We start from the raw sequence: 57,671 nt of genomic DNA, 5'->3' as shown, positions 1-57,671 counted from the left end.
GTGGCGCAGAAAAGTCTGGTGACTGCGCTTGTCGGGCCAGGGCTCGTACGCCTTGCACGCAGCCATGGCGGAGAGGACATGCACCAGGTCGGGATGATCGACGCGCCCCTTGGGCGGCCGCAACCGCTTGCCCGCCCGCACGAATCCGCTCGCACAGTGGTCCGGCAACACGATGGTGGTCAAGGACCCGAATAGGCTTGGCGTGAAGAACGCTGGTCATCCCCGCAAGCCGTTCGCGATATCGATCCGCCAACATTTCAGTCATGGCCGCCTCCGACCACTCGTTTTCGCTACGACCACACCTTGTAAGCTGTTTGGTTCCGGCTCCGCCGCTTTGCTTGAAGGACGCGTTGCGCTGCGCTGGGGACGGGAGGGGACCAGGCGGCACCTCGGCAATGCACCGCTCAATGGTGTTCGTCACCGGCCGTCAGATGCGCCTTGATCAGGTGCTGCAGGACGGCCATCAGCGCTGCGCTGGTAATCCCGAACATCAGCACCCCGTTGGCTGCCTCCAGGGGGCCCAGCAGCTTCCACTGCTGGCTCATTACGACGTCGCCATAACCCAGCGAGGTGAAATTCACCGCCGAATGGTAGACCGCCTGGTAGAACTCATCGAACTCTCCCAGACCGACGAAGATGGCTCCCCAGACCGCCATCTGCGTGAAGTTGCCGGCCATCATGATGATCATCACCACCAGCAGCGGCCGGACTCCAGCCAGAATCCCCTGCCTGGACAGTCGGCGAGCAGACTGCCGCATATAGTACCGAACGCTCCAGAAGGTCACCGATGCCTGAAGAACCAGGCAAAGCAACATCGTCGGCAACCCGACTGCCAGATTCATGAAGGTCATGCCCCCTCCGAGTTCAGCTGCGTTCGAAAAACAAGGCTCGCGGTCGCGAGGCGCGCCAACGTTCCAGCACCCAGACTGTTGCCCAGGCGTACAGAGATACGCCTACGTACAGCACGACACGGACCGCGGAAGCTTGCACGACGTCCTTGCCGCTGGCGCTGTCTTCGATCGCCGGCCCGAGCAGGACCAACAGGGTCACCAGGGCATTGCTCCAGAACGATGGCGGGAAGGCACTGGCCTTGAGGCCAAAGATCCGTGCTCCGCTCCACAGGGCGGCGCCGCTCATCCACAGCATCAACATCCACAGATTCGGCCACAGCGACAGGCCGAACCAGACCAGCAACGCCATCCACGCCCCCATCAAGGTCGACCCGACCAATTCGCGCCCTGCTGAACGTGCTTTCGCGGAACCTGCCTGCTGACCCAGCGCCACCGTCTTCATGATCGCTGCCAGGTAAGACGACGGGTCGCTCAAGGCCAGCACGAACACCGGCACGACGATCACCGTCGCCCGCAGAGCGATCCAGCCGGCCGTCTCGCGGCTGATCGTCGGCGGCCCCTGCCGCTCGCCAAGCGGCGCCGGCGGGTCGGGAAAGAAGGCGTGCGAAACGCCGCTGACCACGATCCCCAACAGAACTCCCACGCTCACCGCGACGCTGAGCACCGAGACCAGCGCCTGATCCGCCACTCCAGCCACCGGGATCAGGGTGAAGGAAACCACCAGGATCAGGGTCAAGGGGTTGGCGGTGCGGATGCCGAAGAAGAACAGTCCGTAAAGCGCCGCACCGGTCAGGAGCACGCCACTCAGCGCGTAATGCTCCAGCAGGGGCACCATCACCACGCCGGCAAGCACCAGCACGGCGAGCAGCAGAGCGATCGCCGCGCCCTTGAACATCGGGATTGGGGGCCCGGGCTTGCACAGCACCATCACCGCCAGCAGACAGGCCACGAAGGGCATCGGCAATGCCAGACCGTAGGCGACCAGAACCGCCAGAGCCAGTCCGATCGCCAGCCGCAACACCGCCTTGTCGGCCTGCTCCATCCCTGGCGACTCAGTAGAGGTACGAAAGAAGGCTCATCAACCGGATGTAGGCGGCGCCGAGTGCATTCATCAGCGGATTTTCACCGGTATAGACGAGCACGCCAGCCTGCCCACCCACCCGGACCTTAGGCAGGCGCTCCAGTTCCGAGGCGTCGAACTCGACCGCCACCGGAAAGCGCTGTGCCTGGCGCAGCCAGTCGCGGCTGTTCTGGATCGTCGGCAGCGTCCCCGGCTGTGCCGGCTGGCCCGAGCTGACGCCGCTGCCGACGCTGCGCACCCGGCCCTGCAGCACTTCGCCCGGCATGAAGTCGAGGACGATCGCCACCGCATCGCCGCGCTCGACGTGGCCGAGGTTGTTCTCGGTCATCTCGGCGCTGATCCACAGGTCGTGCATGGCGATCAGGGTCATCGCCGGCGCGCCCGCCTGGGCGAAATAGCCGACGTCGGTACGCAGGTCGGTCACCCGACCATTGGCCGGGGCAAGCACCCGGGTCCGCAGCAGGTCGAGTTCGGCCTTCTCGATTGCCGCGCGCGCGCTGCGCAGCTGCGCGTTGTCGTCACCGCTTTCGCCCGCGGCTTCCTGCGCCCGGGTCAGCTCGGCCTCGGCGGCCTTTTCCTGACTGCGCGCCTGCACCCTGGTCGCCTGCGCACCCTCCAGGCGGCGCACCGAGATCGCGCCCGGGTCTTCCGCATACAGATGCTCCTGCCTCGTCGCATCGGTGTCGGCCTTGCGATGATTGGCCTGCGCCGCCTGCAACGACGCCCGCGCCGCCGCTACCGCCGCCACCGCCGCATTGACCGAACGGCGCACCGACTCGTAGTCCGAGCGCGCCCGTTGCAGCGCGATCTGGTACTGGCCCGGATCGATGTCGAACAGCGGCGTCCCGCGCTGCACGTCTTCGTTGTTACGCACATGCACCTTCAGCACCTTGCCCGCCACCTCGGCGGCGACCGGCACGACAAAGGCCTGCACCCTGGCCTGCGAGGTGTAGGGGGTCAGGCGATCGGCGGCAAAGTACCAGAGCAGACTGCCAACGATCAAGGTCAGGACCACGATCGACCCGATCCGCGTTCCTTTGCCTGGCATCACGGTCGACTGCTCGGGCACGACAGAAGCTGGCGCCTCGTCCGGCTGTACGGCTTCCTGGCTCATGGCGCTCCCGTTGTGGCTTCATCCAGTTGTCGATAACGTTCCGGCGGCGGCAGCGGCTCCAGCAGCATTTCCTTCCAGGCACTGCGCTCGCCCATCGTTTCGCGCGTGTCGGCGTCGAGCACCGGACGGCCGCGCCCCTGTTGCCAGCCGCCACCCATCGCCTTGTAGAGAGCGATCAGGCTCTGCGTCACGTCGCCGAGATTGCTGACGCGGCGCTCCTGTTGGCTGAACAGCGTTCGCTGCGAGTCGAGCACCCGCTGGAAGTCGGTCAAGCCTTCCCGGTACTGGGTGTTGGCGATCTCCAGCGAGCGCCGCGCCGCCTGCACCGCTTGCGTCAACAGCGGCGTCTGCGCCCTGCTGCTGGCAAAGCCGACCGCCGCGTCATCGACCTCGCGGGCCGCCTGCAAGACCACCCCCTGATACTGCTCGAAGAGCTGCTGGAAGCGCGCATCCTGCACCAGCACCTGGTTGGTCAGCCGGCCATGGTCGAAAACGTTCCACACCAGACTGGGCCCGACAACCCAGTCGAGCCTGGTGGTCGACCCCGCCAGCGAGGTGGACGACAGGCCCAGCGACCCCAGCAAGGAGATCGATGGATAGAGATCGGCCTGGCTGACGCCGATCAGCGCCGACTGAGCGGCGAGTTGCATTTCCGCCGCCCTGACGTCCGGGCGACGGCGCAGCAAACTGGCGGGGAGGTCGACGATCACCGCCAGATCGGCCTGCGGGATCTGGTCCCTGCCGCCGGCCATTTCGGGCAGCGGCCCAGGGGCCCTGGCCAGCAACACGCTCAAGGCGTTCCGGGTCTGCCGCAGAGCGCCGTCGAGCTGGGGAATGGTCGCCAGGGTGCCGAGGTACTGGCTGCGCGCCTGCTGCACATCGAGTTCGGTGTCATTGCCGCTCTTGAAAAGCCGCTCGGTGATTTCCAGGCTGCGCTGCTGTATGGCGGCGTTCTCGTGGGCGATCAGCAGGCGCAACTCAAGGGTGCGGATCGAAGAGTACAGCGTGGCGACCTGCGCGGCCATCAACACCTGCAGCTGATCGTATTGCGCGATACTGGCGAAATAGCCGGCATCTGCCGCTTCGATGCTGCGCCGGAACTTGCCCCAGAAGTCGAGCTCCCAGCCGATACCGAGTCCGGCCCCATAGCTCGTGAACGTGCTATCCGGCCCCCCGTCTTGTCGCTGACCAACGCGCAAGGCTTCGCCCGTAAGCTGCTGAAGCTGCGGGTAGAGCGTGCTACCGGCAATCGCCAACTTGGCGCGCGCCTCCAGAATGCGCATCCCGGCGGTCCGCACGTCGGGGTTCAGGCGTTGCGCTTCGGCGATCAGGCGGTCGAGCACCGGATCGTTGAATGAGCGCCACCACTCGTCGTTCGCTGCCTGCGACTGTTCACTTTCGCGCTGCTCTGCGGCCAGCGAGGCGAGCGACCCGCCTGACCAGTCCGCCAGCCAGGAAGGCGTTGCCGGCCGCTTGAAGTCGGGGCCCACCGTGGTACAGGCGCCGAGCAGGAGCAGCCCGGCCAGGGCAGGCGCGACTGTTCGACTCACCGACACCCCTGCGTGGCCTCAGGCAGCGGGTGGCGCATCGTCTTGAGCCGGCTCCGGCCCCAAACGGTCACCGGCGGCGACCCCAGCCGACCCTTCGCCGACGGCGACGCCACCCAATTGGTCGCTGGCTGCGACCCAGCCCATGAAGATCTGGTAGCCCAGCGCCAGCAGGGTCGCGCCAACAAACATTCCCAGGATGCCGGTGGCGGCCATGCCGCCGAGTGCGCCGAGCAGCACCACCGGCATCGGCGCATCGACCCCGCGACCGAGCATCAGCGGTTTCAGGACGTTGTCGGCCATTCCGGCGACGACCAACAAGGCACTGTAGCTCGCTGCGGCGACCGTGCCGTAGTCGCCCACCGTCCACATATAGGCAATCGCCGGCAGGGTCACCAGCAGCGCGGGAACTTGCGCGATGCCCAGCAACAGCATGACCAGAGACAACACCCCGGCCCACGGGATACCGGCGACCAGCAAGGCCAGACCGACGATGATCGCCTGGATGAAGGCCACCCCGATAACCCCCATGGCGACGGCACGAACCGTCGAGGTCGAGAGATTGGTGAATTCCTCACCGCGCAGCGGGCCGGCAATACGGCAGAAAATGGCCCGGGCACTGCGCGCCCCCGATTCGCCGAAGGCCATGATCACGCCGGCGATGATGAACGAGAACAGGAACTGCAGCAGTTCGCCGCCGATGTTGGCGACCATCGCCAAGGCCTGTTTGGCCAAGGTGCCGATCTTGGGCTGCAGGGTCTGGATCAGTGCCGGCAGATCGCTGTGCGCCAACGACCAGATTGCATCGAGCCTCTTGCCGACCACCGGCCAGTCGGCCACGGTCGCGGGAGGCGCCGGCACCTGAAAGGTATTGCTCTTCATGCTGGCAATCAGGTCGTGGATCGAATCGCCCATTGAGCTCGCCAGCAGGGTGGTCGGCACGACGATCACGGCGATTCCGGCCAGGACCAACAGCGTAGCCGCCCGGCCCTGCCTGCCACCCAGGCGGCTGGCCAACTTTTGCTGGAGCGGATAGAGGGTGATCGCCAGGATCAGCGCCCACATCATCAAGCCCAGGAAAGGCGAGAAAATCCGGTAGCACAACATCACCAGGGCTAGAATCAGGCCGGCCCGGATGAAAACGTCCAGCAGCTTGTCGGCCAAGCGCTTCTCAAGCTGACCGTCTGGCTGATATGGCCTGTTCATGATACGGCTCCCTTCCCCAAGTGTCCGCATCCGCCGGATGCGCGTGATTCGACTTCAAGCCACTGCTTCGGCGCCCGCCCGCATGGCTCTCATTCCCCCCGGCAGCGCTGGATAACAGCCATGTCAGCCACTCTCGTCATGATAACGGCCACGCTGCCGATGGTCGCGCGCGGCACCCCTCAGCTGGCGACCGGCAGCGTGACACGAAATCGCGCGCCCTTGCCGGCTTCGCTTTCCGCCCGGATGGACCCACCCATCCGGTCGAGCGCCTTGCGCGCGATCGCCAGCCCGATCCCCGTCCCGGGGTAATCCTCGGCACGCTGGAGCCGCTGGAAGATATCGAAGATGCGGTTATGGAAACGCATGTCGAAGCCGATGCCATTGTCGGCGATCTCGATCTCCACCGCGTTGCCGTTCCGCGTGCAGCTGATCCGGATCACTGCCGGCCTGGCATCGAGCGAGAACTTGATCGCGTTATCGAGCAGATTGCGCAACACCAGGCGCAGCCCGTCGGGGTCGGCCCGTGGCGCCAGACCCGGCGGGTCGACGCGGATCTGAAGCTGCACCGCTTCGGGGTCGTCGTGGCGCTCGCCGCTCACCTCGTCGAGCAGCGCCACCAGCTGGACCGGCCGGGTCTGCAGGGACTGGCGCTCGATCCGCGAATACGCCAGCAGGTCGGCAATCAGCTGGTTCATCTGTTCGACGCCGCGACGCACATTGTTCAGAAACTGCCGGCCTTCGTCGTTCAACTGGTCGGCGTGGTCCTCAAGCAGGAGCTGGCTATAGCCATCGATGCCGCGCAGCGGCGCCTTGAGGTCGTGCGAAACGGAGTAACTGAAGGTCTCCAGTTCCTTGAGCGCGCGGGAAAGTTCAGCCGTCCGCTCGGCCACCCGGCGCTCCAGCTCGACGTTGAGCTCGCGGACCCTGCGCTCGGCGCGCCGGATCTCGGTGAGATCATGGGTGATCCCGAGAATCTCGCGCACCGTTCCATCTTCCTGCGGCAGAGGAACGCAGACAATGCTCAGACTGCGTGGCTCGCGATCCCCGAGCCGCAGTTCGACGTCCACCCGCTGGTTGGTCCCGGATGCGAGACACGCCTCGAGCGCCGGCAGCCAGGCGCCGCACACCTCGGCAGGCCAGACCTGGTCGTCGCGGCAACCGACGAACTCCCCGGGAAGGCGCCCGGTAATCGCGGTCGTCGCATTATTGATGTACTGGATGCGCAAGGCGCGATCGTACAGGACGACGGCGTCGGGAATATTGTCCAGCGCGCGCTGCAGTCGCTGCTGCGCCTCGCGCAGGGCTTCGGTGACCTGCCGTTGCTCGGTGACGTCCTGGATCGTCCCGCTCAGCCGGACCACTTTCCCGTGCACGTCCCGGATCGCCCGAACGCCGCCGACGAAGTACGCCAGCGGCCCGCGCTCCGGATGACGACGAAGCAGCACGCGTTCCGGTGCGCCACCCGCGGTCGCCTCCGCCAGCATTGCCAGCACCGCGGCGCGGTCGTCGGGGTGCACCCACTCGATCGCGCGCTCGGCGTTTGGCGGGGCCTGGGCGGGATCGAAACCCGTCAAGCGAAACATTTCGGCCGACCACTCGCAGACGCCGCTTGCCAGATCGATCTCCCAACTGCCGAGCAGCGCGATCGCCTGCGCCTCGTTGAGCCGCGCCTCGCGCTCGCGCAAGGTGGCCTCGGTCCGCTCGCGCTCGCTGATGTCGCGGGCAATGCCGAACACGCCCTCGACCCGGTCGCCGATCAGCAGTGGCCCCTTGGTCGTCTGGTAGATGAATTCGCCGGCCGCGCCGATTACCGGCTCGTCGTACACTTGGGTCCTGCGGCTGGCCATCGTCCGCGCGTCATCGCGCCGAAAGCGTTCGGCCAACTGTTGCGGGAAGAGATCGAAGTCGGTCCGCCCGATGATCTGCGCCAGCGGCCGCTGCAGCAGCGCCGCCAGCGCCGAATTGGCGACCAGGTAGTGGCCGGATCTGTCCTTGACGAAGATCGAGTCCGACGCTCCTTCGACCAGCGCGTGCAGCATCACCTGCAGGCGCAGCAATTCGGACTCACGGGCCTTGCGCTCGGTCACATCCTGCACCGTACCGAACAAGCGGGTCGCCCGGCCGTCCGGTGCATGCTCGGCCCTCGGCCAGACCGCGACGTGGCGCTCGACGCCGTCCGGCCGCAGAATGCGATATTCGATTCCCGCGACCTCCTCGTCCGGGCGGCTGTCGAGCAGCTTCTTCAGGAAGCGCGCGTACGTCTCGCGGTCGTCCGGATGCACACGCGCTTCAGCACCACCCAGGGAGACTCGCTGGCCGGCTGGCAAGCCGAAGATCCGGTACACCTGGTCCGACCAGCTGAGCTGGTCCTGGTCGACCACGTACTGCCAGTTGCCGACGTGCGAAATAGCTTCGGCAACGCGCAACCGTGTCTCGCTGGCCCGCAGACCCCGCTGTCGCCGGACCACTTCCTGCGCCAGCTGTCGGTTCCACAGCAGCAGCAAACCCGAGGCCAGCACCACCACCGCGGCCGCACCGCCAGCCCACTTGAACACCGTGGCCTGCGGCAAGCCAGGCGACGGCACGTGCAGCCATTTGCTCAGCATCAGCGAACGTTCCGCGGGCGCAACGGTGCCGAGGGTGCGATCGAGGATTGCCGCCAGCTCGGGCCAGTCGGCACGCACGCCGAAGCGCAGGGGCGTCTCCATGCCGGCCAGCGGCGGATTGGCATGGACCTTCGGCAAGCCGAGCGACTCGAGAACGCCGAACGCACTGGCCGCGTCGGCGACGACCAGGTCGACCCGCCGCTGATCAAGCGCCAGCAGCGCTGCGGCGACCGAGGGATACGGCACGATCCTCAGCGTCGTCTCGGCGCCGAGCCGCGCCTGCGCGACACCACCGGCAAGCACTCCGACACTGCGGCCGGCAAGCTCGGCCGGCTCACCGCCAAGCGACACGCCGGCCAGCGCGAAAACCATCAGCGACGCCCGATGAAAGGGCGTCGTCAAACGCATCTCGTCGGCCGCTGCACGCGCCGAGACCGACACCAGGTCCACCCGCCCATCGCGCAGCAGCGCATCGAGCTCGTCGAGGCTATCGGCCACGACCTCTTGCAACTCGACGCCGGTCTGGTCGCTCAGGCGCTGCAGATACTCCGCCGCCAGTCCGGCATGCCGACCGCCGGGATCAATGAAACTGAAGGGCTCCAGGGCCCGCGCGACGCCGACCCGGAGCCGCTTGTGGCTCGCCAGCCAGGTCGCCTCGTCGTCCGACAGCGGCGTATGAAAAGCGTCGATCGGTGCACCGACGGGAATCCAGCGGGCAAAGATCGCCGCCTTGTCGGCCTCGGGAAGGACGTTCAGCGCCTGGTCGAAAAGCGCCGCCAACTCCGGCCAGTCCCCGCGAACGGCGATGCGCTGACCGTTGTCGCGCATCTCGAAAGCGGCGTTCACCTTGAGGTTGCTGATACCGTTGCGGCTCGCCTGGTAGGTGTTGATCCCCAGCACTCCGACATAGGCGTCGGCGAGACCGCTGGCGACCGCCTGCAGCCCCTCCAGCGGCGTCGCCACAAAGAGCGGCCTGAGCGACGGGAAGCGCGCCATCACCTGCTGCGACGACGAGTATTCCTTGACCAGCGCCACCTTGAGCGGCGCCAGATCGGCCGCAGATAGCAACTTCGGCGCGTCGTCGCGGGTCATGATCACCAGCGGCGTCGGGATGTAAATCCGGGCGAACTCGAGAAACGCCTCGCGCTCGGGCAAACGCACGACGGTCGCCAGCGCATCGATCTCGTGCGCCTGTACTGCCGCCATCAGCTGCGGCCATGACAGATCGGTGACCGCCTCGATGCGCACGCCCAGCTGCACGGCCAACCGCGCGACAAGGTCCGCTGCCACTCCCTGAACGCGCCCCTGGGCATCGACGAACGAATACGGCGCGTAGTGGGGATCGAAGCCCATCCGGATCACCCGATGCCGGCTCAGCCACCTTGTTTGCTGGGGCGACAGTGCCAGCCCGGTCGCTGGCTCGCTCGCCGACGCCGCGCCGGCAAGGCACAGCAGAATGCCGAGCAGGATCCGCACGGTCAGCGAAACAAGACTGGGGGAGAAAGCATGCATCGCGAGCCTCGCGCACGTTGCGGCCGAAACGCCTGGGAGCAAGCTCGACAGTGTACCGCCGGGAGCTTCCCCAGACGATGATAGCGCCCACGGCGATCACCAAGGCAGGAATTCGATCTCGGGAACCACCGCGCACCCCGCTTGCGGGTACCCGGCAGCCAAGCCGCCCAGTCGCGCGCGACGAAGCGCTGGGCTGGTCACCGCTCATCGGCCACCGCAAGCGGCCCCCGGCACCACGTCCCGGTCAGGAACGGGGACTAGGGCCGGGCCTCCGGCGCCGCCAGATTGATCTGCATCAGGGCAAAGAAACGGTCGTAGAAGCGCCCGGCGGGGATGGTTTCGCTGGCCACCTTGACCAGCGAATCCTCGCTCGACGACAGCGGGATCGACAGCGAGCCGAGTGCCGCGACACCGACGCTGGCCGGGTTCGGGCTCTTCTTGAGCGCGTAGCGGTCCTGGATCGCGCTGACGTAGGCGGTCGCCAGCCTGCCCGCCGTGCCGACCGGCGCACAGACGACCGTGAACACGATCTGCACATGCACTTCGCCTTCGGGCTGGAAACTCTTGGTCGCACTGATGAACTCTGGCCGCTCGGTCGTCAGCCGGTAGCCCTGGCTCAGCAGCGAACGACGCGCCGCCTCGCAGGTCGCTTCGACGCTGGCGTCGAAAAGGCGCGAGAAGGTCTCGTTGGCCTCGAAAGTCTCGTTCTGGTAGACGGCGACACGACCGGACTCACTGGCGCAGCCGGCCAGCAGACAGATCACGCTGAGCACCGACAGCCCGGTACGCAGCGCCAGCGCCAGGGTCCGGCCAGGCACCACGCCAGCACGGGGGGCACGCTGGCGGAGCCGATGAACAGCCATTGATCGTGAATTCATTGACACCCCCGAAAGTATAGGTGGCCGTGTGAACGGTCGTCAAATGCCGGCCTGCCGGATGGCGCCCTGCAGTCGATGACCGACCATCGGCCGGCTGCCGGCGCGCTGTTCGCCAGCCCACCAGCCTGGCCAACGCCAGGCGCGATCCGAACCGGGACTTCGCCGGTCGCTCGGCTGGCGACCACGGCCGCGGCCGAGGCGCTGCCTGAGGCGGCCTCAGCAACGCGTCCGATAGGGCTCCTCGAAGTCCAGAAAGTCGTTCTCGGCGAGTGCGCCGGTGGTCCACTCGACCACCGCTGGCAGCGCCTGCACGCGATCGACATAGGCGGCGATCACCGGCGGGAGCGGCACCGCGTAGGTGACAAAACGCTTGACCACCGGTGCAAAGAAGGCGTCGGCGACGCTGAACCTGCCGAACAGCATCGGCCCGCCATGCGCCGCGAGCAACTCGCTCCACATCTGCAGCAGGCGGTCGACGTCGCCTTTGACCTGCGCATTCTCGCGCAAGATGCGCTGCCCCACCTCGGGCAGCGAGGCCTCGATGTTCATGCCAAGGTGATTACGCAGGGCGGCGAAGCCGGCGTGCATCTCGGCGCAGACGCTGCGTGCGCGGGCGCGCGCCTGCCGGTCGGCGGGCCACAGCTGCCGTTCCGGGAACTTCTCGGCCAGGTACTCGGCAATCGCCAGCGTGTCCCATACCGCCCAGCCCTCGTCTACCAGCACCGGCACCCGGCCGGCAGGGCTGTGACGCGCGACCTCGATCTTGAATTTCGAAGCGGCCGTGCACTCGTCAAGACGAATCATCACCTCGTCAAACGTAATTTGCGCCTGCTTGAGCAGCACCCACGAGCGCATGGACCACGACGAGTAGTTCTTGTTGCCGATGTAAAGCTGCATGGACATGGGAACGAACCTTTCATTTCAGGGCGCGGTTGGCTGCGACTTGCGCCACCAGCATTCTGCGCCAGCGGTGTCGTGCTCAGTGACGGAAGCCGGAAGCCTCGGCGGCACCCAGCGGCGCGGGAATCGGATGTTTGGCGAGGAAGTCGATCGCTCGCTGGATGTCCTCGACCAGTAGCGCCCCGAGGTCGCGGCTGACACCGTGGCGAACGAGAATGCGCTGGATCACCAGACCCTGGCAATTGGCCGGCAGCGAGTAGGCGGGGACCTGCCAGCCACGACTGCGCAGGCGGTCGGCCAGATCGTAGAGAGTGAATCCCGGATCGACGCCGTCCCTGATCCTCCAGCACAAGGCCGGGATTCCCTGGTGACGATCACCGCCGTAGAGGATTTCGAAGGGCCCGAGCTTGCCAATCCGCTCGGCGAGGAAAGCCGCGGTCTGGTAGCAGGCGGAGTGAATCTTGCGGTAACCCTCTTTTCCGAGCCGCAGAAAGTTGTAGTACTGGCAAACGACCTGCCCACCCGGCCGCGAGAAGTTCAGGGCGATGTCGCGCATGTTGCCGCCGAGGTAATTGACCCAGAAGATCAATTCCTCGGGCAGGTCTTCGACTTCCCGCCAGATGACCCAACCGACGCCAAGCGGCGACATTCCGAACTTGTGGCCCGAGGTATTGATCGACTTGACGCGCGGAATACGGAAGTCCCAGACCAGTTCAGGCGCGCAAAATGGCGCCAGGAAGCCGCCGCTGGCCCCGTCGACGTGCATCGGGATGTCCAGCCCGCTGTCCCGCTGCAACTCGTCGAGCGCGTCGGCCACCGCCTTGACCGGCTCGTACTGGCAGGTGAAGGTCACCCCCAGCGTCGGCACGACGCCGATGGTGTTGTCGTCGCAACGCCTGATGACCTCCGCGGGGGTCATCAGGAAACGTCCATCCTCCAGCGGGATCTCGCGCAGCTCGATGTCCCAGTAACGGGCAAACTTGTGCCAGCAAATCTGCACCGGACCAGTGATCAGGTTGGGCCGGTCGATCGGCTTGCCGGCCGCCTTCCGTCTGGCCTCCCAGCGCCTTTTCATGGCCATGCCGCCAAGCATCGCCGCCTCGCTCGACCCGCTGGTCGAGCAGCCGATGGTGTTCGCCGCTGCCGGCGAGTTCCAGAGGTCGGCGAGCATGTGCACGCAGCGCGCCTCGATTTCGGCGGTCTGCGGGTACTCGTCCTTGTCCACCATGTTCTTGTCCATGCACTCGTCCATCAAGCGGTGGACTTCGGGCTCGGCCCAGGTCTGGCAGAAAGTCGCCAGGTTCTGGCGCGCGTTGCCGTCGAGCATCAGCTCGTCATGAACCACCGAGTAGGCATGCCGCGGATCGTGCTCGGCCAGCGGGAACTTGTACTTCGGCATGCTCACCGCCAGATCGGCCGAGGCGTACACCTCGTCGTCGAGTCGTTCGCGTACGCTGTCTTTCGCGTGTAAGGGCATCGCTTCCTACCTTTCAGGGGCCAACGAAGAGGATGGTGAAGGGACGAAATACACGTCGCCACAGCCTGCCATCCCGACTCGTCCTGGCGGCACGGCAATCGTCGCGGCTCAGTGCGCCTCGTCCCAGTTCGCGCCGACGCCGATGTCGACCAGCAACGGCACTCGCAGCGCCGCCACCTTGCACATCAGTCGCGGCAACTCGCTGCGCACGCGCGACAGCTCGTCGTCCGGTACTTCGAGGACCAGTTCGTCATGGACCTGCATCAGCAGGCGCGTGTTTGCTGCCTCCGCGTCAAGCCAGCCCTGCACGGCGATCATTGCCGTCTTGATCAGATCGGCGGCCGAGCCCTGCATCGGCGCGTTGATCGCCGCACGCTCGGCACCCTGGCGATTCGCCGCCTGGCTGGAGCGGATTTCCGGAAGCCACAGGCGACGGCCGAAGACGGTTTCGACATGACCCTCGCTCTTGGCCATCTCGCGCGTTCTCGCCATGTAGCTGGCGACGCCGGGGTAACGAGCGAAATAGCGGTCGATGTAGGCTTGCGCCGCACCACGTTCGAGGTCGAGCTGGCGGGCGAGACCGAAGGCGCTCATGCCGTAGATCAGCCCGAAATTGATGACCTTGGCGACGCGCCTCTGGTCGGGACCAACTTCGCCTGGCGGCACGCCGAAGATCTCGGCGGCCGTCGCCCGGTGCACGTCTTCGCCCTGCGCGAAGGCTTCGAGCAGGCGCGGATCCTCCGACAGGTGGGCCATGATCCGCAGTTCGATTTGCGAGTAATCCGCAGAAACGATGGTGCTGCCGGGCGGTGCGACAAAAGCCGCGCGGATGCGCCGCCCTTCGGCGGTTCGCACCGGGATGTTCTGCAGGTTGGGGTCGCTGGACGCCAGCCGACCGGTGACCGCCACCGCCTGCGCGTAGCTGGTGTGCACGCGGCCGGTCCGCGGGTTGACCATTTTCGGCAGCTTGTCGGTGTAGGTCCCCTTCAACTTGGCGAGCTGCCGCGATTCGAGCAGGATTTTGGCCAGCGGATAGTCGAGCGCCAGCTCGGAGAGCACCTCCTCGTCGGTCGATGGCGCTCCCGAGGGAGTCTTCTTCTTGACCGGCATGCCGAGCGTTGCGAACAGGATCTCGGCCAGTTGCTTCGGCGAGTTGACGTTGAACGGCTGGCCGGCCGCGGCGTGCGCCTGCGCCTCCAGTTCGAGCAGGCGCTTGCCGATTTCGTTGCTCTGCTGCGCGAGCAGTCGGGAATCAATCAGCACGCCAGTGCGCTCCATCCGGAACAAAATGTCGCGCACCGGCATTTCGATGGTCTCGTAGACTCGCGCCAGACCGGCGTCGGCGACGATCTGCGGATAGAGCTTGTCGTGCAGCCGCAGGCACAGGTCGGCGTCCTCGGCGGCGTATTCGGCGGCCTGTTCGATCGCCACCTGGGCAAAGCCGATCTGCTTGACGCCCTTGCCGCACAGCGCTTCGTAGGGGATCGTCGCCAGTCCGAGGTGGCGCATCGCCAGGCGGCCGAGATCGTGGCCACGCGCGCCGTCCTTGCCCGACTCGAGAACGTAGGACTGCAGCAAGGTGTCGTGTCTGACGCCAGCCAGCGCGATGCCGTGGTTGGCCAGGACGTGCTGGTCGTACTTGAGGTTCTGGCCGATCTTGGCGTGCCGCGCCGACTCCAGCCACGGCTTCAGGCGCGCCAGGATTTCGTCGCCTGGCAACTGCTCCGGGCCACCGGGGTAGCGATGGGCAAGCGGCAGATACGCGGCGTCGCCCGCCGCAACGGCCAGCGAGATGCCGACGATACGCGCGGCGAAAGGATCAAGGCTGGTGGTTTCGGTGTCGACGGCGGTCAGCGCACTGGCCGCGATTTTCGCCAGCCAGCGGTCGAACGACTCCTCGTCAAGAATCGTTTCGTAAGCCGCGCGGTGCGCGCCGTCGGGAAACCCATCGGGCGTTCCCGGCGAGACCGCGGCCGGTGTTGCCGCGGGACCGCTCGGGGTGCTGGCCTCGCTGGCGACATTCGCCGGTCGCTCGGCCTGCACCTCGCTGAGCCACGAGCGCATTTCGTAATGGGTAAACAGCTCGATCAGACGCTGGCGATCGAGCGGGCGTGGCGCCAGGTCGGCCAGCGCCAGCGGCAGATCGAGGTCGCAGCGGACGGTCACCAGCCGGCGCGCCAGCGGCAGGAAGTCGAGCGCGCGGCGCAGGTTTTGGCCAACCACGCCGCGGATCCCGGCTGCGCCGGCGATGACGCCATCGAGCGAGCCGTACTCGCTCAGCCACTTGACCGCCGTCTTGGCGCCGACCTTGTCAACGCCGGGAACGTTGTCGACGGTGTCGCCGACCAGCGCCAGGTAATCGACGATGCGCGCCGCCGGCACGCCGAACTTGGCGACCACGCCGGCTTCATCGAGCACCTCGTTGCTCATCGTATTGACCAGCTGCACCTGCGGCCCGACCAGTTGCGCCAGATCCTTGTCGCCGGTCGACACCACCACGTCGACGCCTTGTGCCACCGCCTGCTGTGCCAAGGTGCCGATCACGTCGTCGGCCTCGACGCCGACGACGCTCAGCAGTGGCCACCCGAGGGCGGCAATGGCGGTATGCAGCGGCTCGATCTGGCAGCGCATGTCATCGGGCATCGGCAGACGGTTGGCCTTGTATTGCGGGTACCAGTCGTCGCGGAAAGTCTTGCCCTTGGCGTCGAAAACGCAGGCCTTGTACACGACTCCAGACGCCTGGTAGTCGCTGTCGAGGCGGCGCAGCATGTTCAGCACGCCGTGAATCGCGCCGGTCGGCTCACCGCGCGTCGTCCGCAGGTCGGGCATGGCGTGAAAAGCGCGGTAGAGGTAGGACGATCCGTCGACCAGCAGCAGGGTGGACATGGGCGGGCAGCCAGGCAAGAAGGACAGAAGAATGGACCCGAGATCAACACGGATCATCGCCGAACAACGATCACGATCCGTCGTGCACGCCGCCGAGGACGTTCGCCTGCTGGCGCGCCCCGATCGGACTCGCTGGCATTATGGCAGACTTCGTGGCGGCGACCGAGCAGCGGCGAGGGCGGCGGCGCAGCCGGTCGCGCGTGCAGCGGCGCCCGAATCTTGTACTAAAGGCGACTTTGGCCGATGATGCTCAACGTTTGATCAACCATCCGGAACTCTCTCCATGCGCTTCATCCACGCCATCCTGGCCGTCCTCGCTCTCGCCGCCGCATCCGCGCTCGCTCAGAACCGGACCGATCTGCAACCGCTGCCGGCGATCCCGCCACCACCGCCGGAGATGGCGCCGTTCGACGAAAGCCTGGAGCCGGTGGTAACGATCAAGAAACGCGAGGGCGAAACGGTCGAAGAGCACCGGATCAACGGCAAGCTCTACAAGATCGTGGTGACACCCGAACACGGCGTTCCCTACACCCTGATCGACCGGGAAGGCGACGGCAACTTCACGCAGAGCGCGATGGGATCGCCTACCCTCAGCGTGCCGATGTGGGTAATCGGTACTTTCTGAAACGCTGACCGACGCCAGCCGATCGCCTCCCGCCTGCTGCCCGCTCTTCCCAGCCTTTACGGCGTGGCTGGACCGTCATGTCGGTATTCACCCAGCTGACCGTAGAGCAGGCAGCCGCCTGGCTCGAGACCTACGATCTTGGCACCGTGACGCAGCTGACCGGCATCAGCGAAGGGGTGCAGAACTCCAACTTTTTCCTGAGCAGCACCCGTGGCGACTACGTGTTGACCGTTTTCGAACAGGTGGCGCCTGCGCAGGTGCCGCGCTACGTGCAACTGATGGACCATCTGGCGCGGCTCGGCCTGCCTTGTCCGGCGCCGGTCGCCAACCGTCACTGCGAGCAGGTCTCCTGTCTTGGCGGCAAGCCGGCGGTGATCGTCAGCCGACTGGCCGGCCGCTCCCAGGAGTCACCAAACTCGGCGCAATGCGCGGCCATTGGCGAGCTGCTGGCGCGCTTGCATCTGGCTGCCCGGTCGTGGCCGGAGCCGCTGCAGCACCAACGCGATACCGCGTGGTGCAGCCGCGTGGCAGCGGAGATCGCACCCTTCCTGGACGACGACGACGCCCGCCTGCTGCACGGCGAAGTTCGCCATCAGCAGCAGCGTCGCCCCGCTGACCTGCCGCGCGGGGTGATTCACGCCGACCTGTTTCGTGACAACGTGCTGTTTTCGGGCGATCGCGTCAGCGGCGTGCTCGACTTCTATTTTGCCGGCGTCGACGACCTGCTGTTCGACCTGGCGGTGACCGTCAACGACTGGTGCAGCACGCGCGACGGAGCGCTTGACGACAGCCGCTGCGCGGCGCTGCTGAGCGCCTACGACGCCCGCCGTCAGCTGCTGCCAGCCGAGCACGCCGCCTGGCCGACGCTGCTGCGCGCCGCCGCGCTGCGTTTCTGGGTTTCACGCCTGCAGGACCATCATCTGCCGCGGCCCGGCGAGCTGGTTGTGCGGCGCGATCCTGACGCCTACCGGGCGATCCTGCTGGCGCGCATTGCCAGCGATGGCCATGGCTCCTGGCTTACCGCTGCCGGTCGTGGCAGCTAACAGTACCGCCTTGGCACGACTGCGAACAAACATGGAAAATTTTCTGCCGGAAGTCCGCGAGCAATATGAGGCGCTGCCGTATCCGCCGCGCGACCCGGAAGACGAGCGCCGGCGCCTGCTGACCACCTGGCTCGATTCGCTGGCGATGATCAACCACTATTGCTTCGCCGGCGACCGGGATTTTGGCGACGGCTTCCGCGTTCTCGTCGCCGGCGGCGGCACCGGTGACGGGACGATCTACCTCGCCGAACAACTGCGCGCGACCAGCGCCCGGATTGTTCATTGTGATCTCAGCGCCGCGAGCATTGCCATCGCCCGCCGGCGCGCCGAAATCCGTGGCCTGGACAACATCGACTGGCTGCAGGCGTCGCTGCTTGAACTGCCGCAGCTTGGTCTCGGCGAGTTCGACTACATCAACTGCTCGGGTGTGCTGCATCACCTGGACGATCCCGACGCCGGCCTGCGCGCACTGACGCGGGTTCTGGCCGCCGACGGCGCGATCGGAATGATGGTGTACGCCACCTACGGGCGGACCGGCGTGTACCAGATGCAGGAGCTGCTGCGCCAGATCAACAGCCGTACCGAGAGCATCGCCGGTCGCCTCGACAACGCGCGGCAGGTGTTGTCGATGCTGCCGGCGACAAACTGGTTCGCGCGCGGCGAGCAGCTGTTCTTCGACCACCGGCGGGGCGACGCCGGCATTTACGATCTGCTGCTGCATTCGCAAGATCGCTCGTACACCGTCGAGCAGCTCTATTGCTGGCTGCACGACGAGCACGGTTTCCACATTGAATTCTCCGACGTCGGTCGCGGTCGGTCGCCGTACCTGCCGCAACTGATCCTGGCGCCACGGCCAGCGCCCTTCCTGGCGACCGTCGCCCGCATGCCGCTGCGACAGCAGCAGGCGATCGCCGAATTGCTCGGCGGCACGCTGGTCACGCATTCCTTCTTTCTCACCCGCGGCAGCCGGGTCGCCGCTTACCGAGACCCGGCGAGCGTCCCCTTCTTCTGCCACGAACCGATTACCGGACCGGAACTGTCGGCGATCATCCACCGCCACGCCGGCAGCCCCTTTGTCCTGCGACACAGCCACACCGGTGTCAACGCCCAGGTCGATACCGGCCGCTACGGCAAGTTCATCCTCCAGTACATCGACGGCCGACGCAGCTTCGACGAGGTCTTTTCGCTGGTCCGCGGCGAGGAGAAGTTCCGCCAGTCGCCGCCGACCAACGCCGCGCTGTTCGAGGATTTTGCGGCACTTTACGAAATCCTCAACGCGATCGAGCGTATGCTACTGACGCGCCGCCGGACCTGACGCCGGGCGTGGACGCCAGGGCCGTCGAATGGGCCTCCGGACCGGGACAGCCATCAGGCGCGTGCCGCACACGCCTTGCTTCGTCCGCTCCCGGCCGCTAGCATTCGTTAACCTGATCTCATACGAGCATCGACATGCAATCCTTCCCGATCCCCGCGCCACAGTTCAAGGGCAGCAGCCGCCGCGTCGAGGCCGGCAGCGCCCTCAACTGGTTCAGGCAGGGCTGGGCCATCTTCATCGCCAGTCCGGGCATCTGGATGGCGATGATGGTGATCCTGGTCGTCATTTACCTGGGTCTGGCGATCGTCCCGCTGATTGGTCAACTCGCCGCCCACTTGCTGACCCCGGTGCTCGCTGCCGGCATGCTGCTGGCCTGCCAGAAAGTCAGCGCCGGACAGACCCCGGAAATCACCGATCTTTTCGCCGGTTTCCAGCGCAGCACCGGCGCCCTGGTGACGCTCGGCGTGCTTTACATGCTTGGCATGCTGGCGGTATTCCTGATGGTGCTCCTGCTGGTTGGCGGCGGGATGGCCGGCGGCATGATGATCAACGAGCCGGTCGGCGCCGGGATCGCCGTCGGCGCGATGCTCATCGCAGGCATTGTCGCGCTGCTGCTGTCAGTGCCGCTGGTGATGGCCATCTGGTTCGCCCCGGCGCTGGTCGTTTTCAACGGCATGCCGCCGGTCGACGCGCTGAAGGCCAGCTTCAACGCCTGCCTCAAGAACAGCGTGCCATTCCTGGTCTATGGTCTGCTCGCGATGGTCCTGTGCTTCTTCGCTGCGCTGCCCGTCGGACTCGGGTTCCTGGTTCTCGGACCGGTCCTGGCCGGCTCCGTGTACGCGTCCTATCAAGACATTTTCCTGGCCACCTGAGCTCCCTGATCACATGCAAGCACTGACTCTTCCCGCCGCGCACGGCTGGCGCTGGCTGACCGATGGCTTTCGGATTTTTCGCCGGAACCATCTGCTGCTGACCTTTCTGGTGGTCAGCTACTGGATGCTGATGGCCTTGGTGAACGTCATCCCGCTGATCGGAACGATCGCCACCACGCTGTGCATCCCGGCGTTTTCGGTCAGCCTGATGAATGCCTGCCGAAACATCGACCGGGGCGTCGCGCTGGGTCCGCAACTGCTGTTCTCCGGTTTCGAGAACAACCTGCGCTCGCTGCTCACGCTGGGCGCCATCTACCTGGTGGCAATGGTCGGAATTCTGGCCGTCTCGGCGCTGGCCGATGGCGGCGCGCTGATGCAGATGATGCTTGCCGGCGAGAAGCCGGATGAGGAAGCGATGAGCAGCGGCCGGCTGCTGCTGGCGACGCAGGTCGCACTGGTCTTGCTGTGTCCGCTGGTGATGGCCTACTGGTACGCACCCGTTCTCGCCGGATGGCACGATCTGCCGCCAGGCAAAGCGCTGTTCTTCAGCTTCGTCGCCTGTCTCCGGAACTGGCGAGCCTTCCTGGTTTACTCGCTGGCGGTGATGGGCGCCGCGCTGCTGGTGCCGCTGCTGGTGGGAGTTCTCGCGGCGCTGTTCCCGGACAGCGCCGCGCTGCTGACGGTCCTGCTCTCGGTGCTGCTGATCCTGATACTCGCGCCAACGCTGTTTGCCAGCTTCTACGTCAGTTACCGGGACGTTTTCGTGACCACCCGAGCCGATGGCTGAGCAGCCAGGCGGCAAGCCGCTGGGGATCTTCGGCGGCACCTTCGATCCGGTTCATTTCGGGCACTTGCGTCTCGCCGAAGAGGCCGCCGACTGTCTCGACCTGACTGGCGTGCGCTGGATTCCGAGCGGCCAGCCGGCGCTGCGCGACACGCCGCAGGTGACCGCGCGCCAGCGCCTGGCGATGGTCCGGCTGGCGATTGCCGAGAACCCGACCTTCGAAGTCGATGCCTCCGAAGTCGACGCCGCCCGGCCCAGCTACACCGTGCTAACCCTCGAACGTCTGCGCCAGGCCGACCAGTGCGGCCGGCGCCAGCCGCTGGTCTTGCTGCTCGGTGCCGACGCCTTCGCCGCCCTGCCCGGCTGGTACCGCTGGCAGTCGCTGCTCGAACTGGCGCACATTGGCGTCGCCCACCGCCCGGGTTTCCCGATCGACCCCAGCCGGCTGCCGGCCGAGCTGGCCGCCTGCTACGGTGAGCGCTACTGCACCGATCGATCGGCCCTGGCCGAAACGCCCGCCGGTCGCATCGCCAGCTTTGCGATGACCCAGCTGGCGATCTCGGCGACGCAGATTCGGACGCTGCTGGCCAGCGGCTGCAGTCCCCGCTATTTGCTGCCTGACGAAGTAATCGCTTATATTCGAAACCAACATCTTTACCCGGAGCACTGAACCCCCCCATGAAACTGCCGCAGTTGGAAAAGCTCGTCGTCGACGCGCTGGAGGACATCAAGGGCCGCGAAATAGAGGTCATCAACACCACCCGTTTGACCTCGCTGTTCGACTGCATCGTGGTCGCCTGCGGTGACTCCAACCGGCAGGTCAGATCGCTGGCTCGCAACGTCCAGGACAAGGCACGCGAAGCGGGGGTGCACGTACTCTCGTGCGAAGGCGAGGAGACTGGCGACTGGGTTCTGGTCGACCTTGGCGACATCGTGGTGCACGTCATGCAGCCCGCCGTTCGCAGCTACTACCGGCTCGAAGAGCTCTGGGGAGGCAAGGGGCCGGCACGCGTGCGCCGGGCCACCACGGCGGTGCAGACGACAGACGAGGGATGAAGCTCGCCATTCTCGCCGTTGGCCGCAAGCCCCCGGCCTGGGTGGCGCAGGGCTGCGCCGAATACCTCAAGCGGATGCCGCGCGAACTGCCGCTGGCGATTGTCGAGATCAAGCCGGAAACGCGCGGCTCGAAAAGCCGCGAACAACTGCTGGCCGCCGAGAAAGCCCGCCTGCTGGCGGCGCTCAACGGCTACGGGCGGGTGGTCGTCCTCGACGAGCGAGGCGACGATCTGTCGACCCTGCGCCTGGCCGAACGGCTTCAAGGCTGGATGCGCGCCGGCGGGGCGACTGCCTTCGTGATCGGCGGCGCCGATGGTATCGACCAGGACTTGAAGCTGCAGGCCGACGAGGCGATCCGCCTCTCCAGCCTGACCCTGCCGCACGCCCTGGCCAGGCTGATTCTCTGCGAGCAACTCTATCGGGCGACCAGCGTCGTTCGCCAACATCCTTACCATCGGGAGGGCTGATGTCACTCGCCGCACAGCACGCACGGGTACACCTGGCGTCGCGCAGCCCGCGACGGCGCGACCTGCTGACGCAGATCGGCGTCGGCTTCGACACCATTGCCTTCCGCAGCACGGCGCGCGGCGACCCGGAGCTCGACGAGACGCCGCTACCCGGTGAAGAGGCGACCCTCTACGTCGAGCGGATCGCCCGCAACAAGGCCGAGCTGGGCTGCCGTATCGTCTACTGGCGCCGGCTGGTTGCGCAGCCGGTACTGGCCGCCGACACGACCATCGAACTGGCCGGCCAGTTGATCGGCAAGCCAAGCGACGCCCAAGACGCCCGACGCATGCTGCACCGCCTGTCCGGCCGTACCCACCGCGTGCTGACGGCGATGGCGATCGGCTTCGAGGGGCGCGTCGAAATGGCCAGATCGATCAGTGAGGTCCGTTTTCGCCAGCTTGATGACCGCGAAATCGATCGCTACGTCGACAGCGGCGAGCCGATGGACAAAGCAGGCGCCTATGGCATCCAGGGTCGTGCGGCGATGTTCGTCGAGCACCTTGCCGGCAGCTACACCGGGGTGATGGGCCTGCCGCTGTGCGAAACCGCGCAGTTGCTGAAAAGCTTCGGCTACCAGCCGTAGCCGTCGCCAGGCACCCGGAACCCCCGTGCGCATTCTGCTGGTTGAAGACGACGCTTTGCTTGGCGACGGTATCCGTGCCGGTCTGAAGCTGGCGGACTATGCCGTCGACTGGGTCCGTGACGGCGATGCCGCGCGGCTGGCACTGCTCGATCACGACTACCATGCCTGCATTCTCGACCTGGGTCTGCCCAGACGCGATGGCCTGTCGGTGCTCAGGGACCTGCGCCGAAACGGCAAGCAACTCCCGGTACTGATTCTCACCGCCCGCGATACCAGTGCCGACAAGGTCGCCGGCCTGGACGCCGGAGCCGATGACTACCTGACCAAGCCCTTCGATCTTCTCGAGTTGCAGGCGCGGCTGCGCGCCCTGCTGCGCCGTGCCGGCGGCGCTGCGGCGCCGACCCTGGCGCATGCCGGCGTGGTGCTCGACCCGGCCAGCAAGCAGGTGAGCAGGAATGGTCAGCCGGTCAGCCTGTCGGCCCGCGAATACACGCTGCTGCACGACCTGCTCCGGCACAAGGCCCACATCCGCAGCCGCAGCCAGCTCGAGGAAAGCCTGTACTCGTGGGGCGAAGAGACCGGCAGCAACACTGTCGAGGTCTACATCCACAATCTGCGCCGGAAACTCGGTGCCGACTTCATTCACACCGTTCGCGGCCTCGGCTACCGACTCGGAGACCCCACCTGATGGGCACGCGGCTGCCCGCCATGCGCCTGCAATCGCTGCGCTGGCGCCTGCTGCGAACGGTCTGCCTGGCCGCCTTGCTGGGCCTGGCGGTGAGCGCCATGCTGAGTTACCGGCAAGCGCAGCACGAGGCAGAGGAATTGATGGACGGCAACCTCGCGCAGTCGGGCAGGATCCTGCTGGCGCTGGCTACCGACGACCCGCAGCAGCTCGACGACCTGGGGGCGCGCCTGGCAACGCTCGCCAGTGCCGGAGCAAGTCGCTACGAGCCGCTCCTGGAATACCAGATCGGGCGTAACGACGGGTCGCTCTTGCTGCGCTCGGAACACGCGCCCGAGAGCCCCCTGTCGGTCGCACCAGGCTACTCGGTCATCGAGCACGACGGCGATCCGTGGCGGCTGCTGACTCTCGCGTCGACCGCCGGCGATTTCCGGGTGCAGGTCGGGCAGTCGATCAAGCTGCGCGACCGCGCCGCCCTGGAAGTTGCCCGGCAGGCGGTCTTGCCGATTGCCCTGATGTCGCCCCTGTTGCTGCTGCCGCTGATCTACTTCTCGGTTCGCCGCGGGCTCAAGCCGCTCGATGACCTGGCGGCCGACGTCGCCCGGCGCTCGGCGGAAAACCTCGAGCCGCTGGCGATGCGTCTGGCGCCGCTGGAAACCCAGCCGCTGCTGACCGCACTCAATCGCCTCCTGATCAGGCTGCGTGAGACCCTGGACAAGGAACGCCGGTTCACCGCCGATGCCGCGCACGAGCTGCGCACGCCGCTGGCGGTGATCAAGGTCCAGGCGCAGGTGGCACAGCTGAGCATCGACGCCGGCGACCGCCAGCACGCCCTGGCGCAGGTTCTGGCCGGCACCGACCGCGCTACACGGGTGCTTGAACAGTTGCTGCGCCTGGCGCGCCTCGACCCCCTGGCCGGATTGCCCGACGCCGGCGACATCGACCTTGCCGAACTGGCGCGACAGGTCTTCGCCGAACTCTGGCCGACCACCGCGACGCAGGCCATTCAACTGCACAGCGACGATTCGCCGCTGCTGGTCCGGGGCGACGCCGAACTGCTCCAGGTCGTCATGCGCAATCTGCTCGACAACGCCATGCGCTATACGCCAGCAGGCAGCACGATTACCGTCTTCGCCCGGTTGCGGCATGGCGAACGGTCGATCGGCGTTACAGACGACGGCCGTGGCGTTCCACCCGACGACTTGCCGCGGTTGGTCGAACGTTTCTATCGCGGCCGCGAAGCGATCGCCGAAGGAAGTGGCCTCGGGCTGGCGATCAGCCAGCGGATTGCCGAGCTGCACGATGCTCGGCTGGAGTTCGAGAACCTGCCCGGTGGCGGTTTCGAGGCGCGCCTGCGCTGGCCCCGATCATCGCCGGTCAGCTGAGGGACTGGCGCTGATCACGACACGACGGATGCCGGCACTCCCCGCCGCTTACCAGTATTGGCCAACCAGCAGCGCCGCCAGCAGCGCGGCGATAATCGCCAGCCAGCGCCCCTGCTGACGTTGCGCGCGAGCCAGGTCGGCCAGTAGCGGCGCCAGATCCGACGGCTTCGGCTGCGCCAGTGCCTGGTGCACCAGCCGTGGCAACTGTGGCAGCATGCGCGCCCAGTTGGGAGCCTCCTGCTGCACACCGCGATGGAAAGCGCGCCGGCCGACCTGTTCGTTCATCCAGCGCTCAAGGAAAGGCTTGGCGGTCTTCCACAGATCGAGATTGGGATCGAGCTGCCTCCCCAGCCCTTCGATGTTGAGCAGTGTCTTCTGCAGCATCACCAGTTGCGGCTGGATCTCGACATTGAAACGGCGCGAGGTCTGGAACAGCCGCAGCAGCACGCGGCCGAACGAGATTTCGTGCAGCGGGCGGTCGAAGATCGGCTCGCAGACGGCACGGACGGCGGCCTCGAACTCGTCGGCACGGGTGTCGGGCGGCGCCCAGCCGGCCTCGATGTGGGCGGTCGCGACACGCTTGTAGTCGCGCTGGAAAAAGGCGAGAAAGTTCTGCGCCAGGTAGTTCTTGTCGGTATCGGTCAGCGTCCCGACGATGCCGAAATCGAGCGCGATATAGCTGCCGTGGTGGCCGGGGTCGGTGGCGATGAAGATGTTGCCGGGATGCATGTCGGCGTGAAAAAAACCGTCGCGGAAGACCTGCGTGAAGAAGATCTCGACGCCCGCGCGCGACAGCGCCGGCAGGTCGACGCCGGCGACGATCAACGCCCCGGTCTGACTGATCGGGATGCCGCGCATGCGCTCCATGACCATCACCGTCGTCGTGCATTGATCCCAGTACACCTCGGGAACCTGCAGCAAGCGCGAACCGTGGAAGTTGCGCCGCAGCTGCGAACAGTTGGCCGCTTCGCGCATCAGGTCGAGTTCGTCGTAGAGGTACTTGGCGAACTCGGCGACGACTTCGCGCGGCTTCAGCCGCTTGCCATCAGACCACACCGCTTCAAGGAGGCCGGCCAGGGTGTCGAGCAAGGCCAGATCGTTGGCGATGACGCCGTGCATTTCCGGCCGCAGCACCTTGACCGCGACTTCGTGGCCGCCGTCCTCCGGGCGCAGGCGGGCAAAATGGACCTGCGCAATCGAGGCACTGGCCACCGGCGTCGAATCGAACTCGGCGAATACCTCGCCGGCCGGCCGGCCGTAGGCTTTCTCGATCTGCGCCAGCGCCAGTGTCGATGAGAACGGCGGCACGCGGTCCTGGAGCTTGGCCAGTTCGTCGGCGATGTCCGGGCGCAGCAGGTCGCGACGGGTCGACAGAACCTGGCCAAACTTGACAAAGATCGGCCCCAGCGCCTCGAGCGCCAGACGCAGGCGAACAGCCGACGGCGAATCGAAGCGCCGCCAGAAGTGCAGGGCTCGCGATAGTGCCGCCAGGCGACCGCTCGGCTCGTGCTCGAGGATCATCTCGTCGAGGCCGTAGCGGCTCGCAATGCGAAGGATTTTGACGAGACGGAAGAGTCGCACGGCGGACGGAAGGATGGAGGGCGGCAAAGCAGCCAGTTTACACAGAAAGCGCGCAGAAACGAGCTTCGTCGCGGAGCCGATCATTCGCCGACGGTGCCCCGGCATCGTATAATCAGGGGCTCGACAGCCTCCACCCCGACGCAGCCAGATGAGTCACGACCTGAAAACCCACCTTGCCGATCTGATGCGCGCCGCGTTGCGCAGCGTGGCGCCGGCCGAGGCCGATTGCGAAATCCACATCGAAAGGCCCAAGCAGGCCATGCACGGTGACTTTTCGTGCAACCTGGCCATGCAACTGGCACGCTCGCTGAAGCGCAATCCACGCCAACTGGCGCAACTGCTGCTGGCCGAGTTGCCGATCTCGCCGATGGTCAGCCGCGCCGAAATAGCCGGCGCCGGTTTCATCAACTTCCACGTGCCGGCGGCTGCCAAACTCGAAGTGATCCGCGCTGTCCTCGACGAGACCCGGTCGTTCGGCAGGTCGACGACCGGCGGCAGGCGAAAAGTGTTGGTCGAGTTCGTTTCTGCCAACCCGACCGGACCCCTGCACGTCGGCCATGGCCGTGGTGCAGCCTATGGCGACAGCCTCTGCAAGCTGCTCGCCTTCGCTGGCTGGGACGTCACCAGCGAATACTACGTCAACGACGCCGGCCGCCAGATGGATATCCTGGCCTTGTCGACCTGGTTGCGCTATCTGCAGCTTGCCGGCAGCGACGACGTGCCTTTCCCGAGCAACGCCTATCAGGGCGGCTATGTGCGCGAGATGGCCGGGCAGCTCCAGGCCGCGCATGGCGACCGCTACCGGCGTCCGGCGGCCCGGGTCATGAACGGCGTCCCCGAACTGCCCGCCACCGAACGCACCGACGCGGAAGCCACGCAGCAGCGCGAAGCGCACCTCGACACACTGATCGCCAACGCCAGGCAGCTGCTCGGTGGCGACTGGGAATACGTGCATGACCACGTCCTGACCGAGCAACTCGCCGACTGTCGCAGCGACCTCGAAGACTCCGGCGTGCATTTCGACGTCTGGTTTTCCGAGCGCTCGCTGTTCGCCACCGGGCTGGTCGAACGCTGCGTCGCGCAACTGGAAAACGGCGGTCATCTTTATCTTCAGGATGGTGCCCGCTGGTTCCGGTCGACCGCTTTCGGCGACGAGAAGGACCGCGTGCTGCAGCGTGAGAACGGTCAATACACGTACTTCGCTGCGGATATCGCCTACCACCTCAACAAATACGAGCGCGGCTTCCAGCGGATCGTCAACGTCTGGGGCGCTGATCACCACGGCTACATCCCGCGCGTCAAGGGCGCGGTCAGCGCGCTCGGACTCGATGCCGGCCAGCTTGACGTGGCACTGGTGCAGTTCGCAGTACTCTATCGCGCCGGCAGGAAGGCGCAGATGTCGACCCGGTCGGGTGAGTTTGTGACCCTGCGCACGCTGCGCGCCGAAGTCGGCAACGACGCCTGCCGCTTCTTCTACGTCCTGCGCAAGGCCGACCAGCATCTCGATTTCGACCTCGATCTGGCCAAGAGCCAATCGAACGACAACCCGGTCTACTACATCCAGTACGCGCACGCCCGGGTCTGCTCGGTACTGACGCTATGGGCAGGCGAGCCGGAAACACTCGCGGCCGCCGACCTTTCCCGGCTCGATAGCGCGCACGAGCTGACTCTGGCAGCCCGGCTGGGCGAATTTCCGGAGGTCGTCGAGGCAGCCGCCAACGAATTGGCGCCGCACCTGATCGCTTTCTATCTCAGGGACCTGGCCGCCGAGTTTCACAGCTGCTACAACGCCGAACGGATGCTGGTGGACGACGCCGCGCTCAGGGACGCGCGCGTGGCGCTGGCCGCCGCGGTCCGGCAGGTGATTCGCAACGCGATGGCGATCCTCGGCGTCAGTTGCCCGGAAACGATGTAATCAGAGAACAAAGGATGTCCATGAGTCGTGACATGAAACCCCCCCGCAAGACGCCGCCGCGAAAGAAGTCGGGTGGCGGCACGCTGCTCGGCCTGTTCATTGGCCTGGTGGTCGGTGTGGTCGTCGTCGCCGCTGTGGTCTGGTACGTAAACAAGGTCCCGCTGCCGTTCACCACCACCGGACAGCAGCCGAAACTGCCGCCACCGGTCTCCGACGCACCGCCGCAGCACGCCGCGGCAGCTCCGGCAAACCCGGCGATGCCGGAGCTGGCGCCGGCACCGGTGCCGCTGCCCGGCAAACCCGGTGACTCGACGGCGCCGGAGAAGCCGCGCTTCGACTTCTACAAGATCCTGCCGGGCAAGGCCGAGGCCATTCCCGACCCCACCCAGGGCGAACATCGGCCCGCCGATGGCCAGGCGACTGCCGGCCAGCCCGAGGATGGCAAAGGCACTGAAACCAGGCCCCCCGCGGTCAAGCCCACCGAGGTCAAACCAGCCGAGGTCAAACCCGCCGAGGTCAAGTCGGCGGACGGCGGCAAGGCGGATCGGGAACCGGCGCTCAAACAGCCGATCTACCTGCAGGCGGGCTCCTTCCAGAATGTCGCCGAAGCTGACAACCAGAAGGCACGGCTGGCGATGATCGGCGCGGAAGCCCGGATTCAGCAGGTGATGCTTCAGGACAAGGTGTGGTACCGCGTTCGTCTCGGGCCCTACCAGCGGATGGACGACGTGAACGCCCTGCGCGCCGAACTGGCCCGGCAGGGAATAGAAGCGAAAGTGGTCAAGAAGGACTAGCAACGCTCAGACAACCAAGGAGAAAAAGCAATGCAAGGACGCAGCAGTGGATGGTTGGCGGCACTCACCCTGGCCATCCTGACGATGGCTCTGCCGGCCCGGGCCGAACTGGCGGTCGGTCGCGACTACGTGGCGATCGTACCGGCGCAGGTCACCGACAATCCAGCCAGGCTGGAAGTAATCGAGTTCTTCTCGTACGGTTGCCCGCATTGCAGCGACTTTCACCCAACGGTCAGCAAGTGGGCGGCAAGCTTGCCGAGCGACGTGGTTTTCAAGCGCGTGCCGATCTCGTTCGGACGCCCGCAGTGGGCCAGTCTGTCCAGGCTGTACTACGCGCTCGAGGCTACCGGCGAGTTGAGCAAACTCGATGGCGCCGTATTCCGTGCCCTGCACCAGGACGGCAAGAAGCTGTACGACGACAAGAGCATCATCGCCTGGGTCAGCGCGCAAGGCGTCGATAGCAAGAAGTTCAGCGATGCCTACAACTCATTCGGAGTGATCAGTCAGGCCAAGCGTGCCGACCAGATGGCGCAGGCGTACAAGATCCAGGGCGTTCCGGCGCTGGCGGTTGACGGCAAGTATCTGGTGACCGGCAAGGAGGTCAAGGGCTACCCTGACCTGGTAGCGCTGGCCGACCAGGTGATCGACAAGGCACGCGGCGACCGCGCCAAGAAGTGAGCCAGCGCGCGCAGCGTTCGCATCACCATCGCTCTGCGCGACCAACCGCCGTTGACAGCCGGTACGACGCCAGCCGCGGCGCACCGGGAGCCTGAGTGCAGCCAGTCCGCAAGCTGTTTATCACGGGCGCCTCGTCGGGCATCGGGCAGGCGCTGGCCGGGCATTATGCCGCCCAGGGGGCGCTGCTCGGACTGGCGGCGCGTCGGGCAGAACCCCTGCACCAGCTGGCCGCGCGCTGGCCAGGACAGATCAGCTGCTACCCGCTCGACGTGACCGATGCAGCAGCCCTGCGTGCCGCGGGAGAGGATTTCATGGGCCGTTTCGGCGTCCCTGAAATCGTTATCGCCAACGCCGGCGTCTCGATCGGCACGCTGACCGAGCACGCCGAAGACCTCGCCGCCATCCGGCAGGTGATGGACACCAATTTTTTCGGCATGGCGGCGACCTTCTCGCCGTTCATCGGCGGCATGCGCCGCGCCGGTGGTGGCCGCCTGGTCGGCATCGCCTCGGTCGCCGGCATCCGCGGCTTGCCCGGTTCGGAGGCGTACAGCGCCTCGAAAGCTGCGGTGATCAGCTATCTCGAAAGTCTGCGCGTCGAATTGCGCGCTTCGGGCGTCAAGGTGGTCACCGTTTGTCCTGGCTACATCGCAACGCCGATGACCGCCGGCAATCCTTTCCCGATGCCGTTCCTGATGCCCGCCGACAGCGCCGCGGCGCGCTTCGCGCAAGCGATCGAACGCGGCCGCAGCTACGTCGTCGTTCCCTGGCAAATGGCTGTTGTCGCGAAGATACTGCGGCTGCTGCCGAACGCTCTCTATGATCGGCTGCTGGCCAGCGCGCCACATAAGCCACGGCGAGCTTCACACAGCTAGTTCTCTTCGGCGTTCCTCTTGTCCGGCGGGCCAGGCCGCAGTATGCTGCGCGGCTAGGCCGGGCCTCAGACAGCGAACCAGGAGAAGCCGTGATGCAGCTTGCGCAGGCCGTTATCCGCAACCCCTCGACGATCGCCGCCGAGTTGGCGCGGCTGCAGGACGCCCGGGCCAATCTGGTGCTGGCCTTCGGTACCGGCCAGCACCTGCGCGCGCTTGCCGCGCACTTGCCGGTGGCGTTTCCCGAAGCACGACGCGCGGGCTGCTCGACGGCCGGCGAGGTCTCCGCCGCCGGGGTCACCGAAGATAGCTGCGTGGTGACCGCGATCCGCTTCGAGCACACCCGCCTGCTCCAGGCCTCGACCACCTTAACCAGCATGGATGACTCACAGGCCGCTGGCCGCCGGCTGGCCACGCAGTTGTCGCCGGAAGGCCTGCGGGCAATCCTGGTTTTTGGCCAGGGCGTACGGATCAACGGTAGCGCGCTGCTGGTCGGGGTCGGCGAGGTCCTGGGTAGCCAGGTGCCGATTAGCGGTGGCCTGGCGGGCGACGGCGACACCTTCCAGGAAACCTGGGTCCTTGACGACCATGGCGCCAGGAACGACAGCATCGTCGCCCTTGGCCTTTACGGCGAACGGCTGATCTTTCGTCATGCTTCATTCGGCGGCTGGTCACCTTTCGGCCCCGCACGCAAGGTGACGCGCTGCGCAGACAACGTGCTCCATGAACTTGACGGCGAGCCAGCACTGGAAGTCTACAAACACTACCTTGGCGAGTACGCCAAGGGACTGCCGGCCTCGGGCCTGCTCTTCCCGTTTGCGATGCTTGGCAGCGACCACCGCGAGACCGGCCTGATCCGCAGCATCCTTGGCGTCGACGAGCGCGAGGGCAGCCTGACACTGGCCGGCGAGATCGACCCCGATGGCTACCTGAAGCTGATGCACGCCAGTACCGATGCCCTCGTCGGTGGCGCCGAAGCGGCCGCCGACGCCGTGCAGCAGACACTGCGTTCGGACAGGAACGGCCTGGCACTGCTGGTCAGCTGTGTCGGTCGCAAACTGGTGATGGGCGGACGCGTCGAAGAAGAGATCGAAGCCGTCGGCGCTGTTTTCGGCCGGCAAGCGCTGCTCGCCGGTTTCTATTCCTACGGCGAGATCGGCCCCCATACCCCGGCAGGCTCGTGCCGGCTGCACAACCAGACGATGACCGTGACCTGGATCGGCGAAAGCTGACGGGCCGCATTTGCCGCGCTTCTGCGGCGCCCTTGCCCTGCTCCGGGCAGGCTCTTGCAACGATTCTTCACTTCTCGGCCCAGACCAGACGGTGACCATGCACAAGCTTCTCAGCCGCCAGATGCGGCGCGTCCTCGGGGTCGAGGGAGAACGCGCGGCCGCCGTCCTTGACGAACTCCGGCAAATCGCGGCGCACGCGGCGGTGTCGCCGGAGGCTGCGCGCCTGCTCGCCGGCCTCGACACCTTCCTGGGCCAGGTCGATAGAGCCTATACGCAGAATGACCGCGACCTCGAACTGCGAACACGCAGCCTGGACCTGAGCTCGGACGAACTGCTCCAGGTCAACGAACGCCTGCGCATCGAACTGGCCAGCCGTACGCGCGCCATCAATTCCCTGCGCGACACCGCATGCGGACTGCTCGACGGCGGCAACAAGGCGCTGCCGCCACTGATCGAGGACGATATCGAGGCGCTCTCGGCACTGATGGCCGATCTGGTGCGGCAGCGTGAAGAGAGCCGGAACGACTTGCAGAGCGTACTGGCAGCGCTGGCCAACCAGAAATTCGCCCTCGATCAGCACGCCATCGTCAGCACCACCGATGTACGCGGCACCATCACCTACGCCAACGACAAGTTCTGCAAGATCAGTGGCTACACGCGCGGCGAACTGCTCGGCCACAATCATCGCGTGACCCGCTCGGACGCCAATCCGCCAGAGCTGTTCGCCGACTTGTGGGCAACCATTTCGGCCGCCAAGGTGTGGCACGGCGAGTTGTGCAACCGCGCCAAGAGCGGCGATTTCTACTGGGTCAGCGCGACCATTGTGCCATTCTGCGATCGGAGCGGCCGACCGGTACAGTACATCTCGATCCATACCGACATTAGTGAGCGCAAGCGTATCGAAGCGCGTCTTGCCGACAGCGAACGAAACTTTCGTAGCGTCGTCGAGAGCCTCAAGGAAGTCGTTTTCCGCACCGACGCCGACGGCTGCTGGACCTATCTCAATCCAGCGTGGAGCGAGATTACAGGCTTTGCCGTTCACGAAAGCCTGGGCCGCCCCTCTCTGGCAAGTGTCCCGGCGGAAGACCGCGAACGAGCTACCGGCCGCTTCTTTGCGCTCGCCGCGCGGCAAGTCGATTTCTTGCGCGAGGAAGCGCGCTACCGGACGCGCTACGGCGACAACCGCTGGCTCGAAGTCTTCGCCCGCGCCGAGTTCGACGCCGCCGGCAGATTTGCCGGCTGCGCCGGTACGCTCAACGACGTGACCGAGCGACGACTGGCGCTGGACCAGCTCGAAGAGCAGTTGCACCTGGTCCAGGAGTTGTTCGAGGTGGTACCTTTGCCGATCTACCTGACCGACACCGCCGGCCGCTACCTGCACCTCAACCGGGCATTTGCCGGGTTCTTCGGCATCGCCCGCGAGGACTGGGCAGGAAAGACGGTGCAGGACCTGCTACCCGGCGAACTCTCGGCACTGCATGTCGAGAAGGACCGCGAAATCCTGACCGCGGTCGGTCAGCAGGTCTATGAGGCACAAGTCGAACTGCGCGACGCCAGCCGGCGCGACGCCATCTACCACAAGGCAACCTTGACCAGGGCCGACGGCAGTATCACCGGTCTCCTTGGCGCAATTGTCGACATCACCGACCGCAAGGCGCAGGAGGCGCTGATCGCCAGCGCCGAATCGCGCTTGCGCCAGATCACCAATAGCGTACCGGCGGCGGTGTTCCAGTGCGAGATCGGTCGCCAACGCGTGCGCTTCACCTTCCTCAGCGATCGCGTGCCGGAAATCAGGGGGCTGCAACGCGAGGCCCTCTTCGCCGATGCCACGCTCGCCACCCGGCAGATCGTGGCCGACGACCGCCAACGGGTCGAGCAAGGGCTCTGGCGAGCGGCGGAACGCCGCGAGGTCTGGCAATGCGACTATCGAATCGAGCTGGCCAACGGCACGCAGCGCTGGATTCGCGGCGAGATCAGCCCGGCACCGGAACCGCCCGCGGCGGATGGAGCGACAATCTTCACCGGCATCTGGCAGGATGTCACCTTGCTCAAGGAAGCCGACGCGCGCCTGCGGGTGGTGACCGACAATATCCCGGTGGCGGTTTATCAGTATCAGCGTTCGAGCGGCCGTCCACACGCCTTCCCGTTCTTCAGCCGCGCCATCGACCAGATCTGTGGTCTATCGGCCGAGGAGGCGATGGCCAACGCCGACGCGCTGTTCGACCTGGTGCATGCCGACGATCGACACCTGGTATCGACCACGATCGCCGAGGCCGTCGCCGCGAACTCGCGTTGGTCGGTCGATTTTCGATTCGTCCATCGCGGCCGTGGCGAACCCGTCTGGGTGCACGGCGAGGCGCAAGGCACGTCCACCGCCGACGACGGTACGCTGTGGAACGGCTACCTGGCCGACATCTCGGCCGCCAAACTCGCCTCGGAGGAGTTGCGCCGCGCCAAGGAAGGCGCGGAAGCCGCCAACCGCGCCAAATCCGAATTTCTGGCCAACATGAGCCACGAAATACGCACCCCGATGAACGGGGTCATCGGCATGACCCGCCTGGTTCTCGACAGCGAGCTCGGCGACGAGCAGCGTACCTGCCTGCAGATCGTCGAGGAATCATCCGAAGCGCTGCTGACGATCATCAACGACATCCTCGACCTGTCGAAGATCGAGGCCGGCAAGCTGTTCGCCGAGCGCGTGTCGTTCAAGCTCTGGCGCGCCGTTGGCGAGACGCTCAAGGCGCTGGCTCTGCGCGCGCACGACAAGGGACTGGAATTGATCTGCGACATCGCCCCCGAGGTACCGCTGCAGGTACTCGGCGACGCCGGTCGTCTGCGCCAGGTGCTGGTCAATCTGATCGGCAACGCGATCAAGTTCACCGCTCGCGGCGAAGTGCTGGTCCGCGTTGAACGGGCGCACGCCAAGGGCGATGGCGATGGCGATGGCGATGGCGAGGTCAGACTGCACTTTTCGATCGTCGACAGCGGCATCGGCATTGCCGAGGAAAAACTGGCGACGATCTTCGACGCTTTTGCACAGGCCGACGGTTCGGTCACCCGCAAGTACGGCGGCACAGGCCTCGGACTGACGATTTCAGCGCGCCTGGCGGAGATTCTTGGCGGCCGCATCTGGGTCGAAAGCCAGCCCGGCCGTGGCAGCACCTTCCACTTCAGTGTTCGTTTTGGCGTCGATCCGCAAACGACCCGGCAGTTGCCGCAGTTGCCAGGCACGCGTGTTTTGGTCGTCGTCGACCATCCGGTGGGCCGTCAGGTGGTGGCGCGAACGCTGGAAAGCGCCGGCGCTCGGGTCAGTACCGTGGACTCCGGCAAGGCGGCGCTGGCGCTCTTCGCTGCCAGGTCATCGGCGGTCGATGTCGTCCTGCTCGACGGCAGTCTGCCGGGGATCGACGCCCGTACGCTGGCCGGGCAGCTGCGCTCGACGGCCGGCGGCGCGGCGACTCCGCTGGTGATCATGGTGGCACAGAGCACGCCCGGTGATCGCGAGCGCTACCGCGATCTGGAGATGGCGATAGTGCTTGGCAAACCACTGACCGGCGAGGATCTGTTGCTGAGCCTCGCGCGAGCTCTCGACGGCGGGCCCGCACGGCGCCCGACTCGCCCCGGCAATCTCCCGGCAACGCCAGAGAGCCGGCCACGCGCGGTGTTGCTGGTTGACGACAATGCGATCAATCAGCAACTGACCACCGCGCTGCTGGAGCGCCGGGGCCACCGCGTCACTGTCGCCGAGAATGGCCTGGCGGCTGTCGAGCGGATGCGTACCGGCCGCTTCGACGTGGTCTTGATGGACATGATGATGCCGGTGATGGATGGGCTCGAAGCGACCCGCCGGATTCGTGCTGCCGAATTGGCTGGCGGCAAGCGCCGCTCGCCGATCATCGCGATGACTGCCAACGCCATGCCGGGCGACCGGGAAAGCTGTCTCGCCGCTGGCATGGACGATTACCTGAGCAAGCCGATCAGGGGCGAAGAGCTGCAGCACCTGCTCGTCAAGCACGGCACTGCTGGTGATGCCGAACTGCACCAGAGCACCGCGGAGGTCGAGGCCAGCACCGGTTTCGACTATGCGGCTGCAGTGGCCAAGGCCGACCAGGAGACTGTCGCGCTGATCGCCGTTGCCTTTCTCGAATCTTCGGCAAGTGACCTGGAAACGATTCGCCGCGGCATCGCCAATGCTGATCGGCGCAGCGTGGCATCCACCGCCGCCGCACTGCACGGCACCCTGGACATTTTTGGCGCCCGACCGGCAGTCCGGCTGGCGCATCGCCTGGAACAACAGAGCGCTTACGGCGACCCGCCGGAAATGGCTTTGCTGGCCGACCAGTTGGCCGAACAGATCGACTGCCTGCGCCGTGCACTGAAATCGCTGACCGACACCCCGTCCGCGCCTTAGCTGCCGGCCTCGCACGCACCCGGGCGCCGGGCGGCCGCCTCACCAGTCGATCGGCTTGCCGTCGCGAAAGAAGCCACCGCTGGGTCCGTCGTCGGGCAGCAGCGCCGCCCAGACGATCCCTTGTGCGCCCTCGTCGACACTGCGGGTGGCTTCCTTGCCGCCCATCTCGGTACGGCACCAGCCAGGGCAAACCGAGTTGATCTTGATCGGGCTGTCTTCAAGCTCCCTGGCGGTGAGACGGGTCAACGCATTGAGCGCGGCCTTGGAAGTCCGGTAGCCGGGCCACGAACCGCCCATTGCCGCCAGTTGCCCCATGCTCGACGAGACGTTCACGATCCGCCCCCAGTCGTTTTCCCGCATCAGCGGCACGATCGCCTGAATCAGGCGCAGCGGCGCCAGGGTGTTGCAGGCATAGGTCGCCGCCACCAGATCCGGATCGACGACGAAAACGCTGGCGGCCTCTGGAACGGCGAAGTCCCTGCGCTCGAGAAACACGCCGGCATTGTTGACCAGGATGTCGGCGCGCCCGAACTCGCGGCGCAGGCGGGCGGCCAGCGCGGCGACGGCGCTGGCGTCGGTGACGTCGGCGACGTGCGCCAGAGCTTCGTGGCCACTCTCGCGCAACTGCCGGGCGGCGTCTTCGATCGCTTCAGCGTTGCGTCCGACCATCAGCACCAGACATCCGGCGGCCGCCAGGTCGCGCGCCACCGACAGCCCCAGGCCACGCGCCGCACCGGTCACCACCGCAAGTTTCTGCGCTAGCATTTGCCTCTCCCGTTTTCTCTGTTCAAACCGCCAATCATGCAATGGTCCGACGCAATCGGCAAGCACCACCGGCGCTACCAGGGCAAGCCACGGATCGTCTCGCTGGTGCCCAGCCTCACCGAACTGCTGGTAGCCCTGGGGCTGGCCGAACTGCTGGTCGGCCGCACCGGCTTCTGCATCCATCCGCGGCAGGTCGTCGGGCGACTGCCGAAGCTCGGTGGCACCAAGGGTTTCGATGTCGACAAGCTGCGCGCGCTGCAACCGACGCACGTACTGGTGAATATCGATGAAAACCGCCGCGAGGAAGTCGAGCCCTTGCGTGACTTCGTGCCGCATCTGATCGTCACCCACCCGCTGGCCGCCCGCGACAACCTCGAACTCTACCGCCTGCTCGGCGGCATCTTCGACCGCGAGCCGCAGGCCGCCGCGCTGACTGCCGAGTTCGAGCGCGAATGGCTGGCCCTGACCGCGCTGGCCGACCTCCTGCCACGACAACGCGTGCTCTACCTGATCTGGCGGCAGCCCTGGCTCAGCGTCGCCCGCGACACCTCTATCTCGCGCATGCTGGCTGCCGCCGGCTGGGATACGCTGCCCGTTGACAGCGCGCTGCGCTACCCGGAGGTCGACCTGCTGACCGTCGCCAGCCAGGCAGAGGTCGTCTTTCTGGCCAGCGAGCCCTACCCCTTTCGCGAGCAGCACCGACGCCGGCTGGCGAGCGAACTGGCGGACACCCGGGTGGCGCTGATCGACGGCGAAATGGTCTCCTGGTACGGCAGCCGCGCGATCGCCGGGCTGGCATACCTGCGCCAGTTGCGGGCCGGCCTGGCGAAATCGGCCGAAAATTGACCGGCATCAAGTGCCGGAGAGCAACGCTGGTTATACTGGCCAGCTCCGCTCGACGAGGTTTCGCATGCCGCGCCACCCTGTTCCCCAACTGATTTGTCCAGCCGGCAGCCTGCCGGCGCTCAAGGCGGCGGTCGACCACGGCGCCGACGCGGTGTACCTCGGCTATCGCGACGACACCAACGCCCGCAATTTCGCCGGCCTGAATTTCGATCACAAGGCGATGGTCGAAGGCCTTCGCTACGCCCAGTCGCGTCGCCGCCGGGTGCTGATGGCGATCAACACCTTTGCCCAGCCAGGACGCGCCGCGGACTGGCAACGAGCGGTCGATGGCGCCGTCGACCTCGGCGTCGACGCGGTGATCCTCGCCGACGTCGGACTGCTCGACTACGCCAGCAGGCGTCACCCGGCGCTGCGTCTGCACCTCTCGGTGCAGGGGTCGGCAACCAGCTACGAGGCGGTCAATTTTGCCCATCGTGAATTCGGCGTCCAGCGCGCGGTACTGCCGCGCGTGCTGACCCTGGCGCAGGTCGAAGCGGTGATCCGCAACACGCCGGTGGAGATCGAGGTCTTCGGATTCGGCAGCCTGTGCGTGATGAACGAGGGCCGTTGCTGGCTGTCGTCGTACGCCACCGGCGAATCGCCGAATACGGTCGGCGCCTGTTCGCCGGCGAAGTATGTCAAATGGGAAAAGTCGCCGGGCGCGATGAGCACCCGCCTGAACGGGATCCTGATCGACCGCTTCGGCGACGATGAACCAGCCGGCTACCCGACCTTGTGCAAGGGGCGCTTCGAGGTCGGCGGCGAAACCTACTACGCGCTGGAGGAACCGACCAGCCTCAACGTCATCGAGGTGCTGCCGGCGATCGCTGCCATCGGCGTCGCGGCGATCAAGGTCGAAGGCCGCCAGCGCAGCCCGACCTACGTTGCGCAGGTCACCCGCACCCTGCGCGCCGCCCTCGACGAACTTGCCAGCGACGCCCAGCACTTCCAGGTCAGGCCCGCCTGGCAAGCCGAGTTGGCGCGCGTCTCCGAAGGCAGCCAGGTAACCCTGGGGGCCTACAACCGCCCCTGGCGGTAGACGGCACGACGACCATGAAACTCGCTCTCGGGCCGCTGCTCTACTTCTGGCCGAAACACGAGGTCTTCGAGTTCTACGCCGAAATGGCGCAGAACCCGGCGATCGACATCATCACCGTCGGCGAGGTGGTCTGCTCGCGCCGTCAGCAGATCCGTGTCGCCGACTGGCTGGCGCTGGCACGCGACCTGGCCGACGCCGGCAAGGAAGTCGTCGTCGCGGCGCAGGCCCTGCTCGAATCGGAGGGCGACCTGAAGGCGCTGCGTCGGCTGCGCGCCGAGCTGAGCGAAATCCCCGGCTGCCGGCTCGAAGCCAACGACCTCGGCGCGGTCAGCATCGCCGCTGGCCACCCCTTCGTCGCCGGCCCGCATCTCAACATCTACAACGAAGTGACGCTGGCGACCTTTGCCCGCTTCGGCATGCAGCGCTGGGTACCGCCGCTGGAAGGCGACCGCCAGCTGATCGCGACGCTGCATCGCGCTCGTCCGGCCGGCGTCGAGACCGAGGTCTTCGTCTTCGGCAAACTGCCGCTGGCGTTTTCCGCGCGCTGTTTCACCGCGCGTCACTACGGCCTGAACAAGGACGACTGCCAGTTCAAGTGTCTCGACCATCCCGAGGGGATGACCCTGCGCACCCGCGAAGGTCAGCCCTTCCTGGCGATCAACGGCATCCAGACGATGTCGGCGCAAACCTACAACCTGCTGCCGCAGATGCCGGAGTTGCTGCAGATCGGCATCGAGGTGGTGCGCATCAGTCCGCAGGCGAAGGCGATGTCGGCGATCATTGCCGCTTTCGACGAAGCACGGCGTGGGCAGTCGCCGACAGCCGACACCTCCGGCTGGTCCAGCGAAGGGCTGGTCGACGGCTACTGGTTTGGCGAGGCCGGCATCGTCCAGCGTCAAGCGGCCGCGCGCGCCACACATTAAAGGAAACGCTCGATGAGCCCGATCTTTTCGATTCCCCGCTTCAGACTGCCGGGGCTGGTCGCCTCGATTGGCGCGCAGCTGCCGCAGTGGCCGCACTCGCTGGCCCTGGCGACGGCGCTGAACGCCGCCGCCAGGATGGGACTGCTGCCTGAAGACAGTCTGGCCTTGCTCGAAGGGCGAAGCTTCGTCGTCGAGGTTCTCGACGCCGGTGGCCAGGCCAGCTTCACCTACCGCGGCGGCTTCTTCCGGCCCTTGCTGACCCCGCCGGCGAGCCCGGACCTGTCGTTCAGCGCCAACCTGTCGGCGTTCCTGCAATTGCTGGCACGCCAGGAAGACCCCGACACGCTGTTCTTCAACCGCGAATTGTCGGTTATCGGCGACACCGAACTCGGTCTGGTGATCAAGAACATGCTCGACGCCGTCGAGTTGCCTCAGCTGCCGCAACTGCCGACGCTGGCGATCTTTCGCCGCCAACCGGCAGCGCCTTGACGGAAACCGCTCGGCGCACGCAGCAGCCGAGCCGCGTCGTCATCGAGGGAGTCGCCTGCGCACTCGCCGCCGGGCTGCTGTGGGGGCTGGTCTTCGTGGTACCGCTGATGCTGCCCGACTACCCGCCGGCGATGCTCTCTTTCGGCCGCTACCTGAGCTTCGGGGCAATCGCGCTGGTGCTCGCCCGGGCCGATCTGCGGCGACTGCAGGAGCTGCGGCGGCCAGACTGGCGAATGGCTTTCGAGCTGGCGCTGGTCGGCAACATCCTCTACTACCTGTTCCTGTCCGGCGCCATCCAGCTTGCCGACGCGCCACTGCCGACGATGCTCATCGGCACGCTGCCGATCGTCATTGCGATCGTCGCCAACTTCGGTGCCGAAGCACTGCCCTGGCGCCGGCTGCTGCCTTCGCTGCTGGTGATCGCGCTCGGCATCGCGCTGGTGAACAGCCACGAGATGGCGCTGCTCGACCAGCAACGCAGCGCGCAGGACTACCTGCTGGGAACGCTTCTCGCCCTGGCCGCGGTGTTCTGCTGGACCTGGTACCCGGTTCGCAACGCGCGCTGGCTGCAACAACGACCGGCATTGGCTTCCGGCACCTGGGCAATCGCGCAGGGCCTGGCGACGCTGCCGCTGGCAGCGACCGGAATGGCCGCCGCGGGGTGGTATTTCGGCTGGCAGGGTGGCTTCGACTATCCGCTCGGACCACAGCCCGGCGCCTACGTCGGCCTGATGCTGACCTTGGGATTGTGCGCCTCGTGGCTGGGAACGCTGCTCTGGAATCGCGCCAGCAGGCTGCTGCCTACCGCCCTCACCGGCCAGCTGATCGTCTTCGAGACCTTGGCAGCGTTTGCCTATGCGTTCGTCTGGCGCGGCTCGCTACCCGGCACCGCCGGCTTGGTCGGCATTGCGCTGCTGGTCCTGGGCGTGATCCTGGGCGTGCGCACGTTCCGCGCGGGATGACGCCCTGGCGACTGGATGCAAGGCGCCTGGCGCGGGTGTCGCCGATCAGCTGGCCGGCTCGGGCGGATCCTCGGCATCCGGACTGATGACCCCGAACGACGCCGGGATGCGCGTATAGAAGATCCGCATCTTCTCCTGACCGACCAGCGCCAGCAGCCGCTTCGCCTCCTCCTCGGTGACGACAAACTCGACCTCGATGCCGCTGCTGCCCGCCAGCTCGAAAAAGCGGTCTTCGTGCAGTGCGTGCCGCCGCCCGAAACCCCCAATGGCGCGAAAGGCCGAGCCACCCCGGATTCCCAGGCGGTTGCCCTGGTCGAGCAGCCACTCCCAGAGCAGGCGACCGCGATGCGTCTGGATTTCGTTCACGTAGAATCTCAGGAACGAGCCTTCCATGCTTGCCTCCCATGCTTGTCTTTCGCCGCGCCATGATCGAACGGGGATGGCAGTGGATGGCGGCGGCTTGCCGCAACCCAGCTCCTCAAGCCGAACCCTTCGCCCAGACTACGGTGGCGATACCGGCAAAGGTCATCAGCACCGAACCGGTCACATGCGCCGCGACGATTCCCAGCGCCCAGGCAATTCGCCCCTGCTGCAGCAAGCCGGCGAGTTCCGCCGAAAACGTCGAGAAGGTCGTCAGTCCACCACAAAAACCGGTGATGATCAGCAGCCGCCATTCCGGCGAGATCGCCGAGAAAGCGGCAAAGAACGCCACCGCAACACCAATCACGTAGGCGCCGACCAGATTGGCCACCAGCGTCCCGGGCGGAATGGTCGGGAACAGGCTGTTGAGCCGGATTCCCAGCTGCCAGCGCAGTAGCGCGCCGAGTGCGGCACCGATCGAAATGGCGAGGACTGATTTCCACATACACCGGCCCTGAAAACAGGTTGCAGATGCGGACAGACTGAACCAGCGCCTGCACGCCGACCCGGGAGAGACCAGGGCTCATCAGCCGTTACAGCGGCTTGAACGCGGAGCGTCGTTCCCAATGCGGCCAATATAGCACCGGAAGCGACTCCCCGAGCACGCGCCGGACCGGTGCGACGCCCTCGCGCGCAGCCGCCCGACGACAATGCCAGTCGCCTGACCTGGGGTCGGTTGCCGCACGCCTGGAGCAGTCGACGGCCGTCGGCTCCGGCCTTGCACCTCGCTGATCAGGCGAACCCTGCCGACCTCCGGCGATCGATTTCACCGCGGCGTTCGATCGCACCGATGGCGCTTGCGAAGCCGCGCTCCAGGGCGTGCGGCCGGCGGCGATCGTCGTCGCGCCGGTCGTCGAAACGCGCGTACCGGCATTGACACGCCAAGGCGTCGCAGCCGGGTAACGGCAATAGCGGCGCCGCAGCGGGCAAGAAGCGCCGGCCTTCAAGATCGTTGGCGGCAGCACACGACTTGGCGCCACGTGCAATGGCGACGCAGCGATACGGGTGGAGCGTACGCGCGCTGGATGACTCGACTGCAGCGGCGGACGAACGCCTGCGCGCCCACCAGAAGCAGGCAACCGCGGCAAGCACAGAGAAGAGGGGAATGAGCCAGTCCGACACGCCAGAATCCTCCTTCAGTCAAATGGCCCTTGTTCGCGCCTTGCCTGGCAGAGAGCAGCAAATCAGCACTGCCTCTCGCCGCCCGCTTGACGCCAACTTGCCCATGATATAACGAGAATCCGTTTCCGCAAACCGGGCTGTCGGCGAACGCTTTCCGGTCGCGCCGCTGGCGCGTCCGCCGATTCATCCCCAAGGCATGCCTCGGTACGCCCTCGATCGGCAAACGCCCCGGAGGCCGGATCAGCCGCTCAGCAAGGAGCGCCAGCAGTCGATCTCGGGCGTCCTGAACAACTCCTGCAGCAACTCGAACGCGCGGTCGGCGTGGCAGCTCGCGGCGGCGCTCAAGCCTTCGCCCAACTCGAAACGCTCGCCACGGACGCAGAGCACGAAGGCCGGCGGCGCCGTTTGGTGATCGATCCGCGGCAATACCGCCAGGAGAGCTTCGGGCGGCAGGGCGTGCGTGCTGTACGGGGTGCCGTCGACGGCTTGCGCCTGACGGAAGACAAACGGTGCCGGGGTCTGGCGGCCGGCATCGATGAACAGCACCAGCCGCCGTCCGACGAGATCCAGCGCGTGTTCGATCTGCAACTGGAAGTCGCCGAGCAGCTCGCTGCCGGCCGCCTCGCCGGTGACCTCCAGCCAGGCCTGCAAGCGATCGAGCAGCAGCGGCCCGAGCGCGTCGTCGCCGCGGCTGGGGTTACCGCAGGCGAGGACCAGCACCGGGGCGGGTGACATGGTCAGCGTTGCCGATTTCACGACGCCGTGCACCTGCGGTCGACGACCTGTCCGACCGCGTCCTGGAGTTCGAGCTGCAGCGGCATCTTGCCAAGCGCGTGCGTGGCGCACGACAGGCAGGGGTCGAAAGCGCGGATCGCGACTTCGATGTGGTTGAGCAGACCCTCGGTGAGCTCGCGGCCGCTCAGGTAGCGTTGCGCGACGCGGCGGATCGCCTCGTTCATCGGCTGATTGTTGTGCGTCGTCGACACGATCAGATTGCAGCTGCTGACCAGATCGTCGTCGTCGACCTGGTAGTGATGGATCAGCGTTCCGCGCGGCGCCTCGATGACGCCGACTCCCTGGCGCTTGCGGACGCCGCTGGTGACCAAGGTGCTGCCGGAGAGGTCGTCATCGTGCAGCAGCGCCTTGATCGTCTCGGCGGCGTGCAGCATTTCGATCATTCGTGCCCAGTGATAGGCCAGCGGCGCGTGCACCAGGTTTCCCTGGCCGTGATCGATGAACTCGCGGCGTTCGGCTTCGGCCAGCGGCGTCGGGATGCGGTCGCAGTTCTGCACCCGTGCCAGCGGTCCGACCTTGTACCAGCCGTGCTGCGGGCCAAGCGCGGCCAGGAAGGGGAACTTCATGTAACTCCACGGCTTGACTTCCTCGCGGATCAGCTGCTGGTAGTTCTGGATCGGGAAACCGTCGACGAGGATCCTGCCGTCGGCGTCGCGGGCGCGCAGGTGGCCATCGTAGAAGTCCAGCGAGCCGTCCGCACCAACCAGCGACAGGATGTTCGAGCGGAAAGTCCCGAAGCTGTCGTACAGCGCCGGATCGGCGGCGTGCAGGCGTTTGACGAGCTGCACCGCCTGGCGGCTCCAGCCGACGATCGCGTAGATCTCGGCCAGCAGGCTGTCGCGCTCCTCGCGGCTCAGCGAACGATTGACACCACCCGGAATCGCGCCGGTGCCGTGCACCCGCTTGCCGGCGGTGAGGCGGATCACCTCCTGCCCGAACTTGCGCAGCAGCACTCCGTGTCTGGCGATTTCCGGGTACGCGGCGGCGACGCCGACGATGTTCCGCCGGCCGGCTTCGCTGGCGAATCCGAACAGCAGGTCGGGCGACGACAGATGAAAGAAATGCAGCGCATGCGACTGCAGGATCTGGCCGTAGTGCATCAGCCGGCGCACTTTCCCGGCGGTCGGCGTCAGCCGGTCGGCGCCAAGCATGTGATCGAGCGCCTTGGCGGCCGCCAGATGATGCGACACCGGGCAGATCCCGCACAGGCGCTGGACCATCACCGGCACCTCCCAGTACGGGCGGCCCTGGATGAATTTCTCGAAGCCGCGAAATTCAACGATGTGCAGGCGGACCTGCTGCACCTGCCCGTTCTCGTCGAGCAGCAGCGTCACCTTGCCGTGCCCTTCGACGCGCGACACCGGGTCGATCGCCACGCGGCGCAGCGTGCCGGCATCAGCCGGCGCGTTTTCAAGTTCGAAATGATCGCCTTGCATGACCTCTCTCCGTCTGCTCTCAGTCGAAATGCAGCAAGGGATGTCCGAGCCGCGGCGTCCGCCCGTCGAGCAGATCGCTCAGGAACTTCCAGATCGCTTCGCCCGACGGCGGGCAGCCGGGGATGAAGTAGTCGATGCGGACGATTTCATGGATCGGGTGCACCTTGTCGAGCGGCAGCGGCAACTCGGGATCGTTGGGAATCTGCCCGCCGACGATCCCCGGCGCGGTCAGGTAGACCTCCTGCAGGCACTGGCCAAGGTCCAGGTGGTTGCGTTGCGCCGGCAGACCGCCGTTGACCGCGCAGGCGCCGACGGCGATCAGCAGCTTGCAGTTGCGACGGAACTCGCGCAGCACGTGCACGTTCTCGGCGTTGCAGATGCCGCCCTCGATCAGGCCGATGTCGCAAGGCCCGCAGTGCTTGATGTCGGTCAGTGGCGAGCGGTCGAAGTCAACCCGCTCGAGCAGCTCGAAAAGGCGCTCGTCGATGTCCAGCAAGGACATGTGGCAGCCGAAGCACCCCGCCAGCGAAGCCGTGGCGACGCGCACTTTGCCGGTGGCGTTGGCGGCGCTCATGTCAACCCTCGTCGTCGGCCGTGCGGCTGGACAGGCGCTCGACCTGCATCCCGATCGGCTGGAGATCGTAGCGACGCTGACCGATCGGCACCGCGAAGCCCTGGCGCTTTTTGAGGATCACGCCAACCGGGCAAACGTGCGCCGCTTTGTCAGCCCAGGAGAAATCGGTATCGGCCAGGCGCCCGGACTCGGCATTGACGATCAGGTGCTTGGTGATGCCACGCCCCGACAGCGCGAAGACGCTCTTGCCGTCGACGTCGCGACTGGCACGCACGCACAGCTCGCAGAGAATGCAGCGATTGAAGTCGAGCAGCACCTCTGGGTGCGAGGCGTCGACCGGCCGGCTGGGGTAGAACTGGTCGAAATGCGGGTTCAGCATTTCGAGCTCGTAGGCCAGCGCCTGCAGCATGCAATGGCCACTTTTCTCGCACGAGGGGCAGAAGTGATTGCCTTCGACGAACAGCATCTGAAGCAAGGTCCGGCGCTTGTCGTTGAGGTCAGGCGAGTTGTTCTCGACCTCCATGCCGTCCCTGGCCGGCATGGTGCACGCCGACACGTAACGGCCGTTGGCCTTGACCGTGCACAGCTTGCAACTGCCCTGCGGTTTGAACTCCGGGTGATGGCAGAGATGCGGAATGAAAATGCCGGCGGCCATCGCCGCGTCCATGATCGTCTGGCCGGCGGCGAAGGGCACCGGCAGGCCGTCGAGCAGAATGCTGCACCGGCTCATGAGCCAACTCCAGAAACCCGGGCGGCCAGCCCGAAGTGCGCCTCCGGGTCGTCGCGCCCGGTCATCTGGCGGGCCGCCGCCAGCGCCTGGTCGAGGTCGAAGGCCGGCTCGAAGTCGAGCGAGCACAAGCGCCGCTCGTACGCCGGGCGGAACTTCTGCAGGGTGTCGAACAAGGGGTTGCACGCCGCCTGGCCGAGGCCGCAGTGGCTGGCAGCGTGCAACAGGCGATGGATCTTGAAGATTTCGTTGATTTCGTACTGCGACCCCAGTCCCCTGGCGATCTTGTCCATGCAGTTCATGACCAGCGAAGTGCCGACCCGGCACGGCGTACAGAAGCCGCAGCTTTCGTGCGCGAAGAAGTGGGTGAAGTTGCGCGCCACCTCGAACATGTCGCGATGCGCCCCGAAAACCATCAGCGCACCGGCCGTCGGCACGTCCTCGAAGGCAATGCGGCGAGAGAATTCGTGCGTCGCCAGACAGCTTCCGGAAGGGCCGCTGACCTGCACCGCCTGCGCATTGCCGGCGCCGCAGTCGTGCAGCACCTGGTTGACCGAAACACCGAAGGGGTACTCGTAGACCCCCGGCGCCTCGACGTCGCCGGAGATCGACAGCAGCTTGGTACCGGTCGATTGCTTGGTGCCGAGACCGGCAAACCAGGCACCTCCCTTGAGCGCGATCAGCGCCGCCTTGCACAGCGTCTCGACGTTATTGACCACCGTCGGCTGCCCGCGATAGCCGGCGGTGACCGGGAAGGGCGGGCGAATCCGCGGGATGCCGCGCCTGCCTTCGAGCGATTCGAGCAGCGCCGTTTCCTCGCCGCAGATGTAGGCGCCGGCGCCGAGATGGATGTCGATCTCGAAGTCCAGCCCGGCCTGGCCGCACAGCGCGCTCCCCAGCAAGCCGTCGCGACGACGGCGAGCGAGCTTCTCGTTAAGCGCCGGCAGCAGGTAGGCGTATTCGCCGCGCAGATAAAGCAGGCCCTGGCTGGCACCGATGGTGAGGCCAGCGAGCGTCATCCCGTCGAACAGCAGGTCGGGGTAGCTGGTGAGCAGCACGCGATCCTTGAAAGTCCCCGGCTCGCCCTCGTCGGCGTTGCACACCACGTAGCGGATTCCCTGTTCGCCGTGACACGCGGCGCGCCGCGCCGACTCCCACTTGATCGCGGTCGTGAAACCGGCGCCACCACGTCCGCGCAGATTGGACAGCTTCATTTCGCCGAGCATCGCCTCGGCGCCACGGGCGATCGCCGCCCGCAGCGCTTCACCGGCCGGCCATTCGGCGCCGAGCAAGGTGTCTCGGCGACGGATGTTGTCCTCGACCAGCGCGAACTCGGGCGGCCAGTCGGCCAGCGGCAGCTGTGTCCGGATCAGCTCGCTGATCCGGTCGATGCGCTCGGCCGACATCCGCGTCATCGCCCGGCCGTTGACCAGCAGCGCCGGCCCCTGGTCGCACATGCCGGTGCACGACGTGGTGTCGACGCTGACCAGGCCGTCCTCGGAAACCTTGCCGCGCTCGATCCACAGCTTGTTGCACAGGCGCTCGAGCAGTTCGGCGCTGCCGAGCATACGGTCGGTGATGTTGTCCGAGAACAGCACCCGGTAGCGGCCGACCGGCGCCAAGTGGAAAAAGGAGTAGAAACCGGCGACGCCTTCGACCTGCGCACGCGGCAGCGCCAGCGCCCCGGCGATGGCGGTCAGCGCGCTGGCCGGCAGATAGCCCAAAGCGTCCTGCGCCTCACGCAGGATCTGCACCAATTGGCCCGGCTGACAACGATGTCCATTGACGATCGCTTGCAGCAGGTCATCGAGCCTTCCCGCGTCAATCATCTCTTCCGTCACTGGCAGCCTCCCGCTCGCAAGGTCGATCGCGATAGTCTGCCCAAGCATATGGCCCCACACCGGGGCTGGTGCTGATGCAAGTCAACAAGCGGCGCTGTTCGCCGCTTTAGAGTAGGTGCTCCGGAAGTCACGATTCCATTCCGTGCTGCGTTGCAGCATAATGATCGTCAAGCGCTGTTGTGAGCACCCCTTGGAGCACCGTCATGCACATCGAGACCCCGCTGGAATTCATCGAAAGTCGAACCTACGACGAAATCACCGTCGGCGACAGCTCGTCGCTGATCCGTACCCTGCGCCCCGAGGACGTCAAGCTGTTCGCCCTGATGTCGGGCGACATGAACCCGGCGCTGGCCAACGGCGACTTCACGCACAGCGGCCTGTTCCAGGATTTCATCGCGCACGGCATGTGGTGCGCCTCGCTGCTGTCGACCATGCTCGGTACGCAGTTCCCCGGCCCGGGGACGGTTCTGGTCGACTCCAGCCTGCACTTCGCGCGGCCGGTGACGATCGGTGACACGATCACGGTGACGGTCACGGTGGCGCAGAAATTCGCCCGCCACCGGCACATCGTGCTCGAATGCGCGTGCTTCAACCAGGATCACCTGCTGGTCGTGTCGGGTAGCGCCGAAGTGCTGGCACCGACGGAGAAGATCCGGATCAAGCGCAAGGCGATGCCGGAAATCACCATTTCGGACAAGTACGCGCGCCTGCAGGTGCTGGTGTCAAGGGCCGAGGGCCTGGAGCCGATCGATATGGCGGTGGTCCACCCCTGCGACCTCGAGTCGCTCAAAGGAGCGCTGCTGGCCGCCGAAGCGCAGCTGATCGAACCGATCCTGATCGGGCCGGAACAGCGGATCCGCGCGGTCGCCGCGGAAAACGGCCTGGACCTCAGGCACTACCGGATCGTGAACGTCAAGCACAGCCACGAGGCGGCGGCGATGGCGGTGACGCTGGTCCGCAGCGGTGACGCCGAGGCGCTGATGAAGGGCAGCCTGCACACCGACGAACTGATGGCCGAGGTGATCTCGAGCAGTTCGGGTCTGCGCACCGGCCGGCGCGTCAGCCACGTCTTCCTGATGGACGTGCCGACCTATCCACGACCGATCATGATTACCGATGCGGCGGTCAATATCGCACCGACGCTGGGGGAAAAGGTCGACATTGTGCAAAATGCCATCGACCTGGCGCATATTATCGGCACGCCCGAGCCCAAGGTGGCGATTCTCTCGGCGGTCGAGACGGTCAGCGCCAAGATCCAGTCCACGCTCGACGCCGCCGCGCTGTGCAAGATGGCCGACCGCGGCCAGATCAAGGGAGGTCTGGTCGATGGCCCGCTGGCCTTCGACAACGCCGTGTCGCTGGTCGCGGCCAAGACCAAGGGGATCGTCTCGGCCGTCGCCGGACGTGCCGACATCCTGGTCGTCCCCGATCTCGAGTCGGGCAACATGATTGCCAAGCAGCTCGAGTATCTGGCCAACGCGCTGAGCGCCGGCATCGTCCTCGGCGCACGCGTGCCGATTGTCCTGACCAGCCGTGCCGACACCGCCGAAACGCGCATTGCCTCGTGCGTAATCGCGGCGCTGATCGCGCACGCCGCGCGCGACAAGCAGAAGGCCGGCTGACCCCGGCAGGGCAACGTTTCGACCCTTCGCGCCCGGTTCGCCGCAGCCTTTCGGCGGTGCTCACACCGCACTCGGGCAGCGCGACCGTGGCCAGCGGCGGGCGAACCGCAAACGCCGCGCGCGCTCGCGCAGCGGCAAGGCAAAAAAAATCGCTCGCCTCTATCGCACCCAAGACCGTGATTTCACGGCCTTTCCGCGGCCCCGGCCGGCGCGCCGGGACAACTACATTTAGTTCAGTCATTGCCTTTATACACTGCATGCAGTAGGTTTACGCCATTCCGCCGCGAACGGCGTGGCCGCACCGTGATCCACGCCAGCCTTCAGGACTGCGTCCCGCTGTCGGTTGACCGGCGCGTGCGCTGCCGCTGCCCTGAACGTCAGCACACCCCTTGACAGCACGTAGCAGCAAGAATCCAGACTATCAAACGACCATCGGAGAGACAAAGCATGAGCCAGCTTGAACATCAGTTAACCCTGTCGGCGGTCGCCGAAGCACCCGCCATCGCACCTCTTGCCGAGCAGGAGATCTCGGTCGAGGTGCTGGTCGAAAAGTACGCCAAAGGCAATGAAACCTCGGTTCACGACGTGCGCCGCCGCGTCGCCTGCGCGCTCGCCGCCAACGAGGACGACAAGCAGCGCGCGCACTGGGAAAGCCGTTTTCTCTGGGCGCAGGAAAACGGCTTCGTTCCCGCGGGCCGGATCAACTCGGCCGCCGGCACGACGCTGGCGGCGACGCTGATCAACTGTTTCGTGCAGCCGATCGGCGACTCGGTGGTGGAAATCGTCGACGGCAAGCCCGGCATCTACAGCGCGCTCGCCGAGGCCGCCGAAACGATGCGCCGTGGTGGTGGCGTCGGCTACGACTTCTCGTCGATCCGGCCGATGGGCGCCCTGGTGAAAGGTACGCAATCGCGCGCTTCCGGGCCGGTGTCGTACATGCGCGTCTTCGACCGCTCGTGCGAAACGGTCGAATCGGCCGGCGCCCGCCGTGGCGCGCAGATGGGCGTGCTGCGCTGCGACCACCCCGATGTCGAGGTCTTCATCCACGCCAAGGACCACGGCGACCTCTCCAACTTCAATGTCTCGATCGCGGTCACCGACGACTTCATGAAGGCCGTCGAGGACGACGCCGAAGTCGAACTCTCGCACCGCGCCGAGCCCAACGGCGACATGAAACGCGCCGGCGCTTTCCAGCGCGAGGACGGCGTCTGGGTCTACCGCCGGGTGCGCGCGCGCGACCTGTGGGACCAGGTGATGAAATCCACCTACGACCACGCCGAACCGGGGATCCTCTTCCTCGACCGGATGAACAGGGACAACAACCTCTACTACTGCGAAGTGATCGAGGCCACCAACCCCTGCGCCGAACAGCCTCTGCCGCCTTACGGCTGCTGCTGCCTGGGGTCGATCAACCTGACGCCGTTCGTCAGGGACGCCTTCAGCGCGCGCGCCGAGTTCGACTTCGCCGCTTTCGGCGAAGTGATCAAGGTTTCGACCCGCATGCTCGACAACGTTCTCGACGTCACCGCCTGGCCGCTCGAACGGCAGCGCGAGGAAGCGGCCAACAAGCGCCGTGTCGGCCTCGGCTTCACCGGCCTCGGCGACGCGCTGTGCATGCTGCGCCTGCGCTACGACCGTCCGGAAGCAACGGCGATGGGCGCCCGCATCTCCGAATTCATGCGCGACACGGCCTACCTGGCGTCGGTCGAACTGGCCAGGGAACGCGGCGCCTTCCCGCTGTTCAACGCCGAGCTGTACCTTTCGGGCGGCAATTTCGCCTCCCGGCTGCCGAGCGAAATCAAGAGCGAAATCCGCAAGCACGGCCTGCGCAACTCGCACCTGCTGTCGATCGCGCCGACCGGCACCATCTCGCTGGCCTTCGCCGACAACGCCTCGAACGGCATCGAACCGCCGTTCTCGTGGACCTACAGCCGCAAGAAGCGGATGGCCGACGGCACGCTCAAGGAATACGCCGTCGAGGACTACGCCTGGCGGCTCTACAAGCACCTCGGCGGCGACGTCGACAAGCTGCCCGACTACTTCGTCACCGCCCTCGAGATCTCGGCCAGGGCGCACAAGGACATGGTCGCCGCGGTCGCGCCGTACATCGACACCTCGATCTCGAAGACGGTCAACGTTCCCGCCGAGTATCCCTACGAGGACTTCCAGGACCTCTACATGAGCGCCTGGAAAGCCGGCCTCAAGGGCCTTGCGACCTACCGCCCGAACAGCGTCATGGGGTCGGTGCTGTCGGTCGGGTCACAGTCCGTCTCGCAGAAGCAGGCCGAGGAGAAGAAACAGCCGCAGGACTTCGTCACCGGCGACGCCAACCGCCGGCTGTCGATCAAGACACTGCCGGCGCCGGTGCTCGCCAGCCTGCGCTGGCCGAACCGCCCGCACCTGCCGGAAGGCAACCTGGCATGGACCTACATGATCGAGCACACGCACGGCAAGTTCGCGCTGTTTGTCGGCCACGTCGAGCAGGAAGGCCGTTGCTGGCCGTTCGAGGCGTGGGTCAACGGCCCCGAGCAGCCGCGCGGCCTCGGCGCGGTCGCCAAGACGCTGTCGATGGACATGCGCGCCAACGACCACGGCTGGCTGGCGCTCAAGCTCGAATCGCTGGCCAAGACACCCGGTGATGAGGGATTCGAGATGCCTTTCCCGCCGCATGGCGAGCGAAAGCGCATGCCTTCGGTGGTCGCCGCGGTCGCGCAGCTGATCCAGTACCGCGTCGAGCGCCTCGATTCGTTCAATCACGAAGGCCCGACACCGGTGCTCGACGCGATGTTCAGCCGCAAGGAACCGAAGACCGGCACCGACGGCACGCTCTCGTGGACGGTCGACGTCTTCAATCCGGCGACCGGCGAAGACTTCGTCCTCGGCCTCAAGGAAATCACCCTGCCCGACGGCGTCACCCGTCCCTACTCGGTGTGGCTCGCCGGCAACTACCCGCGCGCACTCGACGGCCTGACCAAGCTGCTGTCGCTCGACATGCGCGTCCTCGACCCGGCGTGGATCGGCATGAAGCTGAGGAAGCTGCTCGACTACCCCGAACCGCTCGGCGACTTCATGGCCTTCATCCCCGGCACCCGCCGCCAGACCAACTACACCTCGACCGTCGCCTACCTCGCGCAGTTGATCATCCACCGCTACGCGATGCTCGGCATCCTCGACGAGAACGGGCTACCGCTGCAGCAGATGGGGATTCTGGAAGCGCCGGCGGGTGGGACCGCGGCCAAGCCGACGGCCGGGAAGCTGTGTGGGGAGTGCGGGAACCGGACGATGATTCGGAAGGATGGGTGCGATTTTTGTACGGCTTGTGGGGCGGTCGGGAGTTGCGGGTGAATCGGGATGGACCGGCAAGGGCGACGACCTGTCGTGGTCCTTGCTCGTGTTTTTCGGCTGTCTCCTGACGCATTTGACGATATGGATATTGCATGGACGAGCGGGCCATCTGTTTGTTGCGCTGCGGTTCTTTGATGAAGAGAGTCGCTGTCCTTGCCTATCTGACGCAAAGCTTTGCGTCAGATAGGATTGCTACATCACGTTATGCATCTTGACACCTTCCACCATGGCTAACAGTCACCATCCAGTTTGGATCGTTTACGATCTCTACAAGACCGCACGGCTGAACGTGAAGTACCACGCAGCCCGTCTTGGTCAGGTGGAGCGTGACAACTTCGCAATCGAGTTGCTCATTGCGATTACCGCCCCAACCTCTGCAATTACTGGTTTGTGGTTGCTTCAAACTGAATCAGGGCAGGTGCTGTGGAAATACATTGCGGCCCTAGCTGCAATCGCAGCGGTCGTGAAACCGCTGCTTCGACTTCCTCAGAAAATCAAGAGTCTCGAACAAACTCTCTCCGGGTATCGCGCCCTTGAATATGACGTGGAGCAAATAGTTAACCGAATCAAGTCTGAGGGTGCCTACTCAAGAGCGTGCAGGTCAATGCTGGATGAGGCGCAAAAGAAGAAAAAATCTTTGGTTTGTAACCCGGCAGAGAATAATCAAAACAAGAAGTTAATCGAACGGCTTTATTCCGAAGTCAACCAAGAACTCCCCATGGAGTCTTTCTATGTACCGGAGAAGGATGAATGACCACACCCACTAGACGGCCAAATACTCCACAGCCCCAACCACAACCTCAGCCCCGGCCACAACCAGCGCCCCAACCGTCGCCTCAGCCGAATACCCAGACACCTGATCGTATTCGTGAGCATGTTGAGCCGCCGAGGCCGTGGCCAAAACCATGAAGCACATGATGCATAACCCATCATTCAACCCGGACTGGCGCGATAAAGCCGCGCCAGCCGGTTAATTCAGACGTTGGGCAGACAGTGCCCAGGCGTACCTCGGAGTAGGCACGCTATCTTCGGTTACCATAGCCCCCCGAAAAAAGGAGCATCTCCGATGACCAAGGTGACACCGTTCCTGATGTTCAACGATCAGCTCGAGGCGGCCATGGAGTTCTACACCGCCACCTTCCCGGACTCCGAAATCAGGAACGTCGCCCGCACCGGCAAGGACGGTCCGATCTCCTCCGCCGAGTTCGTCGTTGGTGGTCAAGTCTTCATGGGCTACAACGGTGGCCCGTACTTTACGTTCTCCGAAGGCCTCTCGCTCTACGTTGACTGCGAGGACCAGGCCGAAGTCGACGAGTATTGGGACAAACTGATCAAGGCCGGGGCGAAGCCTACCGCGTGCGGCTGGATCAAGGATCCGTTCGGCCTCTCGTGGCAGATTGTCCCGCGGCGATTCATGGAACTGATCCGCGACAAGGATGCCGGGAGAGTGAAGGCCGTGATGGAGGCCATGATGACGATGGTGAAGCTCGACGTAGCGGCTCTTGAGCGAGCCTACAATGAGGCGTAGCAGTGCCCCGTAACGCCCGCGCCTTGAGCGCCTGGAAATGCTGCCCAACAACAGCATGCAGCGGAGACGGCGCTGCGCGCCGCCGCTGATGCTGAGCGTTAGCGATTTTCCGGTTCCGAGGAGGAAATAGTGACGATCCCCAAGTATGCGCAGAACACACCGCGTGCCCAGCTGGTTAAATTTCTGTGCAAGGGCTCCTGCCGAAAAACGCGGTACGGCCGAGTATCGAAGGCTTCCTAGACGTCCGCCGGACCGAATCTCGACAGTGAACTCTATGTGACATGCCTCTGCTGTGGAGGGCGGCAGCACGACAACTACAATTGGATTCGCATTTGAGGTAACCCATGACAGAAAAAACGCACTTGTGCATTAGCCTCTCGCCTGGGGCAGTCCAGTTCATGAATACGCAGCTGCTGGCCGTACCTTCCGGAACGGTTGATTTCCCTTTTCCGGATTACGTCATCACCTTGCGTCTTGATCGCGCCATTACGGGCGACCAGAACTGTAGACTCGATCATCTTGGGTCGCGGGATGAAACGCGTACCAAGATGGCCTTTACGTTTCCCTCCGACCTTCTACCTGACGATGTCACGCGACTCGTGAACCTTGCGTACGAGGAGGCACTGAGGTGCTTTGAACGGAATTGCTCGATGGCTGCAATTGGTATGTGTGGGCGCACAATCGAAACGGTCCTCGCGGCGTTCTACGCCAAACAGTTTGGGAAGCACCCGTCGGAGGAACAAAATCCTCCCGGAGTCAACGCAATGATCAACAGACTTCGGAAGGAAGGGTATCGATTTCCCGCAGGCCTTAAAGAACGAATAGAAGTGATTGCGCTACATCGCAACATGGCCATTCACGGCAATATCGTGCTCCCGAGCCAAGACGAAGCGCGAAGCACTATCTATTTGACCAAGGACGTACTGCAACTGGTTTCTCAAGGCGACACTAACGAGGCCGCTGGAAACGAATCTTTACGCTAACCCGGCAATGCACCGGACCGCCAAAAGCTACGCTTTTGCCGTCCGGTGATTTCTACGTTAGGGGTCATTAAGTGCGCGCATTTTTCGCCTCTCTCTGCATATTCGGCTTTGTTGCTGCGTCCTCTCCAATTTTAGCTGGCGAGGCCAACTTCAATGGCACATGGTCTATTGATTTGCGCTCAAAGGCAGGACAAAAACGTGGTGTCGAGTGCGGCTTCGCCACATTCGCACTTGTCCAAACTGGAAGCAAAATCTCTGGCGACCACACATCCTCAACTCCAGGTTGTGGTCGCTTAAATGAGGGCGGTAAAGGTACTGTCAAAGGTGTGGTCGTTGGCAACACCGCTGTTCTCGTCGTCACTAGCGGGCGCAATGGCGCAATTGTCATGGGCAAAGCCACTACAACAGGTGCATCCTTGCTTTGGCAGACGCTCGAAGAAATTAAACAGGGTGAGCCCGAGGGTGATTCACCGCTCATTCTTGGCAAAGGGCGGCTAGCTCGGCAGTAATCGCATGAAAAAGACCCCTAACATTGCGGTCAAAGCCGCTCCCTCCGGTCGCTGGACGTCCCGCAAGCGCATACCCTTATACACAACTCTGCACGCCTAAGAAAATCAAGCACTTACACGCTCACGCTCTGACATGTATGCTCGAACGCCCTTACGTAAAATCAAGCACTTAGAAGAGCTGAAGGTCTGGTGGTTGCTGAGCCCCAGACTTGTGTATAAGGGTATGCCGCAAGCGGGCCGCCCTTTACCTAAAACGTTAGATGGCCTTGGCGGCATAGTTTTTCCACTGCTCATTTGAGATCAAGGTCGATCGGGAAACCTTAAGTTCCTTGCACCCCTCGACGGCGCGAATCGCGCTGGTAGTGGACTTGGACAGCGTGCTGTGCATCCATGGGCTCAATGAAATGCTCCGAATGGAGGAAACCCGAATAGGCACGTTTAGGGCAGGCCGATCTTCTGTAGATGAGGTATACAACACGCGGAACTCGCTCTCCGGCCTATAGCCATACCGCTTGATGAACGGAAGATCATCAACGCTGAACTCCATCGTTCGCGCTCCGCGTAGAGCCGACGGGGTCAGCGTAGAGCCGACGGGGTCAGTGCTAACATTCCAACACTTTCGAAGAGAGCAGCGGGCGCACGAGCGCAGGCGCAGGTTCTTCCTGCGGCGCAAAGATGGGGTCCTCGACCCCATCTTTGCGCCGCTCTTTTCACTGAACGTCAGTTGGACGAAGGCGTAAGTGCGGGGTCACGTAAGTGCGGGGTCCGTAAGTGCGCGTAAGTGCGGGGTCAAGTCTTGAAATGACACATGTCACTGCTCCTGCAGATCGCTGCGGCATGGGCAACAGCGGTAGCCGTTGCAGAACACCATTAGGGCCTTGTGAACAAGGGATAGAGAGTACCGTGTCGTCGTGTCATCCTTATGGGGTAGCCCGTCAGTCGATGGCTACCTCCACGCAAGCGATCGCCATTAGGGACAGAGCACGGCTTTTCGGCACGTGCTGCATATACTTCATGCGACTATCGGGCGCAGTCACGACTGGATGCCGCGGGAGGCGGAGACCTTCACCAGTTCGGCGGCCTTGAGCAATCCCTCGTCCAGCGTGTAGAGGACACTGGCTCCGTGGTTGTGAGCGATGGCCAAGTGCAAGGCATCTCCAGCACGCAACTTCGTCTCAAACCGCTGCACATACTTCTTGGCCAGTTCGTAATCCAATGCTCTCAACGTATCAGAACAAAGTCATACCCCGTTCTTGTAAGCATGTGATAAATGTGGCTTTTGCGTGAATTTTCTGGGGGATGACCGGTTTGGT

General features: G+C 65.4%; 49 protein-coding genes. 28 read left to right on the top strand and 21 right to left on the bottom strand.

The features are described 5' to 3' along the window. Positions 1–404: 404 nt before the first annotated feature. The 10 genes from Q1L50_RS00575 to polA form a co-directional block, all read right to left on the bottom strand. Positions 405–851, bottom strand: coding sequence for an ion channel (locus tag Q1L50_RS00575; RefSeq protein ID WP_300335145.1), 447 nt, complete (start codon positions 849–851; stop codon positions 405–407). Positions 852–864: 13 nt separating this feature from the next. After that, entirely contained in the window at positions 865–1,893 is a 1,029-nt protein-coding gene (locus tag Q1L50_RS00570; RefSeq protein ID WP_300335144.1) for a DUF2955 domain-containing protein, read from the bottom strand. Positions 1,894–1,903: 10 nt separating this feature from the next. Further along, positions 1,904–3,046 carry an HlyD family secretion protein gene (locus Q1L50_RS00565; RefSeq protein ID WP_300335143.1) on the bottom strand — a complete coding sequence of 381 codons (1,143 nt, stop codon included), beginning with the start codon at positions 3,044–3,046 and terminating at the stop codon, positions 1,904–1,906. After that, the gene (locus Q1L50_RS00560; protein ID WP_300335141.1) at positions 3,043–4,602 is read right to left on the bottom strand and encodes a TolC family protein; all 1,560 of its coding nucleotides are present in this window, start codon (positions 4,600–4,602) and stop codon (positions 3,043–3,045) included. Before Q1L50_RS00560 ends, Q1L50_RS00565 begins: the two co-directional genes overlap by 4 nt. 12 nt (positions 4,603–4,614) lie before the next feature. Beyond that, positions 4,615–5,799, bottom strand: a complete 1,185-nt coding sequence (locus Q1L50_RS00555) for an AI-2E family transporter (protein ID WP_300335139.1) — start codon at positions 5,797–5,799, stop codon at positions 4,615–4,617. Positions 5,800–5,978: 179 nt separating this feature from the next. Then, the gene (locus Q1L50_RS00550; RefSeq protein ID WP_300335138.1) at positions 5,979–9,917 is read right to left on the bottom strand and encodes a transporter substrate-binding domain-containing protein; all 3,939 of its coding nucleotides are present in this window, start codon (positions 9,915–9,917) and stop codon (positions 5,979–5,981) included. 257 nt (positions 9,918–10,174) lie between these two features. Beyond that, positions 10,175–10,780 (bottom strand): DUF2242 domain-containing protein, encoded by a 606-nt coding sequence (locus Q1L50_RS00545; RefSeq protein ID WP_300335137.1) that lies wholly within the window; start codon positions 10,778–10,780, stop codon positions 10,175–10,177. A gap of 231 nt (positions 10,781–11,011) precedes the next feature. Next, positions 11,012–11,692 (bottom strand): glutathione S-transferase family protein, encoded by a 681-nt coding sequence (locus Q1L50_RS00540; protein ID WP_300335149.1) that lies wholly within the window; start codon positions 11,690–11,692, stop codon positions 11,012–11,014. Between the two features lie 82 nt (positions 11,693–11,774). Then, entirely contained in the window at positions 11,775–13,172 is a 1,398-nt protein-coding gene (locus Q1L50_RS00535) for a glutamate decarboxylase (RefSeq protein WP_300335136.1), read from the bottom strand. A gap of 108 nt (positions 13,173–13,280) precedes the next feature. Beyond that, positions 13,281–16,058, bottom strand: coding sequence for a DNA polymerase I (polA, locus tag Q1L50_RS00530; RefSeq protein ID WP_300335134.1), 2,778 nt, complete (start codon positions 16,056–16,058; stop codon positions 13,281–13,283). Between the two features lie 283 nt (positions 16,059–16,341). Here polA and Q1L50_RS00525 point away from each other — a divergent pair, with 283 nt between their 5' ends. The 11 genes from Q1L50_RS00525 (at position 16,342) to Q1L50_RS00475 (ending at position 24,913) form a co-directional block, all read left to right on the top strand. After that, positions 16,342–16,683 (top strand): DUF2782 domain-containing protein, encoded by a 342-nt coding sequence (locus tag Q1L50_RS00525; protein WP_300335133.1) that lies wholly within the window; start codon positions 16,342–16,344, stop codon positions 16,681–16,683. A 77-nt stretch (positions 16,684–16,760) separates the two neighbouring features. After that, positions 16,761–17,726, top strand: coding sequence for a homoserine kinase (locus Q1L50_RS00520; protein ID WP_300335131.1), 966 nt, complete (start codon positions 16,761–16,763; stop codon positions 17,724–17,726). 31 nt (positions 17,727–17,757) lie between these two features. Further along, on the top strand, positions 17,758–19,041 hold the full coding sequence (locus Q1L50_RS00515) for a class I SAM-dependent methyltransferase (protein WP_300335130.1): 1,284 nt from the start codon (positions 17,758–17,760) through the stop codon (positions 19,039–19,041). 134 nt (positions 19,042–19,175) lie between these two features. Then, positions 19,176–19,913, top strand: a complete 738-nt coding sequence (locus Q1L50_RS00510) for a BPSS1780 family membrane protein (protein ID WP_300335129.1) — start codon at positions 19,176–19,178, stop codon at positions 19,911–19,913. Between the two features lie 13 nt (positions 19,914–19,926). Continuing rightward, positions 19,927–20,700 (top strand): BPSS1780 family membrane protein, encoded by a 774-nt coding sequence (locus Q1L50_RS00505; protein ID WP_300335128.1) that lies wholly within the window; start codon positions 19,927–19,929, stop codon positions 20,698–20,700. Beyond that, positions 20,693–21,367 carry a nicotinate-nucleotide adenylyltransferase gene (gene nadD, locus Q1L50_RS00500; protein ID WP_300335126.1) on the top strand — a complete coding sequence of 225 codons (675 nt, stop codon included), beginning with the start codon at positions 20,693–20,695 and terminating at the stop codon, positions 21,365–21,367. Before Q1L50_RS00505 ends, nadD begins: the two co-directional genes overlap by 8 nt. A gap of 8 nt (positions 21,368–21,375) precedes the next feature. Continuing rightward, entirely contained in the window at positions 21,376–21,753 is a 378-nt protein-coding gene (gene rsfS, locus Q1L50_RS00495) for a ribosome silencing factor (RefSeq protein ID WP_300335125.1), read from the top strand. After that, on the top strand, positions 21,750–22,220 hold the full coding sequence (gene rlmH / locus Q1L50_RS00490) for a 23S rRNA (pseudouridine(1915)-N(3))-methyltransferase RlmH (RefSeq protein WP_300335124.1): 471 nt from the start codon (positions 21,750–21,752) through the stop codon (positions 22,218–22,220). The genes rsfS and rlmH overlap by 4 nt, the downstream gene beginning before the upstream one ends. Beyond that, positions 22,220–22,843 (top strand): Maf family protein, encoded by a 624-nt coding sequence (locus tag Q1L50_RS00485; protein WP_300335122.1) that lies wholly within the window; start codon positions 22,220–22,222, stop codon positions 22,841–22,843. The genes rlmH and Q1L50_RS00485 overlap by 1 nt, the downstream gene beginning before the upstream one ends. Before the next feature lie 25 nt (positions 22,844–22,868). Next, the gene (locus tag Q1L50_RS00480) at positions 22,869–23,531 is read left to right on the top strand and encodes a response regulator transcription factor (RefSeq protein WP_300335121.1); all 663 of its coding nucleotides are present in this window, start codon (positions 22,869–22,871) and stop codon (positions 23,529–23,531) included. After that, on the top strand, positions 23,531–24,913 hold the full coding sequence (locus tag Q1L50_RS00475; protein WP_300335120.1) for an ATP-binding protein: 1,383 nt from the start codon (positions 23,531–23,533) through the stop codon (positions 24,911–24,913). The genes Q1L50_RS00480 and Q1L50_RS00475 overlap by 1 nt, the downstream gene beginning before the upstream one ends. A 48-nt stretch (positions 24,914–24,961) precedes the next feature. On the opposite strand, the gene ubiB is transcribed toward Q1L50_RS00475, so the two are convergent. Continuing rightward, the gene (ubiB, locus tag Q1L50_RS00470) at positions 24,962–26,494 is read right to left on the bottom strand and encodes a ubiquinone biosynthesis regulatory protein kinase UbiB (RefSeq protein WP_300335119.1); all 1,533 of its coding nucleotides are present in this window, start codon (positions 26,492–26,494) and stop codon (positions 24,962–24,964) included. 148 nt (positions 26,495–26,642) lie between these two features. Here ubiB and argS point away from each other — a divergent pair, with 148 nt between their 5' ends. The 6 genes from argS to Q1L50_RS00440 all read left to right on the top strand — a co-directional run bounded on the left by argS (position 26,643) and on the right by Q1L50_RS00440 (position 36,393). Next, a complete protein-coding gene (gene argS, locus Q1L50_RS00465) occupies positions 26,643–28,409 on the top strand; it encodes an arginine--tRNA ligase (protein WP_300335117.1) in 1,767 nt (588 codons plus the stop codon). 32 nt (positions 28,410–28,441) lie between these two features. Further along, positions 28,442–29,203 carry an SPOR domain-containing protein gene (locus tag Q1L50_RS00460; protein WP_300335116.1) on the top strand — a complete coding sequence of 254 codons (762 nt, stop codon included), beginning with the start codon at positions 28,442–28,444 and terminating at the stop codon, positions 29,201–29,203. A 30-nt stretch (positions 29,204–29,233) separates the two neighbouring features. Then, the gene (locus Q1L50_RS00455; protein WP_300335114.1) at positions 29,234–29,881 is read left to right on the top strand and encodes a thiol:disulfide interchange protein DsbA/DsbL; all 648 of its coding nucleotides are present in this window, start codon (positions 29,234–29,236) and stop codon (positions 29,879–29,881) included. 95 nt (positions 29,882–29,976) lie between these two features. Continuing rightward, complete coding sequence (locus tag Q1L50_RS00450; RefSeq protein ID WP_300335112.1) at positions 29,977–30,753, top strand: SDR family oxidoreductase; 777 nt, start codon at positions 29,977–29,979, stop codon at positions 30,751–30,753. Positions 30,754–30,845: 92 nt separating this feature from the next. Continuing rightward, positions 30,846–31,982 carry an FIST N-terminal domain-containing protein gene (locus tag Q1L50_RS00445; RefSeq protein ID WP_300335111.1) on the top strand — a complete coding sequence of 379 codons (1,137 nt, stop codon included), beginning with the start codon at positions 30,846–30,848 and terminating at the stop codon, positions 31,980–31,982. A 97-nt stretch (positions 31,983–32,079) separates the two neighbouring features. Next, entirely contained in the window at positions 32,080–36,393 is a 4,314-nt protein-coding gene (locus Q1L50_RS00440) for a PAS domain S-box protein (protein WP_300335109.1), read from the top strand. A 39-nt stretch (positions 36,394–36,432) separates the two neighbouring features. On the opposite strand, the gene Q1L50_RS00435 is transcribed toward Q1L50_RS00440, so the two are convergent. Next, a complete protein-coding gene (locus Q1L50_RS00435) occupies positions 36,433–37,158 on the bottom strand; it encodes an SDR family NAD(P)-dependent oxidoreductase (protein ID WP_300335108.1) in 726 nt (241 codons plus the stop codon). Between the two features lie 36 nt (positions 37,159–37,194). On the opposite strand from Q1L50_RS00435, the gene Q1L50_RS00430 reads away from it, so the two are divergent. From Q1L50_RS00430 to Q1L50_RS00410, 5 genes are all read left to right on the top strand, one after another. Next, entirely contained in the window at positions 37,195–38,004 is an 810-nt protein-coding gene (locus tag Q1L50_RS00430; protein ID WP_300335106.1) for a helical backbone metal receptor, read from the top strand. Between the two features lie 64 nt (positions 38,005–38,068). Beyond that, positions 38,069–39,082 (top strand): peptidase U32 family protein, encoded by a 1,014-nt coding sequence (locus tag Q1L50_RS00425; RefSeq protein WP_300335105.1) that lies wholly within the window; start codon positions 38,069–38,071, stop codon positions 39,080–39,082. 14 nt (positions 39,083–39,096) lie between these two features. Beyond that, positions 39,097–40,005 carry a U32 family peptidase gene (locus Q1L50_RS00420; protein WP_300335104.1) on the top strand — a complete coding sequence of 303 codons (909 nt, stop codon included), beginning with the start codon at positions 39,097–39,099 and terminating at the stop codon, positions 40,003–40,005. A gap of 12 nt (positions 40,006–40,017) precedes the next feature. Then, the gene (locus Q1L50_RS00415) at positions 40,018–40,494 is read left to right on the top strand and encodes an SCP2 sterol-binding domain-containing protein (protein WP_300335102.1); all 477 of its coding nucleotides are present in this window, start codon (positions 40,018–40,020) and stop codon (positions 40,492–40,494) included. Next, positions 40,491–41,456, top strand: coding sequence for a DMT family transporter (locus Q1L50_RS00410; RefSeq protein WP_300335101.1), 966 nt, complete (start codon positions 40,491–40,493; stop codon positions 41,454–41,456). The genes Q1L50_RS00415 and Q1L50_RS00410 overlap by 4 nt, the downstream gene beginning before the upstream one ends. Before the next feature lie 45 nt (positions 41,457–41,501). Here Q1L50_RS00410 and Q1L50_RS00405 read toward each other — a convergent pair whose 3' ends face one another. The 7 genes from Q1L50_RS00405 to Q1L50_RS00375 form a co-directional block, all read right to left on the bottom strand. Beyond that, positions 41,502–41,849, bottom strand: coding sequence for a DUF190 domain-containing protein (locus tag Q1L50_RS00405; RefSeq protein WP_300335099.1), 348 nt, complete (start codon positions 41,847–41,849; stop codon positions 41,502–41,504). Between the two features lie 85 nt (positions 41,850–41,934). Then, positions 41,935–42,321, bottom strand: a complete 387-nt coding sequence (gene crcB, locus Q1L50_RS00400; RefSeq protein WP_300335098.1) for a fluoride efflux transporter CrcB — start codon at positions 42,319–42,321, stop codon at positions 41,935–41,937. Between the two features lie 917 nt (positions 42,322–43,238). Further along, positions 43,239–43,754 carry a hydrogenase maturation protease gene (locus Q1L50_RS00395; RefSeq protein WP_300335097.1) on the bottom strand — a complete coding sequence of 172 codons (516 nt, stop codon included), beginning with the start codon at positions 43,752–43,754 and terminating at the stop codon, positions 43,239–43,241. Beyond that, on the bottom strand, positions 43,751–45,229 hold the full coding sequence (locus tag Q1L50_RS00390; RefSeq protein ID WP_300335095.1) for a Ni/Fe hydrogenase subunit alpha: 1,479 nt from the start codon (positions 45,227–45,229) through the stop codon (positions 43,751–43,753). Before Q1L50_RS00390 ends, Q1L50_RS00395 begins: the two co-directional genes overlap by 4 nt. 19 nt (positions 45,230–45,248) lie before the next feature. Then, positions 45,249–45,803, bottom strand: coding sequence for an NADP oxidoreductase (locus Q1L50_RS00385; RefSeq protein ID WP_300335093.1), 555 nt, complete (start codon positions 45,801–45,803; stop codon positions 45,249–45,251). A gap of 1 nt (position 45,804) precedes the next feature. Continuing rightward, entirely contained in the window at positions 45,805–46,533 is a 729-nt protein-coding gene (locus Q1L50_RS00380) for a 2Fe-2S iron-sulfur cluster-binding protein (protein ID WP_300335091.1), read from the bottom strand. Then, positions 46,530–48,359, bottom strand: coding sequence for an NAD(P)H-dependent oxidoreductase subunit E (locus Q1L50_RS00375; protein ID WP_300335148.1), 1,830 nt, complete (start codon positions 48,357–48,359; stop codon positions 46,530–46,532). Before Q1L50_RS00375 ends, Q1L50_RS00380 begins: the two co-directional genes overlap by 4 nt. Before the next feature lie 215 nt (positions 48,360–48,574). On the opposite strand from Q1L50_RS00375, the gene Q1L50_RS00370 reads away from it, so the two are divergent. From Q1L50_RS00370 to Q1L50_RS00345, 6 genes are all read left to right on the top strand, one after another. Continuing rightward, positions 48,575–49,993: a bifunctional enoyl-CoA hydratase/phosphate acetyltransferase gene (locus Q1L50_RS00370; RefSeq protein ID WP_300335089.1), complete on the top strand. Its 1,419-nt coding sequence runs from the start codon at positions 48,575–48,577 to the stop codon at positions 49,991–49,993. Positions 49,994–50,440: 447 nt separating this feature from the next. Further along, positions 50,441–53,338 (top strand): adenosylcobalamin-dependent ribonucleoside-diphosphate reductase, encoded by a 2,898-nt coding sequence (locus Q1L50_RS00365; RefSeq protein ID WP_300335087.1) that lies wholly within the window; start codon positions 50,441–50,443, stop codon positions 53,336–53,338. Between the two features lie 226 nt (positions 53,339–53,564). Continuing rightward, entirely contained in the window at positions 53,565–54,092 is a 528-nt protein-coding gene (locus Q1L50_RS00360) for a hypothetical protein (protein WP_300335085.1), read from the top strand. A 312-nt stretch (positions 54,093–54,404) separates the two neighbouring features. Continuing rightward, the gene (locus Q1L50_RS00355; protein WP_300335083.1) at positions 54,405–54,866 is read left to right on the top strand and encodes a VOC family protein; all 462 of its coding nucleotides are present in this window, start codon (positions 54,405–54,407) and stop codon (positions 54,864–54,866) included. Positions 54,867–55,264: 398 nt separating this feature from the next. Then, positions 55,265–55,849 carry a hypothetical protein gene (locus Q1L50_RS00350; protein WP_300335081.1) on the top strand — a complete coding sequence of 195 codons (585 nt, stop codon included), beginning with the start codon at positions 55,265–55,267 and terminating at the stop codon, positions 55,847–55,849. Positions 55,850–55,920: 71 nt separating this feature from the next. Continuing rightward, positions 55,921–56,358: a hypothetical protein gene (locus tag Q1L50_RS00345; protein WP_300335079.1), complete on the top strand. Its 438-nt coding sequence runs from the start codon at positions 55,921–55,923 to the stop codon at positions 56,356–56,358. Between the two features lie 256 nt (positions 56,359–56,614). Here Q1L50_RS00345 and Q1L50_RS00340 read toward each other — a convergent pair whose 3' ends face one another. Beyond that, positions 56,615–56,905 (bottom strand): hypothetical protein, encoded by a 291-nt coding sequence (locus Q1L50_RS00340; RefSeq protein WP_300335077.1) that lies wholly within the window; start codon positions 56,903–56,905, stop codon positions 56,615–56,617. Positions 56,906–57,391: 486 nt separating this feature from the next. Then, positions 57,392–57,574, bottom strand: coding sequence for a PIN domain-containing protein (locus Q1L50_RS00335; RefSeq protein WP_300335075.1), 183 nt, complete (start codon positions 57,572–57,574; stop codon positions 57,392–57,394). Positions 57,575–57,671 lie beyond the last annotated feature (97 nt).

The sequence above is a fragment of the Accumulibacter sp. genome (genome assembly GCF_029255145.1).
GTDB lineage: Bacteria > Pseudomonadota > Gammaproteobacteria > Burkholderiales > Rhodocyclaceae > Accumulibacter.
Note: the sequence above shows the minus strand (reverse complement) of the source record. Positions and strands in the feature narration are given on the sequence as shown.

Bases quoted from the DNA above. Each gene is read 5' to 3' on its own strand.
- Q1L50_RS00375 (WP_300335148.1), bottom strand. From the start codon at position 48,359: ATGATTGACGCGGGAAGGCTCGATGACCTGCTGCAAGCGATCGTCAAT.
- Q1L50_RS00485 (WP_300335122.1), top strand. From the start codon at position 22,220: ATGTCACTCGCCGCACAGCACGCACGGGTACACCTGGCGTCGCGCAGC.
- Q1L50_RS00420 (WP_300335104.1), top strand. From the start codon at position 39,097: ATGAAACTCGCTCTCGGGCCGCTGCTCTACTTCTGGCCGAAACACGAG.
- Q1L50_RS00550 (WP_300335138.1), bottom strand. From the start codon at position 9,917: ATGCATGCTTTCTCCCCCAGTCTTGTTTCGCTGACCGTGCGGATCCTG.
- Q1L50_RS00555 (WP_300335139.1), bottom strand. From the start codon at position 5,799: ATGAACAGGCCATATCAGCCAGACGGTCAGCTTGAGAAGCGCTTGGCC.
- Q1L50_RS00405 (WP_300335099.1), bottom strand. From the start codon at position 41,849: ATGGAAGGCTCGTTCCTGAGATTCTACGTGAACGAAATCCAGACGCAT.
- Q1L50_RS00520 (WP_300335131.1), top strand. From the start codon at position 16,761: ATGTCGGTATTCACCCAGCTGACCGTAGAGCAGGCAGCCGCCTGGCTC.
- nadD (WP_300335126.1), top strand. From the start codon at position 20,693: ATGGCTGAGCAGCCAGGCGGCAAGCCGCTGGGGATCTTCGGCGGCACC.
- Q1L50_RS00380 (WP_300335091.1), bottom strand. From the start codon at position 46,533: ATGAGCCGGTGCAGCATTCTGCTCGACGGCCTGCCGGTGCCCTTCGCC.
- Q1L50_RS00505 (WP_300335128.1), top strand. From the start codon at position 19,927: ATGCAAGCACTGACTCTTCCCGCCGCGCACGGCTGGCGCTGGCTGACC.
- Q1L50_RS00570 (WP_300335144.1), bottom strand. From the start codon at position 1,893: ATGGAGCAGGCCGACAAGGCGGTGTTGCGGCTGGCGATCGGACTGGCT.
- Q1L50_RS00365 (WP_300335087.1), top strand. From the start codon at position 50,441: ATGAGCCAGCTTGAACATCAGTTAACCCTGTCGGCGGTCGCCGAAGCA.
- Q1L50_RS00535 (WP_300335136.1), bottom strand. From the start codon at position 13,172: ATGCCCTTACACGCGAAAGACAGCGTACGCGAACGACTCGACGACGAG.
- Q1L50_RS00435 (WP_300335108.1), bottom strand. From the start codon at position 37,158: ATGCTAGCGCAGAAACTTGCGGTGGTGACCGGTGCGGCGCGTGGCCTG.
- Q1L50_RS00525 (WP_300335133.1), top strand. From the start codon at position 16,342: ATGCGCTTCATCCACGCCATCCTGGCCGTCCTCGCTCTCGCCGCCGCA.
- Q1L50_RS00425 (WP_300335105.1), top strand. From the start codon at position 38,069: ATGCCGCGCCACCCTGTTCCCCAACTGATTTGTCCAGCCGGCAGCCTG.
- Q1L50_RS00565 (WP_300335143.1), bottom strand. From the start codon at position 3,046: ATGAGCCAGGAAGCCGTACAGCCGGACGAGGCGCCAGCTTCTGTCGTG.
- Q1L50_RS00430 (WP_300335106.1), top strand. From the start codon at position 37,195: ATGCAATGGTCCGACGCAATCGGCAAGCACCACCGGCGCTACCAGGGC.
- Q1L50_RS00515 (WP_300335130.1), top strand. From the start codon at position 17,758: ATGGAAAATTTTCTGCCGGAAGTCCGCGAGCAATATGAGGCGCTGCCG.
- Q1L50_RS00350 (WP_300335081.1), top strand. From the start codon at position 55,265: ATGAATACGCAGCTGCTGGCCGTACCTTCCGGAACGGTTGATTTCCCT.
- Q1L50_RS00475 (WP_300335120.1), top strand. From the start codon at position 23,531: ATGGGCACGCGGCTGCCCGCCATGCGCCTGCAATCGCTGCGCTGGCGC.
- Q1L50_RS00445 (WP_300335111.1), top strand. From the start codon at position 30,846: ATGCAGCTTGCGCAGGCCGTTATCCGCAACCCCTCGACGATCGCCGCC.
- Q1L50_RS00540 (WP_300335149.1), bottom strand. From the start codon at position 11,692: ATGCAGCTTTACATCGGCAACAAGAACTACTCGTCGTGGTCCATGCGC.
- Q1L50_RS00545 (WP_300335137.1), bottom strand. From the start codon at position 10,780: ATGGCTGTTCATCGGCTCCGCCAGCGTGCCCCCCGTGCTGGCGTGGTG.
- argS (WP_300335117.1), top strand. From the start codon at position 26,643: ATGAGTCACGACCTGAAAACCCACCTTGCCGATCTGATGCGCGCCGCG.
- Q1L50_RS00440 (WP_300335109.1), top strand. From the start codon at position 32,080: ATGCACAAGCTTCTCAGCCGCCAGATGCGGCGCGTCCTCGGGGTCGAG.
- polA (WP_300335134.1), bottom strand. From the start codon at position 16,058: ATGTCCACCCTGCTGCTGGTCGACGGATCGTCCTACCTCTACCGCGCT.
- Q1L50_RS00415 (WP_300335102.1), top strand. From the start codon at position 40,018: ATGAGCCCGATCTTTTCGATTCCCCGCTTCAGACTGCCGGGGCTGGTC.
- rlmH (WP_300335124.1), top strand. From the start codon at position 21,750: ATGAAGCTCGCCATTCTCGCCGTTGGCCGCAAGCCCCCGGCCTGGGTG.
- Q1L50_RS00460 (WP_300335116.1), top strand. From the start codon at position 28,442: ATGAAACCCCCCCGCAAGACGCCGCCGCGAAAGAAGTCGGGTGGCGGC.
- rsfS (WP_300335125.1), top strand. From the start codon at position 21,376: ATGAAACTGCCGCAGTTGGAAAAGCTCGTCGTCGACGCGCTGGAGGAC.
- crcB (WP_300335098.1), bottom strand. From the start codon at position 42,321: ATGTGGAAATCAGTCCTCGCCATTTCGATCGGTGCCGCACTCGGCGCG.
- Q1L50_RS00385 (WP_300335093.1), bottom strand. From the start codon at position 45,803: ATGAGCGCCGCCAACGCCACCGGCAAAGTGCGCGTCGCCACGGCTTCG.
- Q1L50_RS00370 (WP_300335089.1), top strand. From the start codon at position 48,575: ATGCACATCGAGACCCCGCTGGAATTCATCGAAAGTCGAACCTACGAC.
- Q1L50_RS00510 (WP_300335129.1), top strand. From the start codon at position 19,176: ATGCAATCCTTCCCGATCCCCGCGCCACAGTTCAAGGGCAGCAGCCGC.
- Q1L50_RS00390 (WP_300335095.1), bottom strand. From the start codon at position 45,229: ATGCAAGGCGATCATTTCGAACTTGAAAACGCGCCGGCTGATGCCGGC.
- Q1L50_RS00360 (WP_300335085.1), top strand. From the start codon at position 53,565: ATGGCTAACAGTCACCATCCAGTTTGGATCGTTTACGATCTCTACAAG.
- Q1L50_RS00455 (WP_300335114.1), top strand. From the start codon at position 29,234: ATGCAAGGACGCAGCAGTGGATGGTTGGCGGCACTCACCCTGGCCATC.
- Q1L50_RS00355 (WP_300335083.1), top strand. From the start codon at position 54,405: ATGACCAAGGTGACACCGTTCCTGATGTTCAACGATCAGCTCGAGGCG.
- Q1L50_RS00575 (WP_300335145.1), bottom strand. From the start codon at position 851: ATGACCTTCATGAATCTGGCAGTCGGGTTGCCGACGATGTTGCTTTGC.
- Q1L50_RS00340 (WP_300335077.1), bottom strand. From the start codon at position 56,905: ATGGAGTTCAGCGTTGATGATCTTCCGTTCATCAAGCGGTATGGCTAT.